This is a genomic window from Paenibacillus maysiensis, from assembly GCF_000520815.1.
Taxonomy (GTDB): domain Bacteria; phylum Bacillota; class Bacilli; order Paenibacillales; family Paenibacillaceae; genus Paenibacillus; species Paenibacillus maysiensis.
On record NZ_ASRY01000318.1, the window covers coordinates 1 to 57,671 of the forward strand.

Genomic DNA, 57,671 nt, shown 5'->3' on the forward strand with positions numbered 1-57,671 from the left:
GATACCTCTAAATTTCCTATTGTAAAAATCAGTATGTTATTTGACATAATTAGTGGCTTATGCAACTGTTTACACCTATCCTGTTATTTAAAATCAGGCCATAAATCCACGTTTATTCATTATTTGAGTTTTTCCAACAAGACCGTCGAAGTCTCACTTTTTCAAAATAATTGAACTCATTGATTTGACAAGCATAGCATGGAAAAACACGTTTACTTCTCTCCCTTCACGAGGAACATGCAGTCACTAACTTTATAATGCTTTACAGACCGAGATCCCCTTTAAGTTATCCAAATATAGGGCTACCAACATGACGACTGTAAGTGAAATTATGACTCTGACTCTAATCTGACTATATATTGGTGATACTAATCGCCTGAACGACTTCAGGAACAGAAAACAATCGTCATTTGGCTTCGTGATGACGCTCTACTCCGCCTCCAAAACCGGATTCATCTATTAGATCCGAGATATCACTTATCGGTTGATGACACCTCAGTGTCGTTCCAAGTAAGAGCATCAGTCAATAATGTTTTGAGATATCTTTAAGGTAAAGGAATTAGAGTGATTACCATTTAATAGCTGATTCAGATCTTATCCAATGTAATTCTTATTTCATTAATTAGGTTACGTATTATTTCTCCTGTATCCAGATTTCCAAACACTTGTTAGCATGTCGCTTGCCCGTTACAGCTTCTGCACATACCCTCTCCTGATTAATATCCGCTGAACCATTAGCCTGAATTCACCGTGTTGCTGGTGTTTGTGCATCCATCCTTTTAATTGATGTCGACCTGTAAATCGATGAACTCTATCTTAATTTTAACCGTATACTCATTAAATTTTGCTGGAATAAGAAATGTGGAGAGACGGACTGTCAAAGTTTCAATTTTCTCTGTGATCCTCTCATCTCTTTTTGCTTTTATAATATCAATACCATTATCTTCCCTTCATAACCTGCAAGTGTAAATATCTTTTGATATAACAAATATCTCAGACAGAGTCTGTCCCTTCTACATTTCCCAACACCCATTACAATCTGATCTTTCTACTCTCACTCAATAATCTTTCAACTCTGTTAGATTTCAGAAAGATTGTAGAAAGAAAGAGGTATTATAATAAAATTTGTGTTGTAAGCAATTATGATGCAGATATTTTTATTGGGAGGAAAGCAAAAAATGAAGATATTAGAAACCAAAGGACTAAGAAAAACTTACGGTATAGGAGATACTGAGGTTCATGCGTTGGATGGAGTCAACATGGAGGTAGGCGCTGGGGAATTTGTGGCTATCGTTGGTACATCCGGCAGCGGGAAGTCCACCCTTCTGCATATGCTTGGTGGGCTGGATCGGCCTACAAGTGGGAACGTCACCGTTGACGGCAAGGATATCTATTCTCTGAAAAATGAAGAATTGACCATTTTTCGCCGAAGAAAGATTGGCTTCGTGTTTCAAAATTATAATCTAGTTCCAGTCTTAAATGTCTACGAAAATATCGTGCTCCCCATTGAACTGGATGGGAAACAACCGGACAAAGCCTATCTGACCCAAATTACGAATACGCTGGGGCTTGAGAACAAATTATACAATCTACCGGGTAATCTTTCGGGAGGGCAGCAGCAGCGGGTAGCCATTGCGAGAGCACTGGCGACGAAACCAGCCATTATTTTGGCCGACGAGCCTACTGGCAACCTGGACAGTAAAACTAGTCTGGATGTCATAGGGTTGATCAAGGTATCCAGCCAACAGTTCGCCCAAACGATGGTGATGATTACTCATAATGAAGAAATCGCGCAGATGGCAGACCGCATCATCCGCATTGAGGACGGTAAAATAGTAGGTGGTGCGACCCGATGATCAAAGTAAAAAACAGTAAGGCGGTTCGTAATTTATCAGATAAAAGTTTTAAAGCGAATAAAGTCCGCAATATTATTGCGATTATCGCTATTTCCTTAACCACTTTGTTATTTACATCTCTATTTACTATGGGGCTTGGCGCGATGGAAAGCCTCCAGCAGGCAACGATGCGACAGGCCGGTGGGGGAGGGCAGGGTTATCTCAAATATATCAACGATGAGGAATTTAATCACGTCAAAGACCACCCTCTTATTAAAGAGATAGCATATAACCGCGTGTTAAGTGAAAAGGTGACAAACGAGCAATTTTTAAAGCGTCGTGCGGAGTTCTGGTATCATGACGATGTAGGGCTAAAACTAGGATTGATTGAGCTAGAAAAAGGCCACAAACCAGTGGCGGAAAATGAGGTTATCGCGGACTCTAAGACCCTACAGTTACTGGGTACTCCCCTGAAAGAGGGCGCCCCATTGTCCTTGAAGCTTGAGGTTCACGGCAAAACGGTGCAGCGTGAATTTATCCTTGCCGGCTGGTGGAAGAGTGACCCCGCCGCCGTGTCAGACAGAGGTCAAATTTATGCTTCTAAAGCTTATGTAGATGCACATGCCGAAGAATTACGCTACACATATAAGCAGGATCATGATATGACCGGAGCCATCAATGCAGTTATCATGTTCGATAACAGCTCGAACATGCGGGAAAATCTTAATAAAGTGATTACAGAAAGCGGTTATTCCCTGGACAAAAATGCACCGAACTATATTAACAGTAATGTTAACTGGGCGTATCTTTCCAACAATTTTAGTTCGAACCCTGAAGCCGTCTTTTCCCTAGCAACTGGTCTGTTACTGATTATGCTTACTGGCTACTTGATCATCTATAATATTTTCCAAATCTCGGTGATGCGTGATATTCGTTTCTACGGTCTTTTAAAAACCATCGGCACAACCAGCAGGCAAATCAGCAGAATCATCCGCAGACAGGCATTATTTCTTTCCTTGATCGGAGTTCCCGTCGGCTTGCTCGCAGGTTTTTGGGTCGGCAAATCGCTTATCCCTCTGCTGCTTATGAACACTTCTATGCACGCAAATCCTGAGATAACCATATCCCCCAGCCCATGGATTTTTATCGGTTCCGCTCTGTTTGCAGTCATAACAGTTATGATCAGTGCATATAAGCCTAGCAGAATTGCGGCAACTGTGTCTCCGATTGAGGCAGTAAGATACGTAGACGGGGCTACCAAAAAGGGTAAGAAAAAACTAAAAAAATCAACTAACGCTGCTAAGATTACCCTGATGGCTCGAGTCAACTTAGGGCGCAATAAGAAGCGGACTATTTTGGTGCTGCTTAGCCTTTCTCTAGGTCTAGTGCTACTGAATACTACTTTTACATTATCCCAAAGTCTGGATATGAATAAGTATGTGTCTAAAAGCCATGACACTGACTTTCTGATTGCACATGCTGATTATTTTCAAGAACATTTCAAAGGCCCTGACAATGCAACGACAGAAAGCTATATTCAGGCCGTCCAGACACAACCCGGTTTTGAAGAAGGTGGACGTTTGTACAGTGGCAGCAATCTATTCGCTATCGAGCATAAAGAGAACAAAGAGGGGAAGGGGGAAATCGTCACTCCTGACGCTCGCGGCAACTTATCTGCAATAATGTATGGGCTTGAAGATCTCCCCCTTCACCGACTAAAATTAATTGATGGTGAACTTGATTATGGCAAGCTAGCTTCGGGAAAGTACATTCTGGAAGGGGTCTGGTTAGACGATTACGAAAATCCTGAAATGAAACGATCCGTATACAAAGTAGGTGAAAAGGTTACTCTTCATAACTATATAGACACAGCAAATGCCCAAGAGTATACTAGCCATGAATTCACAGTGCTTGGTCATGTTGGTATAAAATCATCCAATTCTGGTGTAGCCGTTGCTAGTTATACTGACTTCTATCTCCCGGCGGATATCTACAAAACGCTTGTGAAGAAGCCTGTGGTGATGAGTTATGCCTTCAATGTATCCGACAGTAAAGAAAAAACGATGGAGAGCTTTATAAAGAATTATACCGAAGCAAAGGAGCCAGTGATGGACTATCGATCCAAATCCACTGTAATTGCCGAGCTTTCAGGTATGCAAAAAACAATTCTGATGATCGGCGGTACGCTCAGTATTATTATTGGTGTAATTGGCATTCTTAATTTTGCAAACGCGCTTCTAACTAGCATTCTGACCCGCCGTCAAGAATTTGCTATACTTCAAAGTATCGGCATGACCAACAAACAATTAAAAACAATGCTTATTTATGAGGGGATTTACTATGTGCTCGGCACCAGCATATGCTCCATCTTATTAGGAAGCCTATTTTCCGTCTTGATTGCGAGACCCTTGAGTACCCAAATATGGTTTATGAGTTATAGATTTATTATCTGGCCGCTGATCCTCGTGCTGCCTGTTCTGCTCGCTCTTGGAATATGCCTTCCTCTCGCTATTTATTCTCTCAGCGACAGGAAAACTATCGTAGAACGACTGCGAACAGCAGAATAAATACCTCCTAGTCAAGAAAAGAAATGACCTAGCAAAAACTTCTGGCTAGGTCATTTCTTAGTTACTCACCTCTATAGTTTGTACTCGTTCCCTAACCTCCCTGAAATTAATTATAATAATGAGAAAACAGAGAAAATGCATACGTACCACCTTCAATTTGAACTCTGGTGTGTATATTCTAAACTTCTGTCCTTTGATGGCCATGACAAATCCCCTCTAGAAAATAGTGCCAGATCATATCATACATGTGCTCTTTTAACACTCTCTATCCAAAGGGGATAATATCACCGTCCCCATCTGAGGATGGACTACTTTTTTCGATTCACAGATTCCTTTTTTCCAAGGTCAGAACCCATACTGCGGCTAAAAACCAAGGTTTTGCAGGACTCTTCTTAGGGGATTACATTTTTTTTAAGTCAAATATAGTGATTCTAGAGCCCAAATACGATTATGAAGCTACGAATAAATAGCATAATAAATCAGTGGGTAGAAAGAAGAAGCTTGAAGTTTTTTAATATATATTCATACTCCTTCACTATTGAATAGTGTATCCTTTGAGTTGCACAAAATACGGGTGATGATTCATAATAATTTCCAGTTTGGATTTTATTAATAATTTTACACATTTTGCCGCGACAATTATTATACATAGCACACTTTGTACAAGCTCCTTGGTCTTTTTGATTGATTACGTCTAAATTAGATAAACGCTGTTCAATTATATCGGAAAACACGTCCCCCATGGAAAATTCCTCTCGTCCTACTGCAAAAATACAAGGATAGATATTCCCTGCACTGGAGATGTGAAAACTGGTATGACATCCATCACACGTACCTCTTGGCCGAAAATATGCGTTTTTGAAATTATATAAAAAATACTGTGCTTTGGTGATATCCTTATTCACCATATATGAAAATATTTCGTTAAGATTCTTTTGATAAACTTTCATAAGTTCTTTATTCCAATTCGGATCACTTTCATCTAGTGCAAAGCTGACAATCGGATACCCTTTTTCAAAAAGAAAAATATAATTATCAGTAAAATATGAAACATTATTAGGTGTAACGGTCATTCTTACTCGGAAAAAATGTGATTGATGATTAATGTAATCAAGGGTTTCAATCACTCGATTGAAACTTCCTTTTCCATTTCTGTATACTCTATTGATATCGTTACTTTCCTGCTTCCCATCCAAACTAACTGTTAATTGGATATTTTCAGAAACATAATCAAGCATTTCTTGGTTATAAATGGTTCCATTTGTCGTCATTGTAAAAGAAATATCGCCATGAATTTTTCGCTTTAACTCTTCTACTAGATAACGAATGATCGGATAATTAAGTAATGGTTCCCCCCCATGTAATGCTATGCCTATTTTATCTTTATGATCCAAAGGATTCGCAGCAAGCTTTTTTTTCGTAAAATCAATAGCCTTTGTAGCCGTTTCCCTACTCATCGTTTTTGGGGCTTTACTAACATAACAATATTTACATTTCAAGTTACAATCTTCAGTTACCCAATATGTGAAGTTCATGGCATTACTCTCCTTAAATAAAGATTTAGCTATTCCAAACTAGTTCTTGAAGTTGTTTCTTTTGTTTTTGACAAATGGTATCGAACAACTCTTGGTTTTGATGCAAATAGTAGATGTTGCTAATGCAGTGATGACAAAATAAATTAACGTTGCAGTTCTTACAGGGTTCAAATTCCCATGGTCTCACACATCCGATTTTATTGTGATCTGCTTTTTGATTGCCTTTAGCCATTAATTCAATTAAATTATCATCAAATACATTTCCTAAAACAAAATCATCAGAATCCATCAACCCTCCACAAGGATAAATGTTCCCATTTCCTCCAATAAATAATTCCCTTTTTCCTGGTGAACAAAGTCGACAGGTAACATCTTGAGAGGTCAGATCATCTACAAATGGCTTTTCGGGAAAAATCTCTTCACTATTCTCTCCTGCTCTTCCAGCGGATGTTAAGATTCTTACAATAGGTTTAACACCTAATTTTTCACACAAATCAAGGAATTTATCTTCACCTCCATCAAAAGTATATTTTGTAATAACCATTGATAATGCGATTTTTTTTAGCCCTTTACTTTGCATTAGTTTTATACTTTTTATAACTCTACTAAAAACACCTTTGCCTCTAATTTGATCGCAAGTTTCTTCATCATAACCGTCCAGACTAAGGGAAACATTATCTACATACCTAATCAATTGTTCCACATTTTTTGGGGTTATAAAAAGGCCATTGGTAGAGAGCAAAATGGCTCCGTTGAATGTTTGTTTTATGTACGCCAAAAGCTCCATGATATCTAATCGCATCATAGGCTCTCCACCCGTAACATTGATGGATTGGGGTTTAAGTACGACGATCTGATCAATGATTTCTTTCACTTTTTCAGTTGTTAGTGCATCGGTAAAATGAGCATCCGCTGAAGCGCTGCAATGTTTACAGTGTAAATTACATCTATTTGTTAATCCTAGATAAACAACATCTAAGACCTCCTCATGAATATTTGTTAATTGTTCTTCGGTTAGAATACATTTGATATTTACTAATTCATAAAAGAGACTTGTTAAATTATGAATAACCTCAGCATGTCGGGAAATTTTGGTAGGATTTAATAATGATTCAATTTCCCCTTTATTAACCATGTCCTTCAGCACAAGATAATAAGATTTAGAGGTTTTCAAAAAAAACCCCGATTTTGTATTCGCGATAATGACTTGATGATTATGAAACAGTTCACGTGAGTAAGGATTTAAAACATATACCATGAGTTATTCTCCTCTCATACATCCCAATTCATTTTCCATTCTATTAAATAGATCATGAATTGTTCTGATATTTACTGTTATGTCATAATCTAATGTTTTGATGCCATAAATTGATAATAATTAGAGTTAAATAACAATGGATTTTTTAGAGTATCTGAGGGGTAATAGATAGTTACGCTAAATCCGTAAAAAACGTATACATAGATGTATTTCACGACATTAAAGAGGTCATTTATACCATAAATATAATTATTAGATATTCAATAGTAGAATGAGAAGTAGCTTCTTTTATATATTTGTATCAGAAGGGCGGAATGAAAATTTATGCTTCAAAAATATAATTGGATTTTTAAAGGAGTCCATAAATTCCATTTTTTTATTGTACTAATTTTGGTTTTTCAAGCTTTAGATACAATACTTAGCATGATAATTCCCCAATACATAAGTAAAATTGTTGACTCTGGGTTAATATCCAAAGATCTCTCCTTAATTGTGAAGTTTATAGGAATAGCAACAGGCTTATTTATTCTATCTCACCTAAGCAGTTTACTTTGTGAATTCATTTTTGCCGAATTAGGCAAAAGAATCTCTTACGCTATGAAAAAAAAGTTGTTAGAAAAGTTTTTTGTTTTGCCAGGTGAGACCATTACTTCAAACAACGATAAGCTATTTTCCCTGTTTATTAACGACATCGGAATCATCGAAAGATTAGTATCCCACGGTATCCCTATGCTAATATCAAACTTACTTTTTCTAATTGTTATTTGTATTGTATTGCTTTTTTTCAACTACAAATTATTTACACTTGTATTTTTAATCATGCTTTTAACAATGATTAGTCAAATATTCTTTAATAAAAGAATTACTCAAAAGACAAAAGCAGTCATGAATGCTTATGATGACTCTATTTCTTATATTAGGCATACGCTTGGAACACTTCTGTATTCTATTGGAATGGATATAAAAGACTATATTTTGGGAAAGTACATGCCTTTAGAGGAAAAGTCACTTGAAGCTTATAGACAGAGAAGCAATACAATTATCGTAGCTTCCACTGTCCCTTCTGTCATTACCTCTATTGGAAGTGTATTGCTTTTGGGGATGGGTACAATTTTAGTAATGAAATGCCAAACAAGTATGGGAGTACTGACGGTATTTGTTTATTATTCAAATCAGATCATAAGTCCTATCAAAAGTGTTACAAACTATGTGGCCGCTTGGAAGCAGGCAAAAGTATCAATCGAAAGAATTGAGTCGATTATAAGAGCTGAAGAGGTGAAATAAAATGGACATAGAATTTAAAAATGTAAGTTATAGCTATAATGATTTAGAAAATGTCCTATCCAATGTCTCGTTCTCTGTTCATGGAAATCATATTTTTCGCCTTTCAGGACGCAACGGAGCAGGAAAAAGCACACTATTAAAATTACTCACCAAGATTAATTGTAATTATACAGGTGAAATCTTAGTGAACGAAAAGGAAATGAGAGAATGGAAACGTAAAGATATTATCAGCAATATAGGGATTTGCTTCCAGGAACCCGTCATGTATGTAGATACGATCTTTAACAATATAACTTTGGGGCAACCGGGTATCCCTATGGAGCAACTGAATTCATATATTGAATTATTGGATACCAAGAAATTTATCGAAGAAAGTAAAAAAGATCAAATAATCGGTAAAAACTTTTCTTTATCAGGAGGGCAGCAGCAATTAATTTCGATACTGCGGAATATCTATACTAATAAAGAAGTATTAATTTTTGATGAACCCACTTCAAATTTAGATGGTGTTGTAAAAAAGAACTTTATTGATCTATTAGATGATCTAAAGTACAACCATACCATCATATTAATTACACATGATAGTGAACTAGGGAGTAAATATGAACAAATATTGTTGTAATGCAGGAGCAGGACGTAGATGCATAAGCGTCTACGTCCTTTCACGAATTCGGTTCCTATTCTAAGTCCCATAAAATAATATTAACGCAAAACTGGTCTTCCACGGTCCTTATATCCAGGATTCCTGAGTTTTCTTTTACAATCTGCTTGACACTTTTCAATCCATAACCGTGATTTTTTCTATTCTTTTTATTACTTATAAAATTACTATTTCCAAACAGCGGATTAAACGTATTGGAAATCTCTATATAAAGCTGCTTTTCATGATATTTTATTTTTATATCCATTGTTTTCTTACCTTCAGTTACCTTGTCACAGCCCTCTATTGCATTATCCAGCAAATTACCAAATACAACGGCTATAATATTATTATTTAGAGAAAATTTTTTTGGAAGAAAACTATCAATGCTCACTGTAATGTTTTTCTCAGTGGCCAAATTTATTTTCTCGGTGAGTACGTAATTAAGCACATTGTTGGGTGTGTATTTCTGAGTTTCAGTACATTTAATATCTGAGAGAATTCCTTCTATAAACCCCTCTGCTGCCTCTACGTTATTTTCTTTCAGCAATCCTTTTAAGGTCAACAATTCATTTCTCATATCATGCCTGATTCTCCGAATTTCTTTTTGCGATTTTTCCAGATTATCATAATGAATATTTTCTGCTTTAAGATTGAAATTTAATAATTCCTGCTCTATCATTTCGCCGTACATTCGGCTTAATTGTTCATAAATAATTAACATGATGATATTGATTGATAAAACACCAATCATAGAAATTACACTTAACCACTCATTTGGGTTCTTGCCTGATCTTAAAATCAAATCAAAATGACTGCACAACAAGCAAAGAGTTATGATAGGAACTGCAAACAAACACATGTATAAATAATGCGGAGTAGTTTCTCTTTGATAAACATCTATTTTAAAAAGTAAAGGGACCCATAAAAAAAAGAAAAATTTACTGATTTCTGAGAGGAGATCACCCGTTTCGTAATAATAAGATACATTATCTGATGTAAGGAGTACATTTGGAAAACAAACATTCATGATGGCGCAACATACTCCTTCAGATAAGATTGCTATTGCAATTACAACTGTACCCCAACACAGTTTTGTTGTTATATGATTTTTTGGGTAAAAACAAAGTACAGTGAACACTGGAACAACATTTAACATAACATTAAATGTTGTTTCCAAAAAGTACATACCGACTACTGTTAGACCTATTAATGCAATCGTAAACAGCAAGATTTTCTCCGTCGAAAGTCCCTTTCTAGTAAATAAAACTTTATTCAGAAATCTACTTATAATGAAAATATCAAAAGAATTTAGTATAAAATCAAACATGGCTCTTTCCAATTAGAATCTCTTCCTCATATAATTCATCATTTTTTGTTTAAAATCTTTTTTATACTTTCTACTGATCGGTAGTTCCAAATAAGTGTCCTGAATTTCGCCATTTACGATCCGTTTCATCATAATATTTTCGCATTTTATTCCCACAACGTATTTCAGGTTAATGATATACGAAGCATGAATCTGAGTGAAAGCCATCGGATCAAGTTGAGCAAGTATTTGTGAAGTTGTCTGATTACACTTATATTCTTTTGTCTCTGTATAAATATGAGCAGCCCTTCCACTTTTCTCAAAGTACATAATTTCATCTTCGTTTACAATGAGCTTATTTCGTTCATAACTAAACTCAAAATAACTATGTGAACTATGCAAATAGTGATCAGCTCTTTGAAGAACCTCAAAAAGGGTTTCTTTATTCACAGGTTTCAGTATGTAATCAAAGGTTTGTACTTTAAATACATCTGGCATGTATTCGTCATAATTGGTTACAAAGATAATTACAGCTTTATTGTCAAACTCTCTTACTTTTTTGGCTAAACTAATGCCATCCATATCCGCCATTTCAATATCAAGCAGATAAATATTGTATTCCGTTTTATTCTTAGCTACATATTGCAGCAACTTTTGCCCACTTCCAAAAGTGTCTACTTCTACTTTAGTAAAGGGATATTCTAACGTAAACCTCTCCACCCGAGCCAGTTCTACATTTGTATCATCACACAGAGCAATGTTTAACATCCGATCACATCCCTACATACATTAATTATTCTTAATTGTAAAGTATCGTGTATAAGTTAACTTATGAACTTCACTTCAATGAATTAATTCTCAGTTGCAAGGAACAATATGATTTCCGGTCATGCCCAGCACAATTCCAATTCCCTCTTTGCTGGGTTTATTATGTAGTTTCAAAGTTAACCTTATATATTATAGAACGCTTATAATTACATAAATAGTATAGCATTTAAAGTTTTCTATAATCAATACTTTTTTTCTAAATAAATACATTTTTATATTTTTATTTAAATACTAAAAATATAGATTTCAAATAGCTTAATTTGATTAAATACCTAGCTTCTCCAAGTACTTCAACAATGCAGCAAGAGAACATACATTTAATATATGTATATTGTGATAATCGTTTAAGGTATGATTCAACTCTCTTTCTAAGCTACTCCAAAAATAATCAAAATTATTAAAGGTTATTCCCGTTAATCTAGAAATAAAAGGGCCTTTGTTTAAAGAATAGATGTCAATTTCATGATTAGTGGTTTCATAAATCGCTTTTTCTATAAACCTGCCAAATTTCTTTACTAAGTTACTATCAATGTCAGCACCAAGGATCGCTTTAAATTCAGGTACTTTCACCTTATATTCCAAAGCACTGCGTTCAAGAATATCATTAACCTCTGAAAACGTGGTATCTTTATTATAAATGGCAGAACTCGCTACCTCAGAAGAGAGCAGTTGCATACTTCTCCCCACACAAAGAGCATTCGCTTTAGAGGTACCTTTAAAAAAGGTAAACCGTTCGGCAAGTGTATAGACAAAAATTGGAGCCTCATCAAATACGGCTTGGATCTCTTTATTTTTTGAAAACAAAAATGACTCAATTGAACAAAACATTTGTCCATTTACACCAATGACGGTTGGCAGACTAGCCGGATAGCTACTCTGACTACCATTTTTTACAGATACAAAAATGAGTTTATTTTGATCCACTAATTGGTGTGTAATTTCACTAAGTTGCTGATGATATCCTTCTGAAGTAACCGAAATGCTTATGCATATATATTTAACATTCAGATTAAGGCATTTCTTCAATGCCATCTGCAAGAGTCTAGTACTCGTTTTCCCTTCTTCATTTGCTATTTTTATGATGTAAAATTGAGCCTCATTAAAAACTTGCATAATCGCATCTGCCACAGAAGTTCCATGCCCATGGTCATCCTGAAAATCATTATCCTCGATAATTTCGTTTCCTGAAATTTGAAATCTCACTCCATCTATAACATGTTTACTTAAACTACGATTCGTCATGTCCATTCCAGTATCAATTATGACTACTTGTTTGTTGTTAAACATAGTCTTCACCTATCCTATCAAATTTGTAGAATGCTATATATAAATTAGCACTTTAGTTTGATATAGAATGTGTAAGTGATAAAACAACCAATTTCATGCTATAAAAAGCAAATTTTCGATAAAAATATATTAAAAATTCAATATTCACCATTTATAATTACGAGTTACTAGAGTATTCAATAAGTCGCAAAATGACACAAAATACGCTGATTATTACAGTAATATCTCTATATAGATCAACTGTAGTAACCTTATTCATAGATTAACTACAGCCTAAGAATACAGACTATCTGGAAGCAATTAATCTCAATAGTCTAGTTAAACTCCGTAAAAATATTTTAAGAAGGTGATAATCAAAATAATATTATATGTCCGGAAAATTATTAATCACGCAAAAAAATTAATTTGGAGGTTCCTTATGATAAAAAACCGAAAATTTCTACCGTTCAAAATAGCTTTTATATTTTGTATGTGTTTGACAAGCTTTTTCATTGCTAATGATACTAACTATGCTGCAGAACATAAGAATTTTACGACTATAGAACAAAATAAAAATATTCCGACTGTTGAAGAATACGAGAATGATGTAAAAGATTTACCTAGACTCAATGCGAATGAAACCATGAACAAATTCAACTCGGGAGAAGGTTTTTACTTTTATATTGGTAGACCTAGCTGCTCCGATTGTCGTGAATTCTCTCCCATTTTAAAAGAATTTTCTGTCCGTATATCACAACCCATCTATTATTACAATCTGGATGGTGGGGACTGGAAACCAGTCATTCGGCAATTTCTTAGAGATCACATCAATTTACAAGCTACTCCAACATTAGCATATATTAAAGATGGAAAAGTCGTTGCCCAACAAGTTGATACTGGACCAAATGCGGATGAATTGCTAACTATTTTTGCCGATTGTCCTCAGTAACCTTTCGCATTCCAAAAATAATCGATCCAATCATTGAAACTTTGACTCGCAAGATGGGATTCTTTGAAAAAAGAGTCCTTCTTGCGAGTCTTCTATACTTTATATTTTAATCACAGTTCCCACTCTTCCCGTAAAAGCCCCATTCGGATCGAATCATAATACTCTCCATTATAATATCTGCACTTGCGAAGCCTGGCTTCGAGGGTCATGCCCAGCTTCTCCCCCACCTTCATCATCCGACGGTTTCCTGACCAGGTTGTAAAGCCTACTCTTACCAAGGGTAATGTATGAAACAAATGCGTAATCCACAGCCGCAAGGCTCTGGTACCAAACCCACCGCTCCAATACTGCGCATCAAAAATACCAATTCCCATTTCAAGCCATTGGGAAGGCTTATGCTCCCAATAGTAGCTAACCGATCCAATGATCTTACCCTCCACTTCAATGAGCCAAAAGTCATCTTGTTCGACTCGGTTTTCCTTATCTTTTAAATAATCATCAAAAGAAAGTGTCTTATGTTCATAATAAGGCGCATCCCATTGCTTCCATTCCGGTGCTTCTTCTTTATAGGTTAACGTCCAAAGAGCCTGTAAGTCTTCTTCTGTAACGGGCCTAATGGTTAAATCCTTATCCGTATACAACGAACACACTCCTTTTAAATAAATTCCCAATCTGCTTTTAAGTATTTATTTTACATGATTATGCATCATTTTGTATTTCTTTTCCCCTACAGTTTTTGAAGCCAGATACGTAATTTGAGTTGACAATCCCTCCAAAATCATATATCTTAATATCAAGACAATAAATATTAAGCAACGTTTACTACTGTTCATTTCGCTTTTACATGCTAATCATATAAAACCAAGGAGGACAATGACATGAAACTGTTAGGCTTGCATCACGTTTCGGCGATTACGGCGGCGGCGGCTAAGAATGTTGATTTTTATACTCAGGTAATGGGTCTTCGACTCATTAAGAAAACGGTGAATCAGGATGATGTGAGCGTTTATCACCTCTTTTATGGAGATGAGCGCGGAACGGCTGGTACCGAAGTCACTTTCTTTGAAATCCCACATGCGGGGCAAACTCGTACGGGGAATAACAGCATTTCGGCGCTCTCTCTGCGGGTACCGAATGACAAGGCACTGGATTACTGGAAAAACCGTTTCGAGCAATTGGATGTAAAGCATGGTGAAATTACGGATCAAGCGGGACGTTTGGCGCTTTCGTTTGAGGATTTTGAGGGACAGCGCTTCTTCCTGGTTTCGGATGAGCATGACAACGGAGTGCGGGGCGGTACGCCTTGGGAGAAAAGTCCTGTCCCTGCTGAATACGGCATCGTCGGACTTGGCCCGGTTCATCTGACCATTCCAAAAGCGGAGAACACGATCCTCATTCTGGAACAGGTGATGGGCTTCCGCAAAAAGGGCTCCTATCCTTCCCCCGTTGCTGGACAACCGGATGTGGTCATCTATGAAACGGGTGAAGGCGGTACAGGAACTGAAGTTCATCTGGAAGAACGTAACGATCTTCCACAAGAGCGACCAGGACGCGGCAGTGTGCATCATGTAGCCTTTCGTGTTGCGACAGAGGAAGAGCTTAGACAGTGGGTGGAACGCATTAACCAACTGCAAATTTCCAGCTCAGGGTTCGTGGATCGCTTTTACTTCCGTTCATTGTATTTCCGCGAGCCGAACGGCATTTTGTTTGAATTGGCGACCGACGGACCCGGCTTTGATACGGATGAAGAACTGGAGTTTCTGGGTGAATCGCTGGCGTTACCGCCATTTTTGGAATCGCGCCGAGCCTCCATTGAAGCCAACCTCAAACCGCTGAACACCAAGATTTAATAGAGTTATATTAACTCCAAAATCACACAAAGCCGGGACTTCTACATCATGTAGAGGGTCCCGGCTTTTTTCATGCAACAGCTCTGTTTCCAACCAAAAGGACAGCTCATCTGCAAGCCTTTTGGCCTTTTAGGTAAGCGAAATGCCCTTTTTGGTTAAGCTTACAGCTTTTTATCATCCACACTGTTCAGCCAAGCTGCGATTTCTCCGATCACAGAAGCGATACATCCATCCTGAAACGGTGAGATCAGACCAGCCAGCTCCACCAATCCGGTAAAAGAACGACTTCCCCCGGCACGGCACAGCTTCAAGTAATCTTCCCACGCAGCTGTCCGGTCGATGCTCATACGTTTCCAAAATTGGAATGCGCACAATTGCGCAAGTGTGTAGTCGATATAGTAGAACGGGGATTGGAAAATATGTCCCTGCTTATGCCAGAACGCGCCCTGCTCCAGATACTCGTTGCCTGCATAGTCCAAATGCGGTTTATACTTGCGTTCAATGGAGCGCCATGCGCTTTTACGTTCGGCTGGCGTCCAGTCTGGATGTTCATATACGGCATGCTGAAATTCATCCACAGCTACGCCGTAAGGGACAAACAACAACGATGAGGACAAATGTTCAAAGTGATATTTGTCCGTATCTTCCTCGAAGAACAGCTTCATCCAAGGCCATGCGAAAAACTCCATGCTCATAGAGTGGATCTCAGCCGCCTCCATGGTTGGCCAATGGTACTCAGGAATTTCAAAATTTCGGCTTTCATAGACCTGGAAGGCATGACCTGCTTCATGCGTCAATACATCGATATCACCGGATGTACCATTGAAATTGGAGAAAATAAACGGCATGCCATACTCGCTCAAAAATGTGCAATAGCCTCCGCTTTGCTTGCCCTTTTTGCTAGTCAGGTCCATCAGCCCACGTTCGATCATAAAGCTGAAAAATTCATGTGTTTCCGGTGAAAGCTCCTCATACATACGCGCTCCATTATGAATGATCCACTCCGGGTCGCCTTTGGGTGTAGGATTACCTGACAAAAAGTTAAAGCCCTCGTCATAATAGCGAAGCTGATCTACTCCGATCCGTTCGCGCTGACGCTCCTTCAGCTTAGTTGCCAGCGGAACGATATGTTTCAGCACCTGCTCGCGGAAATTAGCTACCATCTCCGCATTGTAATCGGTACGACCCAAACGGGCATAGCCCAGCTCTACAAAGTTATCGTAGCCCAGCTTGTGCGCCATGCGCGTGCGTACCTTAACCAGTTCATCGTAAATTCGATCCAGCTCGTCCTCATGCTCGCTCATAAATTGATACTTGGCCTCGGAGGCCTGTTTGCGTGTCTCCCGGTTGGTAGCCATTTCAAAAGGCAGAAGCTGCGACAATGTGCGTTCTTCTCCCTCGAACGGGATCTTCGCTGAAGCAATAAGCTGAGCATATTCGGAGGTCAGCTTATTTTCCTGCTGCAAATCCTCAATAATATCCGGGTGGAACGACTTGAGCGATACCTCGGCAATACTGAAAAGCTGGCTGCCCCACTGGCTCTCTAGCTCGGCTCTGAACGGCGAGTCTACCAATGCACGATAGTAATCGGTTACATACTCCTGAATGACTGGCATGAAATCATCAGCGTACTCTTGCTCTGCTTTGTAAAATATGTCCTCCGTATCAATGGAGTGCCGAACCTCTACTAATTGCAATTGCGTTTCCACGTTACTGCGCAGCTTATTAATGGCATGAATAACTTCATTTTGACGCTCTACGCTGTCCGCTTCACGAAACTGCTGCAAAAGCGTTTTAAACCGCTGTTCAATTTCAGCTTGCTCTGGTCGGGTATAAGCCATTTGGCTGAATAATGTCATTGCTTCGAGTCCTCCCTAAATTTAATAAACCTGATGCCTATTATACAGTACGACTAGAGTAAACTGGAAGATATAATTCCAAAAAAATACAACATCAAAAACCGCAATACCATGTATTGCGGCTTTTGGAGCCAAGCTGGCTCTCATCTACAGATATCTTTGCCTCAAGCAATTATTATATATATGCAGCCTATTGGAGATTTATAAGACCTCTTTGTACACACTATCAATGCTTATTTATAGATTTTGCAAGCTTATTGATTTTGCAAACGATGTGCTGCATGCAGAGTCGGGCCGACGAATTCGTTCAGCTTGAAGCTGCCTTCAATCGCCTGTGTAATGAATTTTTTGGCCTGATCCACCGCTTCACGTACAGTCAGCCCTTGGGCCAAGCCAGCCGTTACCGCTGCCGAAGTTGTACAGCCTGCACCATGGGTGAAGCTTGTTTTCACAACATCCGTCTCGAACCAGTCGAAGGTAATTCCGTCATAAAGCAGATCCATCGCTTTACCTGCACGGATTTTGCCACGGTCCTTAATCAGCACGTGCTTCGCCCCGCGCTCATGGATAATCGCCGCTGCCTCCTGCATCTGTTCCAGCGTCGTAATGGGTCCGTTCTTCGCCAGTTGCGAAGCCTCGAATAAATTCGGCGTGACCAGATCAGCGCCCGGAATCAAAAATTCCAGCATTGCTTCTGTATTTTCCGGCTGAAGCACTTCATCCGTACCTTTGCAGACCATAACCGGATCAATAACGACCCGTTTAAGATCATGCTTGCGCAGATGGCTGGCAACCAGTTCAATAATATCAACGGAACCGAGCATACCCGTTTTCATCGCATCAAAGCCAATACCTTCCAATACCGTACGTAGTTGTGCTTCTACCACATCCAACGCAACAGGATATACAAGATGGTCCCACGTTTTGGGTTCCATCGCAACTACAGTTGTCAATACAGTCATTCCATATACGCCAAGCTCCTGAAAGGTTTTCAGGTCTGCCTGAATACCCGCTCCGCCGCTGGTGTCGGAGCCGGCTATCGTTAATGTTTTGGGAATCGTCATTTTCACATGCTCTCCTTCACTTACTGTGCTGCATTTATCCTAATCCCGCATGGGAAACTTGTCAACGCGCAATGCGTTCTACCTATGCTAAAGGTCACAGAAAAGATTAGAATTAAAAAACGAGAACGTTCCCTTTTGACCAGGAGCATCCTCGCAAGAATAGAATATATAAAGTTTGAATTCCAAAGATTACAAGTACCCGCCGATGCTGTGATCATAGGCATGATTCTTTTCATTTTCACGCACGCCCAGGCAAAACTTCTGATACAAATGCTGCTGTTCAGGGGTAGAAAAGTTCCGATGCTGCTCAAACAAAGCCATGCAACCGATAATATGCTCAGTATAGCTGTTGTCTACAGACAACTGTAAGCAATGCAGTGTTTGCCCCAGTCCCTCTGCATAAGCGCCCTTCCGAAAATGATATTCGGCATACACCTTGCAAAAGGAGGCTAAGCGGAATGCATTAAAATGCTTGCGGTAGTGAGTGTCCCATTGATCTGGTGCAAGCTCCCAGAAGCTCTTGAGTTGCTCGCTGAATAGTCCCAGCTCGGCATCCACAAAGTAACCGAACCTGTTCGCTGATTCAAGCAGCGTATTCAAGCCTTCCAGCGTCTCGTCCGGATGCTCGCGCAAATACGTAATATATTTATAAATTGCAGAGGTATTGCCCATTTTAATTTCGATACAAAGCCGATTGCCTTGAGCGTACACACGATGCATGTCCACTACTTTCTGACCTTCCTCATCCAATCCTTCAAACCAGCTCAAATCTGCATACCCATCAATCCATTTCTTGGATTCCTCATACCTGCCCTGAAACTCATAGCAGCTGGCCTTGAGCAGATGCCCCTGTGCATAATAGTAGACAAGCGGTTTGAGCAACTCCAGATGCTCATCTCCAAAGCGGTTCCTATTGCGGTATAGCGCATGAGCCAATTCTCGCAGCTCGTCCGCATACATTTCCATCTCGGACCATTGCATTTTTAACGCAAACACTTGAGATAGCATATGTAAGCCTTCCAATGCATAATTTTCCGGCAACCGACTACGGTACAAGTGGAATTGCACAGCAGCCTTCAAGCTCCGCTTGTTATCCTTGATCTGAATCTGGAATATACGGAAATAGCTGATCGCTAACCGCTCGGAGTGGGTATACTTCTCACTCTCGATAACACAATTGTACAGAAGCATGGCCGCTTCATATCTCTCGTCCTCAAACATCGCTTCTGCGGTATCAAAAATAGCCGGAATGTTCGATAAATCATCCATCAGATAGTCAAGTACACTACAAATACATTCCAGCTTGTTCAGCTCCGAGCAACGGAGCAGAAACGGACGCAACCTTCTCCAGTGTGGTAAGGAATGAATAAAACATTCATCCACATACATCTCGAACAAAGATCCTTCTTCCAAACCCATCGCCCCGGTAATCAGATCAAGCTGATTGACTGAGATAGGCCGTGGTGGATTCCGGTTAAGTATACCGCTAAGTGTACCCGGATTTACCTTGGAGGCATCTGCGAAACATTGCATCGAAATGCCTTCATTTTGAATATACTTTTCTATTTCTGCGCGGATCGTGGTGTTTTTTTCCAAAGGGACACCCCCTCCATCAAATGATGGCGACTTTTTCATTACCTTTTAAACCAAAATTTGTTTAATCAAAGTATATGTCTAATTATAACGGAGGTCAATAACTTAAACGCGACTCAGGACATATAAAATTACGAACTTCGTACGATTTCAAATGATCCGTGTGCAAAAAGACCGCCCCGGAGGACAGTCTTTGCTCAACATTTGATGCCATGGCTGGAGTCGCAACGGCTGGCTTGCTGATGTTGACTGTAGTCGGTGCGGCGGCAGCGGCAGCAGCACCTGCTACTCCCGGAATCACCAGAGACAAGCTGAAGACCGGAGCGATCCATTTTTTCATTTTTTTTCAATTTCATATTGTATTCACTCCCTCGTTGGATATGTTGTCACGTGTTGCTTACATACCGTATAACGGGGGAGCTTTCCGTTTGGATCACTTTAAATTTAAATTTTTTTCAAAAAAATTCAGGAGCGTCCGAAATCCAGGGCGAATTTGGCGTATCCCTCTGCGGTTAATCCTTCATAAAGCAACTCTGAATGAGCTTTGGCGGCATCCGTTGCTTGCGGAGAGGTCAGAAACGTCACATGCGGGCGGCTCGGCCATGGCGCGAGGGACCAGTGACCGTCTGCTTGGGGCGTCAACGTCTTCATATGCCGTACATATTCGGTTAGCACATGCCGATTCTCATCCGGTGAAGCGAGTACGATGCGTTCCCCGCCCGGATTGACCAATGTAGAGGAAAACGCGCGATAGCTGTTCGTGACAACCAAATAGCTTCGCTGCATATCTAATGGTTCTCCATCCAAGGTCATATGCAGGATTCTATGCGCATTCGCCTCCTTCAATATTCCGGCAGCATCATATCTGGCAGGCTGCGTCACATCAATCTGGTACCTGATCCCGTCGATAATATCAAAGTTAAAGCTCGGAAAATCCGAATCAATCAGCTCCTGCTCTTGTTCTGCATACGGATCAATTTGTTGGAATTGTCCAGCAGACCATTCGAGCCATTCCCGAATTTCTGCCCCGGTCAGCTGAACGACATGCAGTGTGTTTGGAAAATTGTACAGATCGGCGATATGCTTGATTGCCAAAGCCCCCGCCGGAATATCGGTATAATACGAGGGGCCGTATCTGCCGCCTGTTTTAAAGGGAGCCGCTGCCGACAAAACGGGCAGACCTTCGTACTCACTCCCCTGCATCTGCTGCTTCACATACCACATTTGCGCATCATTCACGAGTTGAACAGAAGCGTCGTCCATCACCTGGGCAAAATAGCTGTTTACTGCCACCGTTGTGCCACCAACAGGAGCGCGAATATAATCCAGCGTCCCGGCATGCTCTTCCGCAACCGCCTGCTGAATGGCAGCATCCGGCTGCACCAGCGCTTGCTTGCGTACCGAATCATACACCGGACGTACCTCCGCAGAAGAGGCCGCCACTTGCCACGTTCCATCCATAAGAGTCAGGTCCAGATCAATGATGCCCAGATGATCTCCCCAAAAGCCCGGCTCCACCGCCGGAATATCATGGATGGTGCCTCGCTCCGCGTCCACACCCGTTTTACCAACGAACGAAGGGCCGGGGAATACTTTATGCGCATGACCAAACAGAATCGCGTCAATTCCTTCCACCCTGCTCAGATGCAGCACCGCATTTTCCATATACAGCGTTTCAGGAATATCTTCAAAACCCGCGTGAGGCATGGCAATGATCAGGTCGGCTCCCTCGGACTTCATTTGTGGAATAAACCGTCTTGCGGTCTCCAGCATATCCTTGACGATGATTTTCCCTTCCAGCCAAGCCTTGTCCCATTGCATAATTTGCGGAGGCACAAAGCCGATAATCCCCACCTTCAACAGATGCTTGAAGCCTCCTTCATCCTCCACCGTCTTGTCCAGTATCAGATAAGGTGTAAAGTAATTTCGTTCTTTTTCCACGACTGTATGGCTATCTGTAAAAATATCTTTCTCCGTATCTATATCTGTATCCGCCTGAATATAGATGTTGGCATTGATATAAGGAAACTTGGCTCCTTGAAGGCAAGTCTGCAAATATTCCAATCCATAGTTAAATTCGTGATTCCCGATATTGCCCGCTTCGTACCCAAGCAGATTCATCGCTTTGTAGGCAGGATGCACGGCGTCGGGGTCCTGTTGGAGACGCTGCACAGCATAATCCCCCATCGGATTGCCTTGAATAACATCCCCGTTATCCAGCAGCAGGTGGTTAGGTACCTCGGACCGAGCCACCTGGATTAGACTGGCTGTTTGCGCAAGACCGTACTGCAACGTTTCCCGATCCGTATAATAATCGTAATTCCACAAGCTGACATGCAGATCGGTCGTAACCATAATACGGAATTTCACCCTCACAGGACATAGCGTCTGCTGCTGTTGTACCTCTTTATTGATATCTGAAATATCCAATCCTGTTCTCTCCCTCAGCTTCGGTCATAGAGCTTGAACAAGTCTAACAGGATACTGTTAAGAGAATGTTAAATGAATAGAAATGAGAGAGTATAAGATATATTTTACATACTTTTTACCAAAGTCAGGAATGGTTTTTACCCTAGTGACCGGACTAGCTGTTAAGATTTGGTTTGTCACAGAATTTACAGACTTTTTTCAATTTTTCGTTATTACTATTTTTAGGGGGAAATTATTTTGTTTAAAAAAGCACTGACCTTGTGCATGACTTTCACACTGGCTGCGGGTCTCGCAGCATGCGGCTCCAATACGAGCAATAACAACAACGCGTCCACTCCAGGCACAGATGGCACGAAAAGCGAAAGCACAGCCTATGTTCCTACAGAGTTAAAAGTACAGTTCGTTCCTTCCCAAAATGCAGATACGCTCGAAGCCAAAGCCAAGCCGCTTGAAAAGCTGCTGGGCGACAAGCTCGGAATTCCAGTGAAAGTAACCGTTTCTCCTGACTACAACACGATTGTGGAAGCCATGTCTTCCAAACAGGTAGATGTAGGTTTCCTTCCACCGAATGCCTATGTTCTGGCACACGATAACCGTAAAGCAGCCGATTTGCTGCTGCAAGCCCAACGCTACGGCATTGATGATGCCACAGGCAAGGACACAACTGAAAAAGTAAACTTTTATAAATCGATGATCGTGGTGAAAAAGGATTCTCCGATTCAAAGCCTGGCTGACCTGAAAGGCAAAAAAGTCGGCTGGCAAAATGTAACCTCCTCCGCAGGCTATGTGTATCCCGCAGCAGAGCTGAAGAAAGCTGGCGTGGACCCGGACACGGATGTGCAGGGCGTAACGATCAAAGGCCATGATGCCGCTATCCTGGCGCTGCTGAACGGTCAGGTTGATGCTGTAGCTGTTTTCCAGGACGCCCGCAACACGGTGAAGAAAGAAATTCCGGATGTATTCGAAAAAACACGCGTCATTCATTACACCGCTAAAATTCCGAATGACACGGTCAGCGTTCGTTCCGATATGGATCAGGCGTGGAGAGACAAAATCAGCCAAGCCTTTATAGATATCGCCAAAGACCCGGAGGGCGGTCAAATCATTAAAGAAATTTATACGCATGTAGGCTATGAAAAGGGCGACGATAAAAACTTCGATTCTGTTCGTGAATATGCCAAAGCCGTCGGCCAGGCGGTTAAGTAATTGGATTAAACGAAGCTGTAGCCTACGAAACAGGCTTTAAGAATGACAGGGCAGCACCGTCCATGTATTCATGACGGTGTTGTTTTCATTCCACCCCATCGGGGGAGAAAGTTGGGAGCATATGATCGAATTCCGCAATGTATCGAAAACATACCCGAACGGCACCAAAGGGTTGAACAATATTAACCTGACGATTAAAGAGGGCGAAATGGTCGTCATTGTCGGCTTGTCCGGTGCGGGCAAGTCCACTCTGCTACGTTCCATTAATCGACTGCATGATATTACCTCCGGCGACATTGTTGTAGGCGGCAGGTCTGTCACATCTGCCGGAAGCAGCGAGCTGCGCCGCATTCGCCGTGATATCGGCATGATTTTTCAGAGCTTCAATCTGGTCAAGCGTTCCACCGTACTCCGCAACGTGCTTTCCGGCCGGGTCGGCTATCATTCGACGCTTCGGACCATTCTGGGCCTTTTTCCGAAGGAGGATATCGAGCTGGCACTAACCGCGCTGGAACGCGTGAACATTCGTGAAAAAGCCTATAGCCGGGCCGATGAGCTGTCCGGCGGGCAGCAGCAGCGCGTATCCATTGCCCGCGCTCTGGCGCAGGAGGCCAAGATCATTCTCGCGGACGAGCCTGTCGCATCGCTTGATCCGCTGACCACCCGCCAGGTCATGGACGACCTCCAGCGGATCAACCGTGAAATGAAGATTACAACCATCGTTAATCTGCATTTCATTGATCTGGCGCGCGAATATGCGACGCGGATCATTGGATTGCGTGCCGGAGAGGTCGTCTTTGACGGCACGCCGGAGGAAGCTACGGATGACGCCTTCGCGGAAATCTACGGCCGGGCCATCAAGCATGATGAGCTGCTGGGAGTCGGATCATGAAGCCTGACTCCATCGTCCAGCCGCTCTCTTCGACGCCGCCGTCACCGCAAGCCGGACCGTCACAGCCATCCAAGCCGCCCGCTGGGCCACCCCTGCCGGGGCGTTACAAGCGTTACGCCACCTGGATGATCTTTATCGTGGTGCTGGTGGTCTGCTCCATTCATACGGATGCTACGCCTTACCAGTTGATCGTCGGCTTGCCGGAGATGGGCAAATTACTCGGCGAAATGTTCCCGCCCGACTGGAGCTACCTGCCCACCATCTGGAAGCCGATGCTGGAAACCATCCAGATTGCCATTGTGGGCACGACACTGGGGGCACTGCTGGCTATTCCTGTCGCCCTGCTCTGCGCCTACAATGTCATGCCGCGCAAGCTGATCTCGCTGCCGATGCGCACGATCCTGAACCTCGTGCGGACCGTTCCCGATCTGCTGTTTGCCTCCATCTTTGTGGCGGTGTTCGGCATCGGACCGTTCGCAGGGATGCTCGCCCTGCTCTTTTTCTCCTTCGGCATCATAGCGAAGCTGACGTTCGAGGCCATTGAAGCCATTGATCCCGGCCCGCTGGAAGCCATGACCGCCGTTGGCGCAAGCCGCATTCAGGTGATTGCCTTCGGTGTCGTACCGCAGGCATTGCCCTATTTTGTGTCCTACTTGCTGTACACCTTTGAGGTCAATGTACGCGCAGCTTCTGTTCTGGGGCTGGTCGGCGCGGGCGGTATCGGCCTGCTGCTTGACCGTTCGCTTGGCCTGTTCCGGTATGACCGGGCAAGCATCATCATTCTACTGACCCTCGTCATCGTTCTGGCGATTGATTACGGCAGTAACATGCTACGGAGGAAACTATTATGAATGATTCCACACTTCGCAGACCTCTTCGCTCCAGACTGCGTTTATGGGCGATAGCCATTCTGCTGATCATCATTTATATTTGGGCTTTCCGTGGGATGCAGTTCGAAGGATTGCAGGGAACCGCCAAAAACGTCTCTCTCGCTATACTGGACGGCTTTCTTCATCCTGACTGGTCATTTGTGTACATTCCTGAAGGAGAGGACTTGCTGCGCGGGCTGCTGGATACGCTGGTTATCTCCGTTCTCGGAACCTTCGTATCCGCATTCATCTGTCTTCCGTTTGCCTTCTGGGCATCCAGCAATATGACCCGTTTGCGCCCCTTGTCAGGCAGCGGTAAATTTGTACTCAGCGTCATTCGGGTATTTCCTGAAATGATCGTCGCGATCCTGTTCATCAAGGCCGTTGGACCCGGCTCGTTTGCGGGTGTGCTTGCCCTCGGTATTCACTCGATTGGCATGCTGGCGAAGCTATTTTCGGAAACGATCGAAAGCGTCGATCACGGACCGCAGGAAGCCTTGATTGCCTGTGGTGCCAACCGTTTGCAGGTGATTTTCTTCGCCGTGCTGCCGCAGGTGATTCCACAGTTTCTTTCGTATTCGCTCTACCGTTTTGAAATTAACATCCGTTCCGCTACCACGCTCGGTCTGGTCGGTGCAGGCGGTATCGGTACTCCGCTGCTGTTTGCGCTCCAAATGCGCAACTGGAACCGTGTAGGTGTCATTTTGCTGGGCATTGTGGTCCTGATCATTTTAACGGATCTAATCTCCGGCTGGCTGCGCAAGCGGATTGTATAATCAATAGGCATTAAAAATGCCAAAAAAGCCTCTCCTGTGTAAAAGGGACAACGTTACATTCCCATTACTCAGAAGAGGCTTTTCATATTCAAAAAATGCGGAGCCACGCGGATCACATCCTTCCGTGCCGAAACGATGATATTTTGACTTCTCAAGCGGCTTTCAACCGTCGATACATCGGCTACCTCAACAGCGATGAGGCCAGGTAAGGCTCCTTCCCCGGAAGGCAAACGTATGCTTAACCCTTTGCGGCGGCCATACTCCATAGAAAATTCCAGCAATTCGCTCACGGAAATATAGCTGACGGTAGGACTGAATCCATATAAGTCATCTTAGAACAAGGGTCTCCCTTCCCATCTTATCGCCAAGCATCGACGATAGACGCGAAGAGAGACCCTGTGGAATCAAGCACGTTCCTGCGTTTCATTAATGAACCCGTTTGCGCCCAAACCAGCTTTTAAGCACCAAGGTGGCGAGAGCCAACAACAACAGCAGCGAAGCCACCGCAAAGGATGCCGAGAACTGATATTCGTTATACAAAATTTCCACATGGAGCGGCAATGTGTTCGTCTCTCCACGGATATGTCCCGAAACGACCGACACCGCCCCAAATTCACCCATGGCTCTCGCATTACACAAAATAATGCCATACAGCAGGCCCCATTTGATGTTCGGCAGCGTCACCTTCCAGAAAATACGCCAGCCGCGTGCGCCCAAGGTGACTGCCGCTTCTTCCTCCTGGTGTCCCTGATCCTCCATTAGCGGAATCAGCTCCCGCGCTACAAAAGGAAACGTGATAAACAGCGTAGCCAATATAATCCCCGGTAAGGCAAAAATAATTTTGATATCATGCTCATCCAGCCACGATCCAAGCCAGCCTTGTGCGCCGAATACCAGCACATACATCAATCCGCCGACAACAGGAGAGATGGCAAAGGGCAAATCAATCAGGGTGACCAGCAAGCCCTTGCCGCGAAATTGAAACTTTGTAATCAGCCAGGCGGCGGCTACGCCAAATACCGTGTTCAACGGTACTGTTATCGCCGCCACCAGCAGCGTCAGCCGCAGCGCCGACATGGCGTCGGGGTCGCGTAACGCTTCAACGTATACGCTCCAGCCCTGCTTGAGCGCTTCGGTAAGTACGACGATCAACGGTAGTACCAGCACCCACAGCAAAGCCAGAAAAGCGGCACCGATCAGCGACCACTTCACCCAAGGGGCTTCGGTTGTGACCCTGTTGGGCGGTGCAGTTGAAGGCACAGGTGCATGGGGAAGCTCCTGTCCGGTTATCGCTTGTGACATGATGTTTCTTCCTCCTTAAAACAGCGGATGTACCGCTATCGTGTGAACCAAACGCATACTGTCCTGCGTAATTACGTTAGACGGTACGCCGCCGCGACCAGCGCTGAATGCTGTTAATCACGAGCAGCAGCAGGAATGAGATCACCAACAGCATTAACGCTACCGCCGTAGCTCCTGCATAGTCATTTTGCTCCAGCTTGGACATAATGAGCAGCGGAGCGATCTCGGTCTTCATCGGCATATTGCCGGAAATGAAGACGACTGAGCCATACTCCCCGATGCCACGGGCAAAGGCGAGCGCAAAGCCCGTCAGCAGCGGCGGTATCAGCTCGGGCACAATAACGCTGCGGAAGGTGCGCCATCTGCCCGCTCCCAGCGTAGCAGCGACCTCCTCCTCGTCCTTGTCCAGCTCCTCGAGCACCGGTTGGACCGTCCGCACGACGAACGGGATGCCGATAAACATCAGCGCGAGCGTAATGCCCGTCTGTGAATATGCCATCTTCCAGCCAAGCGGTTCGAACAACGAGCCTATCCAGCCATTTTGCGCATATAGAGCCGTCAAAGCAACACCCGCAACCGCCGTGGGCAAAGCAAAGGGCAGATCAATCACCGCGTCAAAAATCCGTTTTCCCGGAAACTCATAACGCACCAGCACCCAAGCGATCAGCAGGCCGAGGAACAGATCAATCAGCGCCGCAGCGGCAGCGCACAAAAAACTTACCTTGTAAGAAGCCAGTACCCTGACGTCAGTCGCCACATCCCAAAACTTCTCCCACGTCAATCCGGTTGAATTCAGGAGCAGCGCCGATAAAGGCACCAGCACTACCAGACTGAGGTACAGCACACTATATCCCATCGTTAACCCGAACCCGGGAAGTACGCGTTTGCGGGTGACCTGCACTTGACTCATGTTCTGTCCATCCCTCTCTTCATTCCATTAACTTCCAGGTACATAAATTTGATCAAAGATGCCCTTGTCGCTAAAATGCTTTTGCTGCGTCTCCTTCCACGTTCCGAATACATCCTTCAAGGTCACCCGCTCCAGCTCGGGAAATTGATCCTTGAACTTCGCCTTTACGCTATCCAGCGTTGGACGGTAATAGTTCTCGGCAGCAATGGTCTGCCCCTCTTCGCTGTACAAATATTTCAGGTATGCATCCGCTACCTCGCGTGTACCTTTTTTATCTACGACCTTATCGACCACCGCTACCGGAGGCTCGGCCAAAATGCTGATCGACGGGTATACGATATCGAATTTATCCGTACCCAACTCCTTCACGGAAAGCAGTGCTTCATTTTCCCAAGCGATCAGCACGTCACCAATCCCGCGCTCCACAAAGGTCGTTGTCGCTCCACGCGCACCGCTGTCCAGTACCGGCACATGTTTGTACAGCTCCTGTACAAAATGCTGGGCTTTAGCTTCATCGTTATTATTTTTCTTGAGCGCATAGGCCCATGCCGCAAGGTAGTTCCAGCGGGCTCCACCTGATGTCTTGGGATTCGGCGTAATAACCTGCACATCGCCGCGGATCAGATCATCCCAGTCCTTAATCCCTTTCGGATTACCTTTACGCACCAGCAGCACAATGGTTGAAGTGTATGGAGAGCTGTTATGCTCATATTTATTTTGCCATCCCTCTTTAATCAGCCCTTTTTCCTGTAGCGCATCAATATCGTAGCCCAGAGCCAAGGTAACTACGTCCGCATCCAGCCCATCCTGAACAGAACGGCTTTGTTTGCCAGATCCTCCATGAGATTGCTTAATCGTGACCTTCTGTCCTTTCTCCTTCTCCCAGTGGGCGGCAAACGCCTTGTTATACGCCTCATACAGCTCACGGGTCGGATCATAAGAAACATTGAGCAGTTCCACATCCTTGGAGCCAGCAGCAGAGCTGCCATTCGCCTGTGTTGCTCCCTTGCTTGCTCCGCAAGCACTTAACGTCAATGTCAAAACCAAAGATAGTCCGAGAATAAGTCCACTTTTCAATTTCTCTTTCATCAAGATCCCCCTAATTCTATGTAATTTAAAGAAACAAATTCATTTGCGCCTGTTATTGACAGGCATATTCAAAAAAAAGAGCGGAGAATTCCCTGATGCAGCCCTGATAGGTCAAACCTGTCGCGTGGACAGTGTCTGCCTGCTGTTCCTAGAGGTTCTCCGCCATAATGGCGAGATTATACTTTAATTCTTTAATTCCTACCTGTTTAATGAGTTATGTAGATATAATACGAGAGTTTACGAGCGTTGTCAAACCTTTTTTTGGGATGGATGATCTGTGCTTCGCTAGCTTGAGGGGATAAGAGGGGATAAAAGTCAGGAACAATAGGATGTTCCCGACTGCTTACAAGCTATTTTCATACACGAGGAACTGCTTAATTGGCGACCGTTTCGAGATTGACCGAAAAAACTCCAAAAAGCTTCGGATTATTTGTAGCTCTTCTCAACCACAGCTCGCCCGAGCCAACCATGACTCCCTGATAATTCACAAACAAGTCATCGGTCTTTTGATTCACCAAAGCCTCACGAATTGCGTCCGTAAAAATCTGATCGTATTGGGCAATGAACTCTTTCTTGTTCGGAATCGTTAGCGCCTTTTCGCTGTCATTGACAAGCAAAGGGTAGAAAATGTAATTAGCCACCTTCTCCTTGTCATTGTCGGCAACAGCCTTCTGCAACGCTTTGAACGTGTTCAGAAACGCTTTAGGGTCCTGAATACCGGCTACCTCAAAAGGATTGTGGGATGGATTGACAGGTTTTGGGGAAGAAGAAGCATCCGATGAAGTGGTCGGGGCCGATGGACTTGACTTTTTCATATCAGTTCCGTTGTTTTCCGCACTCTGACTCTCTTTCGCTGCTTTTTCATTTTCGGCTGAACCGCTACGATTCGTATCAGCTCCATTTTCAATCGCACTTGTACTGCTTCCGGTCTCGACAGTTTCAGCATTCTTATCCTGGCCGCAGCCAGCGAGAGCTACGAATGTAAGCGTAAGTAAAATGGCTGTGAAGGACAGCCTCCGTGACATTTTCTGATTACCGTATTCTTGGGTTTTGGGCACAACGGGTCATCCTTTCTGCTTCTGCTTTCTGCTCTGACCTATTCTGTTCATTAAGTCTTCAACCGTTCTATTGTAACATAAGTAGACTAATGACCGCATATCGTGCCCATATGGAAGGGGCTTACAGCGTAATATACGCGAAGGTTTTGACTGTTCCTGTGGAGCCATCGTCAGTCACTACATGTAAAAACAGCTCGTTGGAAGATTGGCTTCCAGCCTCATTCTGCTCCTCCGGCTTCACAAACAACAGATCATGCCGTTCTCCCGGCTGCAATCTTTGGCTGGAAAGTCCCTCCGTTTGACCTTGCAAGCCAGAGGTAGCCGAGGATGTAATCTTGTACTGTATAGGCTGCTTCCCCATATTTTTGATACTCACGTACAACTTTCGTCCCTCTTCAAACCTAAAAGGCATTCCTCCCTCTCCCCCAAATTGCGTGGTCTGATCATGTACAATGCGCTTCGTTACGCCCCCTTGCTCATTCTGCACACTTAACGGAGCAGCCGGGTGCGTCACACTCGCCGTGGATGTAGTATGTGTAGTCGTCGATAAGTTGGCAAAAGCGGCATATCCCACAATTGCCCCTGCAACCCCCATCCAAACCCACTTATCTACCATTTCATTTCCTCCTTCATATTTTCATACCATTCAGTCGTCACCATGATTACACAAATGGAATGGCTTATCCTCCACAAGAAAACGATCCAGCCAGGTCATTTTGAATATAAAATCGGGTGCAGATTCAATCAATCCGTTCACAACATCTAAGGAGCGAAGATTTTTCAGGTTTTGTATTTCAGGGGGTAGTGTACGAATTCCGCTATATTGAATATTCAGATACTCCAACTGCTGTAGCTCTCCAATCTCAGGTGGCAAATGCCGGAATGTCAATTTCTCCTTGGGAATCACCCTATAATCCGGCGCTGGACGGTCATAGCTTCCACAACCGATACTCAAGCCTTTGAGTCGGGTTAGCTTGGCAATGTCGGGTGGTAGCTCGTCGAGATCCGCTACTCGTATCGTCAATGACTCCAACGAATCTAACTCAAATAAAGCGGGCGAAAGTGTCCGTATGTCCTGCTCGAAAATAGTGAGATGCTTCAATAAACGTAATTCCCTGATCCGTTCGGGTATCTCCGTCAAATCAAAACCCATCAACTCCAACCGATCTGGCTGATGGCGAATGGCATCGTTCAGAAAAGCATCTATATCCCGATGCTCAGGCTTGTGAATGAACACACCGGGGATAAGCTCCTCCAATGCAGAAGCCTCTTCTCTACCCATGTTCAGTCCGCCTATTCGCTCGTGAGCAACGTTGATGATCCAATCCTCTCCTTCGGCATTCTGGAAACACAAATCCTCAGGTACTTTCGGATGCATCCAGGAAAACAAGCTGGACGCGGCTCGCTTTAACAGCTCCCCCGCCGCCGGCGTACATTGGTATCGATAGAACGTTCCTTGTGTGTAGGCTATAGCATGTTTTCCTCTCATTTCCTCATAGGAATGCGTCGATAGCAAAAATGGATTCAATTGCTGTAACAGTTCCTTGAACATGAAATTCGTGTCAAAATCAATGTCCATGTCTTCTGTCACCCCTTCATGTACGCCCAGCATAAATGTGGCCGCCCGTTTCATAGCATAATCAATCAGCCGTTCATAGGCTGTTCCCCGGACATCGCAGTATAATTTGATCATGTCTCTCCCCCTATGTGATGCCCTCCGGCCTTACCATACAAAAAAAGCCGAGCTCATATCTATTATGAGTCCAGCTGTCATATTTTTCAAACTTGATCAAAGCCATCCATGCCGTAGCGCTCTATCATTCCTTCCGTAATAGTAGCTTAGACGTTCATTCAGCACATTACCCTCACTGGATATTGACAGCAACATCTTTTCAATTCTTGTTCGAGAACGAGTACAACAAAAAAGCCGGAAGCCCCTAAACTGAGGGCCTCCGGCTCGATAAACATGCTATCTATTACAGCTTTATGAATAGGGCTTACCGCTTACTCTGTCACCGTTCCGTAGATTAGCACAGGTGCTTGGGCGTGATCCGCAATACGGATATTGGCGTAGATTTTCTCCAGCACTTGGGCTACATCTTCACGGTTGGCATGAATGGTAACCAGCGAATCGCCCACTTTTACAGCATCGCCGACCTTTTTGTTCAGCATCAGGCCGACAGCCAGATCAATCTCGGATTCTTTGGTTGCGCGTCCTGCTCCAAGCAGCATCGCAGCCGTACCGATTTCGTCAGCCACGATTTCAGCGACCACACCATCCTGCTTCGCAGGCACTTCGATGAGATACTGCGCTTGTGGCAAGCGTTCTGGATGATCGACAACCGAAGCGTCGCCGCCCTGATTGGCAATAAACTCTTTGAATTTCTCCAGCGCTTTTCCGTTGCGAATGACTTCTTTGAGCTTCTCTTCGGCGTCTTCGAGGGAATTTGCTTTACCAGCCAAAAATACCATCTGACTGCCCAAGGTCATACACAGCTCTTCCAGATCCTTTGGCCCTTCACCGCGCAATGTATCAATCGCTTCTTTGACTTCCAGCGAGTTACCGATGGCCAGACCCAGTGGCTGGCTCATATCGGAAATCACCGCCATCGTTTTGCGACCCACGTTGTTACCGATGCTTACCATCGCATGTGCCAGTTCTTTGGCATCATCTACGGTTTTCATGAACGCACCTGCACCTGTCTTCACATCAAGTACGATGGCATCGGAACCGGCAGCGATTTTTTTACTCATAATCGAGCTGGCAATCAGCGGAATCGAGTTTACTGTGGCGGTAACATCACGCAGCGCATACAGCTTTTTGTCCGCAGGCGTCAGGTTGCCGCTTTGTCCGATGACCGCAATTTTGCTGCGATTCACCAGATCCACGAATTCGTCCTTGCTGATTTCGACGTGGAAGCCTGCAATAGCTTCCAGCTTATCAATGGTTCCTCCGGTATGTCCGAGGCCGCGACCTGACATTTTCGCTACCGGAATATCCAAAGCCGCTACGAGCGGAGCCAACACCAGCGTTGTCGTATCACCCACACCGCCAGTAGAATGCTTATCGACCTTCACGCCTTCAATCGCGGACAGATCAATTGTGTCACCTGAATGAACCATTGCCATCGTCAGATCCGCGCGTTCGCGCTCGGTCATATCTTTGAAGAAAATGGACATCGCCAACGCACTTACCTGATAGTCAGGAATTTCCCCTTGCGTGTAGCCTTGGATAATAAAATTAATTTCCTCGGTGGTCAGTTCTTTACCATCACGCTTTTTCTCGATCAAGTCTACCATTCTCATATGTCATTTCTCCTCTCTGTACGTATGATCGTTTACAGGGATATTGCTGTATCCAGTGCAACTTCCATCATTTCTTTAAAGGTCGTTTGCCGTTCTTCCGCTGTCGTTTCCTCACCTGTCAGCAAATGATCGCTTACCGTCAGAATCGTCAACGCATTTACGCCAAATTTGGCCGCCAGCGTGTACAATGCCGAAGTCTCCATCTCGACACCCAGTACGCCGTATTCCATCAGCTTTTGTGTAATTGATTTGTCATCACGATAAAAGCTGTCCGAGCTGAACACGTTGCCGACATGCATCTTCAAGCCCTTGGCAACACCGCGATCATAAGCGCCCTTCAACAAAGGGAAGCTGGCAATCGGCGAATAATCATAGCCGCCAAAGATATGGCGGTTCATGCCGGAATCCGTACAGGATGCCTGTGCCAAAATAACGTCACGTACATGCACATGCTCCTTCATCCCGCCGCACGTACCTACACGGAACAAGTTTTTCACACCGTACTCGCTAATCAGCTCATTGACATAAATACTGATGGACGGCAGTCCCATTCCAGTCCCCTGTACAGACAGGCGTTTGCCCTGATACGTTCCCGTAAATCCGAGCATTCCGCGCACCTCGTTGTAGCAGGTCACGTCTTCCAGATAGGTTTCAGCAATAAATTTCGCCCGCAGCGGGTCTCCTGGCAGCAGAATCGTTTCTGCAATCTCTCCAGGCTTGGCTCCAATGTGTACACTCATGTTTTTATTCCTCCGTCCCATTTGTCCGTGCTTATATCGTTACTTATGATTCTTCATTGTATTCTTGCTTGCGTCCTGATTATTGAAGCTCTGCCAAAAAGCTTGTTCCGTGTTCAGGCAGCTTCACACCAAAGTTATCCGCTACCGTAGCTCCGATATCCGCAAACGTTTTACGTACCGCAAGCTCCTTGCCTCCAGCTGCAAAACGTGGGGAATACGCCAACAGAGGCACATATTCACGTGTATGATCCGTTCCCCGATACGTCGGGTCATTCCCATGGTCTGCAGTGATAATCAGCAGATCGTCATCGGTCATTTTAGCGAATACCTCCGGCAGTCGGGCATCATAATCGTCCAAAGCCTGACCATATCCCTGCGGATTACGACGGTGACCGTATACAGCGTCAAAATCGACCAGATTCAAGAAGCTTAATCCGGTAAAATCTTCATCCAGCGTAGCCACCAGCTTATCCATACCGTCCATATTGGACACGGTGCGCACAGCTTTCGTCACACCCTCGCCGTCATAAATGTCGGAGATTTTACCCAATGCGATCACATCCAGACCTGCATCCTTCAGCTCGTTCATCGTAGTACGACCAAACGGCTTGAGCGCATAATCATGGCGATTGGAGGTGCGAGAGAAGTTCCCCGCCTCACCTACAAACGGACGCGCAATAATCCGGCCCAGCATGTACGGGTCTTCCAGCGTGATTTTACGGCAGAACTCGCAAATCTCATAAAGCTCCTTCAAAGGCACAACTTCCTCATGCGCCGCAATTTGCAGCACTGAATCCGCCGATGTATAGATAATGAGCGCTCCTGTTTTCACATGTTCCTCGCCCAGCTCGTCAATGATTTCCGTTCCGCTGGCAGGCTTGTTGCCAATGACTTTGCGGCCCGTATGCTCCTCAATGCGCTGAATCAGCTCATCCGGAAAACCATCAGGGAATACGCGGAAAGGAACCGCAATATTTAGGCCCATGATTTCCCAGTGTCCGGTCATTGTATCCTTACCGTTGGACGCTTCCTGCATTTTGGTGTAATACGCCAAAGGTTTCTCAGCGGCTTGCACCCCTTCAATAGAACGAATATTGGACAGACCGAGCTTACCCATATTCGGCATGTTCAGACCGCCGCGTTCGCGGGCAATATGACCAAGTGTATCTACATCGTAATCATCAAACTGGGCAGCATCCGGCGCTTCGCCGATCCCCACAGAGTCCATAACAACCAAGTGAATCCGTTTGAATTTAGACATGATGAAATTCCTTTCCTAACTTGCTGTTTTTTTTTACAAAAACAACCCTGCAATCGTTGCCGACAGCACGCTAACCAGCGTCGCCCCGTACAACAGCTTCAGACCAAAGCGGGCCACTACATTTCCCTGTTTTTCATGCAGACCCTTCACAGCACCGGAAATGATACCGATGGACGAGAAGTTTGCAAAGGATACGAGGAACACCGATACGATCCCGACCGTGCGCTCAGACAAGCCTGTTTGCTTGGTCAGATCCAGCATGGCCACAAATTCATTGGATACGAGCTTGGTAGCCATAATGCTACCCGCCTGAACTGCTTCGTTCCACGGAATACCCATGACAAAAGCGAATGGCGCAAACACATATCCAAGCAACGCCTGAAAGCTGATTCCAAACAACCAGGAGAAAATCCCGTTAACCATGGCAATCAGCGCCACAAAACCGATCAGCATCGCAGCTACCGTAATAGCAACCTTGAAACCGTCCATAATATACTCCCCGAGCATTTCGAAGAAGGACTGCTTCTCTTCCTCCTGAACCTCCAGTAAATCATCTTCTTTTTCAATCTTGTACGGATTAATAATCGAAGAGATAATGAAGCCGCCGAACAGGTTCAATACCAGTGCGGTAACCACATATGTGGGGTTCAACATTTGCATGTAGGCTCCCACAATCGACATGGACACCGTAGACATCGCAGACGCACATAGCGTATACAGTCGATGCTTTGGCAGAAGACCAATTTGCTTTTTAACGGAAATAAACACCTCGGATTGACCCAAAATAGCCGAAGCTACAGCGTTGTAGGATTCCAGTTTACCCATTCCGTTTACTTTGCTCAAGACAAGCCCTATATATTTAATAATAAAAGGTAACACTTTTACATATTGCAAAATACCAATCAGCGCGGATATGAACACGATTGGCAGCAGTACACCGATAAAGAACGGTGCTGCTCCTTCATTCGCAATTCCGCCAAAAACAAAGTTAATCCCTTCAGTTGCATATGCCAAAAGACTATTAAAACCTTTTGCAAAGCCCTTGACCAGAATTTCACCAATCTCAGTATTCAGCAATACAAAAGCCAGCGCCGCCTGCAATACAACCATAACCACTAGCGGGCGATACCTGATTTTACGTTTGTCACTGCTGGCAACGTAAGTAAGTGCAAATACAACGAGCAGTCCCACCAGAGCGATTACATATTTCATTTTAATTTCCCCCTTATTACATTAAGCGCTTACATTACCCATAAAAAGAATGCGCTCCGAAAGAGGCATTCTTTTTTTTATTTCCCCAGATCCGCAGGTCGAAAGGCACCCGGCAGTAGTTGATCCACCGTCCACTCTTCCGTGTTGCCATGAAGGTTGGTCAGATAGACTTTGGTATCTGGTTGAGCAAATTCGGAAATCACCTGACGACAGGCTCCGCATGGAGACACAGGCCCTTCCGTATCTGCTACAACCGCAATGGCATCAATTTTACGGCAGCCTTCGGATACCATTTTAAAAATCGCTGTCCGTTCCGCACAATTGCATAAGCCGTAGGAGGCATTTTCCACATTACATCCGTGATAAATCGTGCCATCGCTTCCGAGAACCGCAGCACCCACTTGAAAATTCGAGTACGGAACATATGCCTGTTTACGCGCCTCAAGCGCTTTCTGAATCAATTGATCCTTCATCGCGAATCCCTCCATGGCTTTAAAATGAACTTAGTAGGAAGATGTAGACTGCTGGCCCTCGATGATTGCCACACCGGAACTTGCACCGATACGGCTTGCGCCCGCTTCTACTAATTTCTGTACGTCTTCCAGACTGCGTACGCCGCCGGAAGCCTTAACACCAATCTCAGGTCCTACGGTTTTGCGCATCAAAGCCACGTCTTCCACAGTAGCTCCGCCTGTAGAGAAGCCTGTCGAGGTTTTCACGTAATTAGCTCCTGCTTTGACGGACAGCTCGCAAGCCAGCACCTTTTCTTCATCTGTCAGCAAGCATGCTTCAATAATTACTTTTACCAGTGTACCCGCGGCTGCTTCCACGACTGCACGGATATCCTGCTCGACGAGCTGTAAATCACGCGCCTTCAAAGCGCCTATATTAATAACCATATCCACTTCAGTCGCACCGTTAGCAATAGCATCCTTCGTTTCGAACGCTTTCGTTGCCGACGTATTGGCTCCCAGCGGGAAACCGATAACGGTGCAAATGTTCACGCCTGTACCTGCCAGTTGCTCAGCCGAATAAGCTACCCATGCCGGGTTCACACATACGGAAGCAAACTGATATTTCTTCGCCTCAGCGGTCAACTTCGTAATTTCATCCTTCGTCGCGTCTGCGCGCAACAATGTATGATCGATCAATCCTGCAATGTTCATTCTTTAAACGCTCCTTCATTGAAAAGATAGTATGAGGACTGATGTCCTTTACTTCTCTGTGATAAGACCATCATAGCACGGCATTGAACATATGTAAAACACATTTTGAAATTATGTTCAAGCCTCCACATAAGACGTTTACCTACAGTTCAAATTACCCATAGGCGCACACCAAAACTGTATGTTTAGTCTGATTAATGCAAAATGCTCTACTGTAAAAGTGCCTGTGCCGTAAACTGGTCTGTCACCAAAATATTCGCATACTTACCACGGAGCGATGCCCGGATTGCCTCCACTTTGCGCTGTCCTCCAGCTACAAGAATGGACTTCTCCTTCTTACGCAAATCAGGCAGATCAATACCAACGGTACGACTGTTAATTTCCTGACTGCATATATTGCCCTCATCATCAAAAAAGCGTGAGCAAATATCGCCCTTCCCAATTTTTCGCAACAGCTTCTGCTCCTCATGGTTAAAATAGCCCAATCTGAATAGCAGCGCATCCTCCTTGACCGTCCCCACCGTAAACACGGCAATATTCGCCTGCTTGCCAAGCTCAATGATACGCTGAATGTGCCGATCCTCCTCGACCATTTTCTTGACAGCGTAACTATCAAAAATCACAGGTAGCGGCAAGTACCGTGCAATCGTGTGAAAGGCTTCCGCGAACAAATTCACCGTCTCCACGGCATACGTGTTGACATGCGAATGGCTTACGCCTCCTTTGAGCTGAACGACCTCGACGCCCTTCACCTGCTTTTGCTGGAGATGGAGCGCCACCGCATGCATCGTCGTTCCCCACGTCACTCCAATAATATCCGCATCTTGTACCGTTTCATGCAAATAATCGGCAGCTTTTTTGCTAATATGCTTCTTGATCTCCTGATATTCATTTAACGGCGAATAGCAGACCAGAACGGTATCCAGCCCGTATTTCTTCTTGACCTGCTCTCCAAGCTCATCCATATCCTCCATCGGATCAACAATACTGATTCTCACATATCCCTGTTCCTTGGCAGCTTGAAGCAACCGCGATACCGTGGGACGCGATACCCCGAGTCTGACTGCAATTTCTTGCTGGCTATAGTCGTTCAGATAGTATAATCTGGCTGCCTCGATACTTAGACGCTGCTTTTCATGATCCATTCTACCTCAACCCGCTTATCTTAAAATGTAGTGCCACCAGACGCCTTGCCTTGGCCATTTGGAAGATTTAACTGCTATTTTGTGATATTCTGTGAATAGAACCTGACTACATTGCACCTTCAACTTTATCTTTCCATTTGTTAAAACGCAATAGTTAACCCATTTTAACGTCACTTCACAACCTGTGGTAGTCTTATCTGAAATGTAAGGAGAATTGGCCTATGTCCGAATTTATTGTGTGCAGACTGGCGAGCAAAACGTTCGCTTTAAACTTTGTAGAAGTGGAAGAAGTCATGAATGCCAGGAAAGGAACACCGCTTCCTTTTTCCGAATCATGGCATGAAGGAATGGTCACTATTCGAGGTGACGTATTTACGATCCTGAATTTGCGCAAAAAACTGCTGCTCCCTGCTTCAAGCGAGTCCTCCGAGGACAAAATGATTTTGCTCAGCCGGGCAAAAATTGCTCTGCTCGTCGATCAGGTGGAGGATACAGCTTCCGCCCTGGACAGCCAGTTGAAAAGCAACGAGGAAGAGTGGCAGCGCGAGCTGTTTCCTACCGTACTGGAGCATCAGGGCGCCCTCGTTCCGGTGATCGATATGGACGCTTTTCTCGCTTCGACCAAGACGAATTAAGCGTATTGATGTAAAATACCACCCAAAGCTTGAGCCGTCTCGCGCTCATCTTTTGGGTGGTATTTTGCGTTAAGGGGCGTGAAACCTACGCCATCCCTCTATACGGTCCCCTGTCCGTCCTTCATGTGAACCAGCGTGTTCAACTGTTCCAGCAGCGTATTCCCGCCAGTCAGTGAAATCGTACCAATCTTCTCGCAGATTTTTTCCAGAAACTCCAGCTCTTTGAGACGGTAGAGGGTGGCATTTTCGTCCATCAGCTTGGCGGTATTTAGCAAACTGCGAGTAGATGCTGTCTCTTCGCGCCGTGTGATGAGATTGGCTTGCGCTTTTTTCTCTGCCAGCAGCACCGTGTTCAAAATATCCTTGATATCCCCCGGCAAAATGATATCCTTCAACCCTGCCGACGTAAAAGTGACCCCATATTCGCCGCTCCGCTCGTTCAGTCGGGTCAAGACATATTCCGCAATTTCCTGCTTCATTTTCAGCAAATCATCCAGCTTCATCGTTCCGACATACTCACGCAGCACCAGTTGGAGCATAATGTACATTTGTTCCTCGAATGCCCGGAATTCCAGCGCCCGCAGTGGGTCAACAATGCGGTACTGACAGACGAAGTTCAGGCGCAATGTGATTTTATCCTCAGTCATGATTTCCTGTCCCATCAGGTCCATCTGCTGCTGTCGCAAATCTATCGTTCTGATCTCCGTGTTCACCGTCGACATCCAGAAATAATATTTACCCGGCTTCAGCTCGCCTTGCAGCACGTTATCATAATACAGGAAGCCCAACTCATAGCTTGACACCTGAAGCGCCTTCCAGAAGCCCTGTGTCTTGGCCAAAAAGGCTTGCCCCAGCGCCTTGTCAATCGCAGGCTGCCGGGTATCCGCATGAACAAAACGATGCTTCTTGAGCACGTTCCAGAAAGCATATTTACCAGCAGGCAGCAGCTCCACGAACCGATTATCCTCATAATGGAGCACATATTCATAATCCTCTACATCCACAACATTTAGTTGCTCCAGCAGAACGGAATCCGTCAAAAATAAACGAATATCGTGATCTGGTACAAAAAATGGTTCAGCAACATTCAAAATCTCAACCGTTTCCTGCTGAAATGTCTTCAATACGTAAGTCCCCGGCAGCAGCAGCTTGTGATAGCTTCCCTTTTTAAACAGCAGCCCGCGCTCATCCGATTTAATCGTTATTTTCTTAAACATCATATCACTCCTAATCGTTAAAATCCTCAGCTTAAAAGTGTGCTTCTTTCTATGTGTGGCGGCTCCGCGATCCATTTGATCTTCCGATCGCTGTTGCAGTGGAATTCCTAGGATTGTATAGAACATTCAAAGGTAGGAATTCCACTGCAAAGGCGAACGCTTCGCTTCTTCAGATTCAAATGGACCGCTCCGCTGTTCGCACAATATAGTCAAAACACATTTTTAAAATGAGGATTCTTCATTTTTATTCGTTGTAGTAGGGTAGTGACCCTTGCAGAGCATCCCTCGGGGTGGCGGGCGGGGCCAAGCTTAAGGAGAAAAGAAGTCACCGTAGGTTTCCGTGTCCCAAAGATCGAGTCCATCCGTCCAACTTCGACTGTGAACTCGCATCTCCCGAAGCTTCGGAGCCTGTCGGCGCTTGCTCTCCCCGGTATCCGTTGGCCGCATAGCCACCTCCCCGTCTCTGTCATGTGGACCAGACATGGGATACTCTTAGGGTCTTTGTAATGGTTTTTTGGATTTTTTGAATACTCTACCATGAGTCGCGTGGAGGCGATTGGGATTCGAACCCTAATTTGGTGGATACATCAGATTTACAGGATACCTCACCCGATCAGGCAGGCACTGCGGGACCATTCGAAATCCTCACCTCGGTAATATCTTTCTGTATCAGCCTTTATCATTATCACGCACACCCGCACTCACGAACATGGCGAAAGTATTACGACCCCTAAATAAAACAAAAAAGACACCTGAGAAGCACGTTCGCTTCCCTCGTGTCTTTTGTCATATTGCAATGTATGTAAACTTCCTCATTCCCTAAACCATTCATACCATTAGATGTTCACCCTATGAGTTATTCATCCCATTAACCATTCACCCTAATAAACGTTAAGTATACAAAAAGAAATCTTCCAGGCTTTTTAGCCCTTCAGATCCTCAATCTTTAAGTCTCTAAGTCCTTTTGCCCTTCCCCCATTGCTCCACACCATTTCGGAAAAATGAGTTACTTTGTGGCGGGTAGTAGCGGAGCGGAGGGGTTGAATCTGGAGAAGCGTGAGCGTTCGCCTTTGCAGTGGGATTCTTACCTCTACATGTCTTACACAATCCGAAGAATCCCACTGCAACAGCGATCGGAAGATCAACCCCTTCGCGGAGCGCCTTCTCCCACCCACAACCTCAATCATTTTTCCCGCCCAAAATACCCTTCTATTTTCCAATCCACGCCAACCTGCGTCACGCTCAAATCCTGCAACGCCACCGCATCGCTCATAGCGGACACGCCTTCTCCCCCGAGAAAGCCCGGTGCTCCACGCCCTCCAACCAGCTTCGGCGCAATATACAGCACGAGCTTGTCAGCCAGTCCTTGCTGCACGAACGAAGCGTTCACCTCGGCTCCGCCCTCCACGAACACCGAAGACACCTCCGCTGCGCCCAAAATATCCAGCATTTGCGGCAGGTTGACCCGATCACTGTTTTCATCCTGTGTCGGATATACCTTTACACCCAACTGTTCCAGTTGATCCCGCTTGCCTTCATCATAAGCACGTCCTGTAAATATCCAGGTAGGCGCCTCGCCATCTGTAATGACACGGGCATCCAAAGGAATACGTAGCGTGCTGTCCAGAATAATGCGAATCGGATTCCGGCCTTCCGGCAGACGAGTCGTAAGCTGCGGATTATCGTGAATGACTGTCTGTACACCGACCAGTATCCCTACATGCTCGTTACGAAGGCGATGCACATCCTCCCGTGCCACCTCGGACGTAATCCATTTGCTTTCCGAGGTCCGGGTGGCGATTTTACCATCCAGCGTCACCGCTGATTTGATCGTGATAAAAGGACGCTTGCTCGCGATATATTTGTTAAACACTTCATTCATGCGGACAGATTCCTGCTCACATACCCCAACGATGACCTCAATACCCGCATCCTTCAGGATTTGTACCCCTCTGCCCGAAACCAGCGGGTTCGGGTCCAGCGCCGCAATAACGACCCGACGAATGCCAGCCTTCACAATCGCTTCCGCGCACGGGCCTGTCCGTCCATGGTGGGAACACGGCTCCAGCGTCACATAAATGGTCGCTCCCTGGGCATGTTCACCCGCCATACGCAAAGCATGAATCTCCGCATGTGGCTCACCGGGCTTCAGATGAGCGCCAATCCCGACAATGCGGCCGTTGTTCACAATGACCGAACCGACGAGCGGATTCGGTTCTGTTTGTCCCTTGGCACTTTTGGCATTTTCCAGCGCCAGGCGCATATATTTCTCGTGAGTGGTCATAGAACCTCCCTGAAATCGAAATCCCGCAAATGGCCGGACCGTTCCACCTTCGTATTCAAATACCGTTCATTATATTGCGACACATCGCCCCACAGCGGCATACGTCCTGCGACATTCATACCGGATTGCTTCAAGGCTTCCAGCTTTTTAGGGTTATTTGTAATTAAGGTTACCGGTTTTTGTCTCAGATGACGGAGCACACTAATCGCATCTGCATAATTGCGGGTATCATCTTCAAAGCCCAATTGGTGGTTAGCTTCGACGGTATCCATGCCTTCCTCCTGCAAAATGTAAGCCATCGCTTTGCTAAACAAGCCGATCCCACGGCCCTCATGGTTTGCCAGATAGAACAACGCACCCGTTTCGTGCTCCACAATCATTTTCATGGACTGGTGGAGCTGAAATCCGCAATCACAACGCTTGCTACCAAAAATATCCCCAGTATGGCAAATACTATGCATACGAACAAGTGCATTTTCCGACTGCTGAAGATCACCGTACACCAATACGCTCGATTGTTGTCCTTCTGCCAAATCCAGCGTGGACAAACGCTTCACAATCGTGTCAGTGGTAGCATTCAGCAGATCCTGACGATCTTCCTCATCCCGTACAGGCAACCAGCAGTACCATTGGAAAACAACTGTTTCCCCTTCCAAATTAACCGGCAGCTTGATTGGTCCTACCAAAATTGTCGAAGATTGCTCCCCGCGAATCGTTTGGATTTTATCGTTAAGTAGCGTAGCTACGTCTTTTTGGTTCATCTCTCTACACCATCCTTTATATAAGCTTACTTCTATATGGCTTGATTTTCTGCTTGTAAAAAATGTCTATGAAACGTGGATTCCATCGTAAGCTGTCGTTCCTGAAGCTCGGTGACAGCCTGCCGCCGCGCGTCTTCGAACGCCTTTAGGCCCGCTGCGGTATATCCACCCTCCTGACGCAAACGAAGAAGCTCACTCGCCAGTACATCGGCATCCTTCAATGCTGCATTCAAGCCAAAAGCTCCGGTAGGTGTCATGGTATGCGCCGCATCTCCAATAAGGACCAGTCCGTTCTGCGACCACGTATCACTGCGGCTACTGAAAATATCCAACGGCACGAAGTCCCTCCACGAACGAATGTGATCATGCACGTTATGCTCCAGATCGGGAAATGCCTCCACTAACAACTGTATGAACGGTTCAAACGACTGCTTAAACAAGGTAGGAAAGCTGCCTTCCTCTACATTCCAGCCAATCTGAATATAGCCCTCAGCCTGCGAAAATAAAGACAACTGCCGTCCATTAACTAATGCCAGACGTGTGACAGGCTCCCATCCGGCAGGTGCCGTAATTTTGGCCCACAGCAGATCATAGCCGTGTCTGATAATCGTCACTGGCAACTGCGCCAGCTTGCGCACGGTCGAATAGCGACCATCTGCCCCGACAATCACAGAGCTGCGAATCGTAACCTCATCGCCGTTCTTATCGCGGGCGGTCAAGCCTGTGTAGCCTTGCTTGCTGTCGCCTTCCAGCGCAGTCACCGTCGTGCCCGCCAAACAACGGAAGGACGCATACGTTGACGCCTGCTTCAGCAGAGCCTCTAAAAAACGGGGCTGTGGAATGTGAACACCCACATTACCGTCCGCTGGCTCAATCGTCTTCACCTGCTGCTGATGCTCCCAATATTCGATTCTCGTCGAAGTGAGGACGTAGTCCTCATGAATTTGTTCGAGCAGCTTATGCTTTTGGAGCACTTGCAGACCCTCATCATTTAAAATTTCGCCGCGAAAAGCCTTTCCCGCCACGCTCTGCCGCTCAACCAATATCGTCGAAACACCTTGCTCCGCCAACAAACAGGATAACAAGGTCCCGACTGGTCCCCCTCCAACTACGCACACTTCACATTCCAGCTTCATCTGACTTCCTCCTGCATACCAAAGCACTGGCCTCAACTGTTAGCCCATACCCAACCCACTTTAACTTTTTCATATCCTCTATTTATATAAATCTTCTTTATCATGTTTATATGAATCTTCGTGTCCAATCCATTAAGTTACTTTATGTAACAGAGTATATTTATATCATTCAATTTCGTCAAGTAATAAATTTATGTAAAGTAAAATCATTTACTTTTTACAGTGAATCGTTAATAATAGGAGCATGAGGTGATCACATGAACATTCCGCAAATGTGCCCACGGTTTGAAAAAGCTATGGAGTTACTGAGCAAGCGTTGGACGGTGTTAATCGTATTTCAGCTAACTAACGGTCCACAACGTTTCGTCGCTATTGAGAATTCAATCCCCAATTTAAGCGGGAAGGTCCTTTCCGATCGCTTGAAGGAGCTTGAGGAAGAAGGGATTGTACTACGTATGGTCTATCCCGAAAAGCCGGTTCGGATCGAATACTCCCTTACGGATAAGGGACGCGATTTAGCTCCATTGTTTGATCATATCGGTACTTGGGCTACCCGCTGGGTTGAAGTTTTGCCAGCACTTGAGCAACAATAGCCTGCGTTAAACCAACACGGACACAGACTGCTAACATGCCAAAGAACGCCTTTGCCCCGAGCACAATTTGTACTCATCACGCAAGGCGTTCTATTTTTCATATGACGGATTGCCCTATGAGCTACAATAGGTAAAATCGTCATCCCCACCGACATTATAGGTAATACGATCAAGCATTTTCAGGCCCTTTTTTTATTGGACTCGGAGATGCTTTCTTTCTAATACTATAACGTCTCATGGTTCCTGGAACGCCTTTGATTTCCAGCATTCCCTCATAAATCAGGGCTCGAAGCCGATATTCGAAAAATTCATCTCCCATCTGCTGATCCAGGTGCCCCATAGCTTCTCCGATCACTCTTGCTGATTTGATAAAATCAGGCTGGGCTTGCCGCTTGTGCAACTCATTCACCTTACTCAAAATATAGGCATCATAATAGTTTTCTTCTACATTAACGATGCTCCCATCCTTCCATATATGTAGCACCTCAGGCTTCATCGCCAGCTCACACCATTCTTCCGCCATTCGTTCTCTTTCTTCTGGTGTTAAAGAAATACCCTTGTCCTCTCGACTTAGAATAGCTTGTAGTTTGTCGGCAGATATCTCGCCTGATCGTAAGCCTGTAGCATCTGTACGTTTAAATACACGGCTGTAAGCATCTGCCGCATTTTTAATCCGAATATCGTTAGACATATTCCTCAGCAGGTACATGCTCAAACGAAGCCCCACCTGCTCAGGGGCATTGCTCCCCGTCCAGATCGTAATATCCGCCTGCGCTGGAATAGCAGTAAACTGCTCCAGCAACAGAAAATCATCCCTTTCAGCATCCTCATCATGCTCATCAGAAATATGATCTCTGAACCATTCCCGCCGTTGCCTGCGCCCCATTTCCTGCTGAAGCTGCCACAATGGGCCGATGGCATAGTTATCCCGAAAAGAAATAACCCGATGTGTATCTTCCCATCCCAGTTGTTTGAGTGCTACTTTCATACTCCCTGCAAAAGAATCGCCAATCACGATATGCACCTGCGTGCCACCCTCGTCAGGCTCCCACCATGAGCGTTTGTTTTGAGTCACAAGCAAGTAATCATATAACTCTGACACTTGCTTATACAAATCATCTTTAGAAGCTTCGTTCCGTTTCACAGCTTCTGTCACTTGTATGATGTCTATCAGCCATAATCTTTGTTCGCCCGCAGTCATACTGCGAATTGCCTCCACAAATCCTTTATTCTCCATGGCTTTTTCTCCTTTTGCACCTATTTTTCGTGCCGTAGTGTCCAATGGAATTGTCGAATCGGAATAGTCGTGCTATGTTAGGGGAATCGACGTTGTAGCATAGGAGGCTTCTGCCGTGAATATGAAAGGCAAAATCCATTTACATCAAGTAACGTCTGAATCGTTACGACTGGGCGCTTTACTTTCATTAGTAGGGGGTTTTCTGGACACATATACGTTTGTCGGAAGAGATGGCGTGTTCGCCAATGCTCAGACAGGCAATATCGTATTACTGGCTGTCAAAGCCATTCAGGGAAACTGGGGTCAGGCGTTAGCCCATATCCCGCCCCTGATCGCCTTTTCGCTGGGTGTTTTTATAGCCGAAGGGATTAAGAGAAAATCCACCCACCGCCTGACACCGGACTGGGCCCGTGCCATTCTACTGCTGGAAATTTTCATTTTTTTCATCGTGGGTCTGATTCCACAAGGGGTTCCCAATACCGTGGTGACGGTGATCGTCTCGTTCGTTGCTTCCGTTCAGATGACTTCCTTTCGCAAGCTCATTGATGCGCCGTACACCTCCACCGTCAGCACCGGGAACCTCAGATCTGCCACAGAGGCGGTATATATCGCCATTACGACCAAGGACACGAATGCTGCCATTCGCGCCATGCGTTACGGTGTCATCCTGATCACCTTTCTGGTCGGGGCTTTTCTGGGAGGGTTTTTGACGTTGGCTATTGGGGATCAAGCCATCTGGGGCGCTGTTGTGGCACTCATTTTTTCTTTTATTTTATTTACGGAAAAAGAACATAAGTGGAAAATGCCCCTTCGTCACTAATCCTGCATTAGCCCTGAATAAACTGCCGCTGGGCGGTTTCAAAAAAGTTCAAAAGATCTTCACGGGACGAGAACGCTGCCTGAGCCGATTGGTTGCTGCCGCCACCCTTACCCTGAAACGCGCCCAGATGCTCTTTAAAATACGCCCCGCAGGCAACATCCTGTGTGCCGTTATGTGCCAGAATGATTTTGTTTTCTGCTGTTGTGGCTAATAATACAAGTAAATCATGTTCAGATGTCAGCTTGGCAGCCATTTGCTGTACTTCCTGAAAAGTTTTTTGTTCAAAAATATGAGCCAGAACTTGCCCCTGAACAGCAGAAAGCAGCTCTGCTGCCTGATACGAAGCATTTTCCTCTTGCAGGATGTCCACTTGCGCCTTGAGCTGCTTGTGCTCCTGCTCCCACTTTTCAAATCGGGTCAAAATATCCTTGCGCCCAGTATTAAATTTCGCAGACAGGACGTCCAAAATCCGAACACTTTCGTTAAAGTCCTGAAGCGCGCGAACGCCACATTTAAAATGGATTCTCGCCAGCCCCTTTTGCTTCTCCCATTTCAGACATTTGATCATTCCAATTTCCCCGGTTCGGCCGACATGTGTACCGCCGCAAGCATTGTATTCAATGCCTTCGATCTCAACAATGCGAATATTTTCCGTCACTTTGGGCGTTTTCACAAGCGGGATATCCTTCAATTGTTCATTGGTTACAAAATAGCTTTTTATGCTGCGATTACTGTAGATTTGCCGATTTACTTCCTGCTCGATTGCCGATAGCTGCGCAGGTGTTACATCCGAACAGTTTACATCAATCGTGGCTTGCTCTTGTCCCAGATGAAAGCTTTCTGTACGCGCACCCAACAACTCCAAACAAACCGCTGACAGCAAATGCTGTCCGCTATGCTGCTGCATATGATCAAATCTGCGCTCCCAGTCCAATTGGCAGACCACCTTCACATCCTCCGGCAAACGTTCTACCTGATGCCAAATGTCCTCATCTTCCAGAACAACATCTAATACACGGATGCCCTGAATCGTTCCCGTATCACATGGCTGACCCCCTCCATGTGGATAAAAAGCCGTTTCCTCCAGCATAACAAAATATCCGCCGTCTCTTTCCATGCTGCGTGTAATATGAGTCTCCCACTCCGTAAGGGTCGGAGAAGAGTAATATAGTTTTGTCGTCATTCAAGGTTCCTCACTTTGGATTTCAATTTTTAAAGAACGTCTCCATTTTTTGAATGAAGGCCTTTGCGGCTGGACTTACATATTTATCTACGATGATCCGAATGAATTCCCAAGCCTACTCCAATATCCACTTTATTATCAAGCACTTCATTGTAAATATCAATCGAGGGAATGACCTGAACCTTCGTATGAGGAAACTCCTTGTGGAAGCTAATCAATATGGAGGTTAGCGGCGGGTTATCTATGCAAGAGGCACCGTCAGTACCTATGCATGAGCCTATAAAAGGATAGAGTCTCGTCTGTAAAATAAAAAAGGGTTAAGTGCCGTCTAACGAGCCTTAACCCTTTTTTCAATAATATGAAATTCTCATTGTTATCAGAATAAAATTTACTTATATGCCAGACCTAATTGATAAGCGTGCTCCAGCAGACCTTCAATGTATTCTTTCGATTCGGACAAAGTATCATAGAAGAACTCAACCTTGGACTCTCTTACTCTTGCGTAACCACCAATGGCTTTATTCAAATAATTAGTTACCATATCGTGGTATTCATACTTGATCAGATGTTCTTTCGTCCCTCCCGCCAAGCACATCCACAAAACCTGCTTTGTCGTAAACTCCTGAAGTAAACCTATGTTCCACACTTTATCCAGGTATCCCTTTAGCATGGACGGGACACTGTACCACCATAGTGGAAACACAAAGACCAGAGCATCCGCGGCCACAATTCTATCCATTTCTTTCCGTGTTTCAGGGGCATATTGTTTATGAGGCGTATTCCAATCCAGCTCATCTGCTGCGCTGTACACCGGATTATACCCGTCCCGATCCAAGTCCAGAATATCTACCTCGTGCTTATTCTCCTTCAATCCCTCTACAAAACGATTCATGACCGCAAGGGTAAGTGAATCTTCTCTAGGATGCGTAACGACCAATAGAACTTTCATGTTATCCGTAACCTTCTTTCTCCTCGTGATTGGTGAACCCTGTCTACAGATGCTATTATGGATGATATACAACAAGGTGTGAAGTACGCACCTCAAGGTACTGTAGGTACTTTAAGGTTCCTTAGTGCTTTTCATGTACTACAGATCCGAGGGGAGAAAAACAAATGAAGGATAACGCCAAAACATATATGCTCGGGATTGAAGCAACCTTTGAGGTCATCGGCGGGAAATGGAAAGCCATCATCCTGCATCATCTAACCAGCGGCAGAAAACGTACATACGAACTTCGTCAGCTCATTCCAAAAATCACCCAAAAAGTACTTACCCAGCAGCTTAGAGAACTGGAAAAGGACGAAATCATCCACCGAATTATCTATAATCAGGTTCCACCCAAAGTAGAGTATGAGCTTAGTGAATACGGATGGGATTTTAAAGATCTGCTTGATCGTTTTTGCTTATGGGGGGAAGAACACTTAGACAGGGTTTATGGTGATAAAACAACGGTGCTGGAGGAATATTCTGTGGAAGAGCCTTGTGTAGAAAAAAAGTAAAGCACACTGAACAGCCTTTTCGCCATCGCTTCATCTGCTGTCCGCAAAAATACACAACAGTCCTAATGAAGATTTTCTTCAATGGGACTGTTTGTGTTACTTGCATGGAGTCAAATATCTACAAGAATCGAAACTGCACTATACACTAATAACAAAGCCATTATTATATTAAACTGACTTCTATATTTTGATAAGAACTTTTGAAAAACGGAGCCAAACACACTCCAACAGAATGTACTCATAAAACCAACAAAAGCTAGAAATAACGAATACAATATCAAGCTGAAATTTGAATGGTGATATGGAAGAATGAAGGTTGATATAGCAGTGATACCATATAAAATTCCTTTCGGATTGATAAATTGCAAAAGCATACCTGTTAGAAAACTGTTATTCTTGCCCCCATCATTATCTTTACCATTATCTTTACTCATAATTATTTTTATAGCCAGATATAACATATAGGCTGCACCCAGGATGGTCATCACAAATTGAATTTTGGGAATGAAATTTTCAAGCAACAAATTAAAATAACTACTCAATAACATGATTACAAAGAAACCTGCACCTACTCCTAAACAAAATCGAATTGTCTTTTTAAGCCCGAATTTATTAGCAAAGAGCATAGCCATAATGTTATTGGGGCCTGGAGTAAAGCTGGTAACAAACACATATAACAGAAACGATAATAAAGGCATATTGGAACCCCCTCTTCTGTGTATGCTATAATGTCCAAAAAGAACAATATAACGTTTTACGTTTTATTGTACAACACAGACGTTATATTGTACACAGGTATAGGAGGTATTTATGGAGACCATCAATCTGATCATTGCCAAAAACTTAAAAGCCTTTAGAGAAAATAAGAAATTAAGTCTGGAAAGGGTTGCAGAACTAACGGGAGTAAGTAAAACGATGATAGGTCAAATTGAAAGAGGCGAATCCAGCCCTACGATTACAACGATTTGGAAAATAGCCAATGGATTAAAGATTTCTTTTACTTCACTCATAAATAATCCGCAGCCAGATACAAAAGTGGTTTTAGGAAGTGAAATTCAAATATTAACGGAAGACAACGGAAAATATCGAGTTTATCCCCACTTCCCCTTCGAAGATGATAGACGGTTTGAAGTTTATTCAATCGAGATAGAACAAAACGGCTTCCTAAGTGCTGATTCGCATGGAGAGGGAACGAAGGAGTTCTTAACTGTTTTTGATGGAGAATTAACTGTCCGTGTAAATGACATCGAATATACAGTAAGAAATGGGGATTCCATCCAATTCAAAGCTGACAGACCCCATACCTATCATAATTCAGGGAAAACATTAACTCGATTAAGTATGGTCATATACTATCCAATTTAAAACTATCCGTTCACCAATTGCATAATCCAGTCTTTTATATCAACGATTCGCAGTGTTCTGGGCCGTGTATTCGTTCCGGAAATAATTAATGGGACAAGGGAATCTTTTTCATGCAGCGAACCATGAGCTCCCCCTCCGATGTGGGTAGGAGAACTTTCACCAACGAGTTCATATCCGGGTTGGACCGTGACGACAACGTATTTTCCTTCATGAGAATACATGGCCCCGTATAACCTCGCCAAAACGTCAGGATATTTTCCGTACTTGATTCGATTGTTATTTATCGTAATATCCACAAGGTCCTTTTCGCCCGATAATGTCCACGATTGTCCATATTCATCGGTGAATTTTCCACCGGGACGATAAGAAAACATGGAACTATTTTTCCCTCCTGTAACACGAATATTATTTTTATCGTCTTTCATTGCGATGATATCGAGCTTTTCCTCTTTTTGTAAATGCTTCACTACATCGGATAACTCGACGTTATCATTAATCGCATAAATATAAGCCATTCGTTCATTCGTGGAAATGACAATTTGATCTTCTTTTTTTACTGATTGATTTAACTGTGCTATGCGGTAATGGTTCAACAGCGGCTCTATCTCAACAGTTGCTGCCTGTCGATCATCATAAACCGCACTTTGCCCACTGTCCCCCATGACAACCCATATAGCATTTTTTACAGCCTGTTCCCACGAACCGTATGCGTTAAGAACGCCTTGCAGCGCTTGATCCGCTTTTTCAATTCCCTCCAGCTGAGTCGGGCCTTTTTTATGCACCGAACTATCATTCTCTGGAAAGTATGCGATGGTTACGCTTGGAAGTTTTTTTTGATTGATTAAAAAAGCGGTATCTTTTGCGGAAAACTCGTCGTTCATCCCGAATTTTTTCCACGGAGGAGTATTCCAGCTATTCTTTGGGTCCAGTTGTGCAAAAGTTGCATAGGAAAACCATTTAGGTCCTGTTATTCTAAATTGTTCTGGAACACGGTTGCTGTTCGCTATGAAGCGAGGCACTTTTAAGACATGTTCCGTTCTTCCTCTATAAACTATAGCGTTGATTGATGCCGATTCTTTTCCTTTGTCGGCCAGCTCTTCGTGAATTGTTTTCGTTTTTTTGTTCAAATGAACTTGATTTAACTGGTAAATAGCATCCATAAATACTTGCATTTGATCTATCTTGAAGGCTTCTTTGACACCATTTCCATAGAAAATCATGCGTTTCCTTGGGTCGCTGTACCACACAAGTCCGGGCACATGATGTCGGTCTGCATACGTCCCCGTTAAAAAAGTACTGTCGATCGTCACGGACATCGTGGGAAATGAACTCACCACCTGCGGGAAGTATTGCCCTTTTTTAATAAGATGCTGCATTGCGGGTGCATGGCCTTGTTGAATCGCATCTTGCAATGGCTTATTCATTAAAGAATCAATCATGATGAATATGACAGGTTTGGCCTTATTAATCACTGGGTTATGGGACTTGATGCTTTGTTGATTTAGCTGTTGACTAGAGTCCGCCCTGCAACCGACGATTATTAAACTTAAACTTAGCACGAGTACAATCGTGATTTTATACTTTATCCCCATTTGTGTATCCCCTTCTTTGAAAAACACAATTCCCTTGATTCTTTTTATTTTTGCTTACAATAAAAAAAATTATTCCGAAATGAATTTTTTTGATTTAATAGGCCAAATTATCTCTAGTGACTCGAATAATTAGAAAGATGGTGAATTCCCATTAACATTCCGTTCTCACCTAGACTTTATCATTGGTTTGTCCGTCCGAAATGGTTTACTAAAAAATATATCCATGATCATGTACATTCCCATTTTTCTTTTGATGGCCAAACTGTACTGGATTTTGGCTGCGGTACTGGGGCAAATTGCTCCATGTTTCACCCGTTGTATTATGTTGGGATTGATCCTGATGCCCAACGAATTGATTATGCAAAGCGCTTATATAGCCACCATGCATTTCAAGTATTAAATAGTAAGAAGTTCTCATTTGATAATGAGTCGTTCGACTACATACTTATTATCGCTGTATTACACCACATTTCTTCGGATGAAATATCAAGTTACATGAAGGAGTTTCAAAGAATTCTAAAGCCTAACGGAACCATTGTCGTTATGGAGCCCTGTTTAAGCAAGAAAAAACCGCTATGTAACTTGTTTATGAAATGGTACGACAACGGGGAGTATATTCGTAATGAAAAAGAATATATTCGATTGTTTAGAGATCAGAATTATGATTGTAGGGTCATAAAACGATTCCGAAAATGTTTTTTATATCACGAGTTATTTTTTTCAGTAAAACCAAAATCATCAATAGAAGGGGAATTAAACGATGACTACTACAAGCATAAACGGATACTCGATGCACTATATTGATTCCGGAAAAGGAATCGCCATCCTCTTCATTCATCCTCCGGTACTCACAAGCTTAGATTTCATATACCAAATCCAAGGGCTATCGCCTCATTTTCGAACGATTGCTTTTGACATCAGAGGACACGGTAAGAGTCAGCCTTCCGAACAAACGGTTACTTACCCTCTAATCGCCAAGGATATTAAACAATTGATGGACCGGATGAGCATTGATAAAGTTTTTGTGTGTGGATATTCTACCGGAGGCTCGATAGTGCTTGAATTTCTCTTGACCTATCCGGAACGAGCATGGGGAGGCATCGTGATCAGTGGAATGTCGGAAGTAAACGAATGGCGACTAAGAAACAAAATTTCTGTGGGCATTGCTCTCTCCAAAATCGGAGCAGTCGGCACGATTGCGATTTCTAATGCTTGGTCGCAAACGAAACAATTTTCTTTATTCCGTGAGCTATTCAACGATGCGAAACAGGGAAATCCCAGAAATGTCGAACAATATTACCGGTATAGCTTGAAGTACAACTGCACTTCGCGGCTCGGGGAAATCCATCTTCCTGTCCTGCTTGTTTATGGGGAAGATGATAAGCTCTTTCATCCTTATGCCAAATTGTTACATCAACAATTGCCGAAGAGTGAACTTGTTTTCATAAAAAAAGTCGATCACCGCCTTCCTACGAAGGCCGCCGAACCTTTGAACGAACTGATCAAGCAGTTCGTAGAACGCTTCAAATGACATTTTATACAATGTAAATATACATATTATACTAAAATCATATATAGTTTAGATAGGATGGATATGTTTCTGCTTCTAAATCTGAAGGGGTGTAAAATGAAATGCTAAAGCGTATTCAAAATCTTTTCGTTATCCCTAACTACCCGTTATTCATGATCTGTATGTTATTGCAAGGTATGGCCATATCGATCAGCGCACCTTTTTTGGCTGTATATTTCACAACTACACTGGGCGTATCTGTCGGAACCTTTGGTGTTTTTACAGCTGTGACTTTGATTTGTGGTATATGGATAAGCTCTCTTATTGCCAAACGTTCTGATACTGGATTAGACCGTAAACAAATTTTAGTGATTTGTACGTTATTTAATGCGATAGCATTTGCAGGATATCTTGTCATTCAAAATTTTTATGTACTTTTTGTGTATATGACTGTCTTCACAGCAATGGGAGCACCTGGAATGCCGCAGTTATTTGCCAGTGCACGTGAAGCGGTTGATCGCAGTGAAGCAGCAGATCATACCTTTGCTAATTCAACACTTCGTTCTATGTTTTCCCTTGGCTTTATCACGGGGCCGCTCTTGGGGTCTTTCCTGATTGCACATACCGGTTTTAAAGGTATCTTTATAGGGACGACTTCTATTTTTATACTTATAGCTATTCTTCTATTCTGTTTTATTAAGCAATCCCCATCTCAGCTCAAAAGTAAGAATCAACTTTTACTTCATCACATAACATTGCATAAAAACATTGAAATTCTGATACCATTCTCAGTTCTCACTCTGCTCTATGTGTCTCACTGGATGAATAATTTGAATATATCCTTGTTCATCATTCACAATTTAAAAGGGGACACGAGTGACGTTGCTCTAGTATCCAGCATTTGCGCGGTTTTAGAAATACCTTTGATGATCATGTTGGGCGTACTTGCTGCTAAATACTCCAACCGGCTGCTTGTATTTTGGGGAGCTTTAACAGGGGTTGTCTATTATCTCCTCGTCCTTATGTCTACGGAGATGTGGCAGTTATTAGTGGGGCAGCTTCTTCTAGCCTTCTTTGTTGCAGTGATTTCGGCCATTGGCATCAGCTACATGCAGGATTTGTTGCCCTCTCTTCCTGGATACGCATCGACGCTGTATTCCAATGCGACAACCATCGGAAGACTGGTGGGGAGCTTGATGGGCGGATTAACCGCTCAATGGATGGGTTACCGAAACACCTATTGGGTATGTTTGGCCCTGATCCTCTGCTCCCTTGGTCTTCTGGCGATTTCAAAGAAATTAGAGTTTGAAAAATCGGCTGCTCTACAAGAAAGGAATCACAGTCTATAGTCTGGCACCTTATTTTTCTATTGTGGAGAAATGACTCATAATGGTATCTGCCGCATGTCTGTACCCGCCAGCCTGACGTAATGATTCGCCAATCACATGGGCCTGCTGTTTATAGGTTGAATGATTTAAAACCTCTAATAAGGCAGCTTTCAAAGTAGCGGGTGTAAGCTCATTTTTATCTACAGCAATACCCGCTCCCAGCTCTTGCACCCGATTAGCCACGATAGGCTGGTCCGATGTCATGGGAACCATAACCAGAGGCACATTGTAATACAAGGCTTCACTTGTACTGTTCATCCCCGCATGTGTAATAAAAGCGTCTACATGCTGCAGCATTTCCAGTTGCGGAATATAGGGCTTGACAATAAAATTGTCAGGGACACAATCGTTCAATAGCTTCATATCTGTATATTTGCCTGATGAGAGTACAAACTGTACAGGTAAATCGTGGAACGCTTCAAAGCAAAGCTTGTAAAAATCCAAGTCTCTATTAATAATAGTTCCCAATGAGATATAAACAGCCTGCGGATGCAGAGCATGAAGTTGTTCGAACGGGAAAGAGGGCGCGTCTTTACGTGGTACAATAGAAGGGCCTGTAAAAATATAACTGTTATCCAGCTTTTCAGCTTGCGGTTGAAAATAACGGCTTGTGTAAACGATCACTGAATTACGAACAACATACAAGATGTAAGTTTTGTTTTCTAGTAAAATAAAACAACACCTGCTATGTGCATAGAAAGATAAAAATACATCTCATACTTAATATATAAAATATTTTCCATAAAAACAAGTATTTTAAATATCAAGAAAGATACAGCGATCAACCAACGTATAAACGCCATTTGTAGTAGCGACATCCCCACGACTATATATTTCCCGAATATATAATTGCAAAATACACAAATAAGCGAGGTAATCGCTTGAAGCGCATACCCCGCTTATCTATTCAACTACGGATTCCAAGGATCTGTCCCGCCCGGCTTGATATGGTCATCCATATAGGATTTTAGAAAAGCAACATGAGCGTAAGGGCGCCATGGCCGTCCAAGATCAACCTTGCCTGTCAAGCCATCTTCGGCTGTCAGACGACATTGAATAAATACCTTATCGCAATGCTTTAATATCCTGAATCAGCATTTCAATATTTTCTTTCTTCGTAGCCCAACTGGTACAGAATCGAACAACACTATGTGTATCATCAACCTTTTCCCAAAAGGAGTAAGTATATTTTTCGCTCAATGCCTTTAATATACGATCTGGTAAAATCGGAAACTGCTGATTGCTTGTAGA

54 protein-coding genes and 2 pseudogenes (1 of these 56 running past the window's edge) are annotated in these 57,671 nt (G+C 44.1%); 18 read left to right on the forward strand and 38 right to left on the reverse strand.

Annotation, left to right across the window (positions count from 1 at the left end):
• The first annotated feature begins 1,178 nt into the window (after positions 1-1,178).
• Together L696_RS0125325 and L696_RS0125330 are read left to right on the forward strand one after the other, a co-directional pair.
• The gene (locus tag L696_RS0125325) at positions 1,179-1,856 is read left to right on the forward strand and encodes an ABC transporter ATP-binding protein (RefSeq protein WP_025686114.1); all 678 of its coding nucleotides are present in this window, start codon (positions 1,179-1,181) and stop codon (positions 1,854-1,856) included.
• The gene (locus L696_RS0125330; protein ID WP_025686115.1) at positions 1,853-4,402 is read left to right on the forward strand and encodes an ABC transporter permease; all 2,550 of its coding nucleotides are present in this window, start codon (positions 1,853-1,855) and stop codon (positions 4,400-4,402) included. The genes L696_RS0125325 and L696_RS0125330 overlap by 4 nt, the downstream gene beginning before the upstream one ends.
• 479 nt (positions 4,403-4,881) lie before the next feature.
• Here the strand turns inward: L696_RS0125330 and L696_RS0125340 are convergent, their stop codons facing one another.
• Together L696_RS0125340 and L696_RS0125345 are read right to left on the reverse strand one after the other, a co-directional pair.
• Positions 4,882-5,937, reverse strand: a complete 1,056-nt coding sequence (locus L696_RS0125340) for a radical SAM/SPASM domain-containing protein (RefSeq protein WP_025686116.1) — start codon at positions 5,935-5,937, stop codon at positions 4,882-4,884.
• Positions 5,938-5,962: 25 nt separating this feature from the next.
• Positions 5,963-7,195: a radical SAM/SPASM domain-containing protein gene (locus tag L696_RS0125345; RefSeq protein WP_025686117.1), complete on the reverse strand. Its 1,233-nt coding sequence runs from the start codon at positions 7,193-7,195 to the stop codon at positions 5,963-5,965.
• A gap of 324 nt (positions 7,196-7,519) precedes the next feature.
• On the opposite strand from L696_RS0125345, the gene L696_RS0125350 reads away from it, so the two are divergent.
• Together L696_RS0125350 and L696_RS0125355 are read left to right on the forward strand one after the other, a co-directional pair.
• Positions 7,520-8,479, forward strand: coding sequence for an ABC transporter transmembrane domain-containing protein (locus L696_RS0125350; protein ID WP_025686118.1), 960 nt, complete (start codon positions 7,520-7,522; stop codon positions 8,477-8,479).
• A gap of 1 nt (position 8,480) precedes the next feature.
• Positions 8,481-9,101, forward strand: coding sequence for an ATP-binding cassette domain-containing protein (locus tag L696_RS0125355; protein WP_025686119.1), 621 nt, complete (start codon positions 8,481-8,483; stop codon positions 9,099-9,101).
• 55 nt (positions 9,102-9,156) lie between these two features.
• Here the strand turns inward: L696_RS0125355 and L696_RS0125360 are convergent, their stop codons facing one another.
• The 3 genes from L696_RS0125360 to L696_RS0125370 all read right to left on the reverse strand — a co-directional run bounded on the left by L696_RS0125360 (position 9,157) and on the right by L696_RS0125370 (position 12,543).
• Positions 9,157-10,461, reverse strand: coding sequence for a sensor histidine kinase (locus L696_RS0125360; RefSeq protein ID WP_025686120.1), 1,305 nt, complete (start codon positions 10,459-10,461; stop codon positions 9,157-9,159).
• Positions 10,462-11,196: a LytR/AlgR family response regulator transcription factor gene (locus L696_RS0125365; RefSeq protein WP_025686121.1), complete on the reverse strand. Its 735-nt coding sequence runs from the start codon at positions 11,194-11,196 to the stop codon at positions 10,462-10,464.
• A gap of 324 nt (positions 11,197-11,520) precedes the next feature.
• Positions 11,521-12,543: a S8 family serine peptidase gene (locus L696_RS0125370; protein WP_025686122.1), complete on the reverse strand. Its 1,023-nt coding sequence runs from the start codon at positions 12,541-12,543 to the stop codon at positions 11,521-11,523.
• A 418-nt stretch (positions 12,544-12,961) separates the two neighbouring features.
• Between L696_RS0125370 and L696_RS0125375 the strand changes: the two genes are divergently transcribed.
• Complete coding sequence (locus L696_RS0125375) at positions 12,962-13,471, forward strand: DUF6568 family protein (protein WP_025686123.1); 510 nt, start codon at positions 12,962-12,964, stop codon at positions 13,469-13,471.
• A 110-nt stretch (positions 13,472-13,581) separates the two neighbouring features.
• On the opposite strand, the gene L696_RS0125380 is transcribed toward L696_RS0125375, so the two are convergent.
• On the reverse strand, positions 13,582-14,112 hold the full coding sequence (locus tag L696_RS0125380) for a GNAT family N-acetyltransferase (protein ID WP_025686124.1): 531 nt from the start codon (positions 14,110-14,112) through the stop codon (positions 13,582-13,584).
• A 237-nt stretch (positions 14,113-14,349) separates the two neighbouring features.
• On the opposite strand from L696_RS0125380, the gene L696_RS0125385 reads away from it, so the two are divergent.
• A complete protein-coding gene (locus L696_RS0125385; protein ID WP_025686125.1) occupies positions 14,350-15,321 on the forward strand; it encodes a ring-cleaving dioxygenase in 972 nt (323 codons plus the stop codon).
• 161 nt (positions 15,322-15,482) lie between these two features.
• On the opposite strand, the gene L696_RS0125390 is transcribed toward L696_RS0125385, so the two are convergent.
• The 5 genes from L696_RS0125390 to L696_RS0125410 form a co-directional block, all read right to left on the reverse strand.
• A complete protein-coding gene (locus L696_RS0125390; RefSeq protein ID WP_025686126.1) occupies positions 15,483-17,180 on the reverse strand; it encodes a M3 family oligoendopeptidase in 1,698 nt (565 codons plus the stop codon).
• A 254-nt stretch (positions 17,181-17,434) separates the two neighbouring features.
• Positions 17,435-18,244, reverse strand: a complete 810-nt coding sequence (gene pdxK, locus L696_RS0125395; protein ID WP_025686127.1) for a pyridoxine/pyridoxal/pyridoxamine kinase — start codon at positions 18,242-18,244, stop codon at positions 17,435-17,437.
• 189 nt (positions 18,245-18,433) lie between these two features.
• Complete coding sequence (locus L696_RS0125400; protein WP_025686128.1) at positions 18,434-19,840, reverse strand: hypothetical protein; 1,407 nt, start codon at positions 19,838-19,840, stop codon at positions 18,434-18,436.
• A 94-nt stretch (positions 19,841-19,934) separates the two neighbouring features.
• The gene (locus L696_RS0125405; RefSeq protein WP_025686129.1) at positions 19,935-20,177 is read right to left on the reverse strand and encodes a hypothetical protein; all 243 of its coding nucleotides are present in this window, start codon (positions 20,175-20,177) and stop codon (positions 19,935-19,937) included.
• A gap of 125 nt (positions 20,178-20,302) precedes the next feature.
• On the reverse strand, positions 20,303-22,267 hold the full coding sequence (locus tag L696_RS0125410; RefSeq protein ID WP_025686130.1) for a bifunctional 2',3'-cyclic-nucleotide 2'-phosphodiesterase/3'-nucleotidase: 1,965 nt from the start codon (positions 22,265-22,267) through the stop codon (positions 20,303-20,305).
• Positions 22,268-22,504: 237 nt separating this feature from the next.
• Between L696_RS0125410 and L696_RS0125415 the strand changes: the two genes are divergently transcribed.
• The 4 genes from L696_RS0125415 (at position 22,505) to phnE (L696_RS0125430) (ending at position 26,010) form a co-directional block, all read left to right on the forward strand.
• Entirely contained in the window at positions 22,505-23,473 is a 969-nt protein-coding gene (locus L696_RS0125415; protein ID WP_025686131.1) for a phosphate/phosphite/phosphonate ABC transporter substrate-binding protein, read from the forward strand.
• A 121-nt stretch (positions 23,474-23,594) separates the two neighbouring features.
• Positions 23,595-24,365, forward strand: a complete 771-nt coding sequence (gene phnC / locus L696_RS0125420) for a phosphonate ABC transporter ATP-binding protein (protein ID WP_025686132.1) — start codon at positions 23,595-23,597, stop codon at positions 24,363-24,365.
• Positions 24,362-25,216: a phosphonate ABC transporter, permease protein PhnE gene (gene phnE / locus L696_RS0125425; RefSeq protein WP_025686133.1), complete on the forward strand. Its 855-nt coding sequence runs from the start codon at positions 24,362-24,364 to the stop codon at positions 25,214-25,216. The genes phnC and phnE (L696_RS0125425) overlap by 4 nt, the downstream gene beginning before the upstream one ends.
• Positions 25,213-26,010, forward strand: a complete 798-nt coding sequence (phnE, locus tag L696_RS0125430; protein ID WP_025686134.1) for a phosphonate ABC transporter, permease protein PhnE — start codon at positions 25,213-25,215, stop codon at positions 26,008-26,010. The genes phnE (L696_RS0125425) and phnE (L696_RS0125430) overlap by 4 nt, the downstream gene beginning before the upstream one ends.
• A 68-nt stretch (positions 26,011-26,078) precedes the next feature.
• Here phnE (L696_RS0125430) and L696_RS0125435 read toward each other — a convergent pair whose 3' ends face one another.
• The 14 genes from L696_RS0125435 to L696_RS0125500 form a co-directional block, all read right to left on the reverse strand.
• Positions 26,079-26,300, reverse strand: a complete 222-nt coding sequence (locus L696_RS0125435) for a hypothetical protein (protein WP_245233439.1) — start codon at positions 26,298-26,300, stop codon at positions 26,079-26,081.
• Between the two features lie 136 nt (positions 26,301-26,436).
• The gene (gene cysW / locus L696_RS0125440) at positions 26,437-27,312 is read right to left on the reverse strand and encodes a sulfate ABC transporter permease subunit CysW (RefSeq protein WP_025686136.1); all 876 of its coding nucleotides are present in this window, start codon (positions 27,310-27,312) and stop codon (positions 26,437-26,439) included.
• 76 nt (positions 27,313-27,388) lie between these two features.
• A complete protein-coding gene (cysT, locus tag L696_RS0125445; protein WP_025686137.1) occupies positions 27,389-28,222 on the reverse strand; it encodes a sulfate ABC transporter permease subunit CysT in 834 nt (277 codons plus the stop codon).
• A gap of 27 nt (positions 28,223-28,249) precedes the next feature.
• Positions 28,250-29,311 carry a sulfate ABC transporter substrate-binding protein gene (locus L696_RS0125450; protein WP_025686138.1) on the reverse strand — a complete coding sequence of 354 codons (1,062 nt, stop codon included), beginning with the start codon at positions 29,309-29,311 and terminating at the stop codon, positions 28,250-28,252.
• Positions 29,312-29,685: 374 nt separating this feature from the next.
• Positions 29,686-30,369: a hypothetical protein gene (locus tag L696_RS0125455; protein WP_025686139.1), complete on the reverse strand. Its 684-nt coding sequence runs from the start codon at positions 30,367-30,369 to the stop codon at positions 29,686-29,688.
• A gap of 121 nt (positions 30,370-30,490) precedes the next feature.
• Complete coding sequence (locus L696_RS0125460) at positions 30,491-30,985, reverse strand: hypothetical protein (RefSeq protein ID WP_025686140.1); 495 nt, start codon at positions 30,983-30,985, stop codon at positions 30,491-30,493.
• Positions 30,986-31,015: 30 nt separating this feature from the next.
• Positions 31,016-32,062 (reverse strand): leucine-rich repeat domain-containing protein, encoded by a 1,047-nt coding sequence (locus L696_RS0125465; protein WP_025686141.1) that lies wholly within the window; start codon positions 32,060-32,062, stop codon positions 31,016-31,018.
• Positions 32,063-32,373: 311 nt separating this feature from the next.
• Positions 32,374-33,675: a pyrimidine-nucleoside phosphorylase gene (locus L696_RS0125470; RefSeq protein ID WP_025686142.1), complete on the reverse strand. Its 1,302-nt coding sequence runs from the start codon at positions 33,673-33,675 to the stop codon at positions 32,374-32,376.
• A gap of 32 nt (positions 33,676-33,707) precedes the next feature.
• On the reverse strand, positions 33,708-34,415 hold the full coding sequence (gene deoD / locus L696_RS0125475; RefSeq protein ID WP_025686143.1) for a purine-nucleoside phosphorylase: 708 nt from the start codon (positions 34,413-34,415) through the stop codon (positions 33,708-33,710).
• A 79-nt stretch (positions 34,416-34,494) separates the two neighbouring features.
• Complete coding sequence (gene deoB / locus L696_RS0125480) at positions 34,495-35,676, reverse strand: phosphopentomutase (RefSeq protein WP_025686144.1); 1,182 nt, start codon at positions 35,674-35,676, stop codon at positions 34,495-34,497.
• A gap of 33 nt (positions 35,677-35,709) precedes the next feature.
• Positions 35,710-36,888 carry a NupC/NupG family nucleoside CNT transporter gene (locus tag L696_RS0125485; protein WP_025686145.1) on the reverse strand — a complete coding sequence of 393 codons (1,179 nt, stop codon included), beginning with the start codon at positions 36,886-36,888 and terminating at the stop codon, positions 35,710-35,712.
• Between the two features lie 77 nt (positions 36,889-36,965).
• Positions 36,966-37,361 carry a cytidine deaminase gene (locus L696_RS0125490; protein WP_025686146.1) on the reverse strand — a complete coding sequence of 132 codons (396 nt, stop codon included), beginning with the start codon at positions 37,359-37,361 and terminating at the stop codon, positions 36,966-36,968.
• Positions 37,362-37,391: 30 nt separating this feature from the next.
• Positions 37,392-38,054, reverse strand: a complete 663-nt coding sequence (gene deoC, locus L696_RS0125495; protein WP_025686147.1) for a deoxyribose-phosphate aldolase — start codon at positions 38,052-38,054, stop codon at positions 37,392-37,394.
• Between the two features lie 209 nt (positions 38,055-38,263).
• Positions 38,264-39,199 carry a DNA-binding transcriptional repressor DeoR gene (locus L696_RS0125500; protein WP_025686148.1) on the reverse strand — a complete coding sequence of 312 codons (936 nt, stop codon included), beginning with the start codon at positions 39,197-39,199 and terminating at the stop codon, positions 38,264-38,266.
• A 221-nt stretch (positions 39,200-39,420) separates the two neighbouring features.
• On the opposite strand from L696_RS0125500, the gene L696_RS0125505 reads away from it, so the two are divergent.
• Positions 39,421-39,834, forward strand: a complete 414-nt coding sequence (locus L696_RS0125505) for a chemotaxis protein CheW (protein ID WP_025686149.1) — start codon at positions 39,421-39,423, stop codon at positions 39,832-39,834.
• Between the two features lie 98 nt (positions 39,835-39,932).
• On the opposite strand, the gene L696_RS0125510 is transcribed toward L696_RS0125505, so the two are convergent.
• The 5 genes from L696_RS0125510 to L696_RS0125530 all read right to left on the reverse strand — a co-directional run bounded on the left by L696_RS0125510 (position 39,933) and on the right by L696_RS0125530 (position 45,232).
• Positions 39,933-41,051 carry a slipin family protein gene (locus L696_RS0125510; protein WP_025686150.1) on the reverse strand — a complete coding sequence of 373 codons (1,119 nt, stop codon included), beginning with the start codon at positions 41,049-41,051 and terminating at the stop codon, positions 39,933-39,935.
• A gap of 309 nt (positions 41,052-41,360) precedes the next feature.
• Positions 41,361-41,498: a hypothetical protein gene (locus tag L696_RS32220; RefSeq protein ID WP_245233440.1), complete on the reverse strand. Its 138-nt coding sequence runs from the start codon at positions 41,496-41,498 to the stop codon at positions 41,361-41,363.
• Between the two features lie 736 nt (positions 41,499-42,234).
• Positions 42,235-43,335: a bifunctional diaminohydroxyphosphoribosylaminopyrimidine deaminase/5-amino-6-(5-phosphoribosylamino)uracil reductase RibD gene (ribD, locus tag L696_RS0125520; RefSeq protein WP_025686152.1), complete on the reverse strand. Its 1,101-nt coding sequence runs from the start codon at positions 43,333-43,335 to the stop codon at positions 42,235-42,237.
• Positions 43,332-44,096 carry a GTP cyclohydrolase II gene (locus tag L696_RS0125525; protein ID WP_025686153.1) on the reverse strand — a complete coding sequence of 255 codons (765 nt, stop codon included), beginning with the start codon at positions 44,094-44,096 and terminating at the stop codon, positions 43,332-43,334. Before L696_RS0125525 ends, ribD begins: the two co-directional genes overlap by 4 nt.
• Before the next feature lie 32 nt (positions 44,097-44,128).
• Complete coding sequence (locus L696_RS0125530) at positions 44,129-45,232, reverse strand: FAD-dependent monooxygenase (protein WP_025686154.1); 1,104 nt, start codon at positions 45,230-45,232, stop codon at positions 44,129-44,131.
• 257 nt (positions 45,233-45,489) lie between these two features.
• Here L696_RS0125530 and L696_RS0125535 point away from each other — a divergent pair, with 257 nt between their 5' ends.
• The gene (locus L696_RS0125535) at positions 45,490-45,825 is read left to right on the forward strand and encodes a winged helix-turn-helix transcriptional regulator (RefSeq protein WP_025686155.1); all 336 of its coding nucleotides are present in this window, start codon (positions 45,490-45,492) and stop codon (positions 45,823-45,825) included.
• 169 nt (positions 45,826-45,994) lie between these two features.
• On the opposite strand, the gene L696_RS0125540 is transcribed toward L696_RS0125535, so the two are convergent.
• Entirely contained in the window at positions 45,995-47,062 is a 1,068-nt protein-coding gene (locus tag L696_RS0125540) for a DUF1835 domain-containing protein (protein ID WP_025686156.1), read from the reverse strand.
• A gap of 115 nt (positions 47,063-47,177) precedes the next feature.
• On the opposite strand from L696_RS0125540, the gene L696_RS0125545 reads away from it, so the two are divergent.
• Positions 47,178-47,882, forward strand: coding sequence for a DUF1275 family protein (locus L696_RS0125545; RefSeq protein ID WP_025686158.1), 705 nt, complete (start codon positions 47,178-47,180; stop codon positions 47,880-47,882).
• Between the two features lie 7 nt (positions 47,883-47,889).
• Here the strand turns inward: L696_RS0125545 and L696_RS0125550 are convergent, their stop codons facing one another.
• On the reverse strand, positions 47,890-49,065 hold the full coding sequence (locus L696_RS0125550) for an alanyl-tRNA editing protein (protein WP_025686159.1): 1,176 nt from the start codon (positions 49,063-49,065) through the stop codon (positions 47,890-47,892).
• Positions 49,066-49,453: 388 nt separating this feature from the next.
• Entirely contained in the window at positions 49,454-50,014 is a 561-nt protein-coding gene (locus L696_RS0125555) for an NAD(P)H oxidoreductase (RefSeq protein WP_025686160.1), read from the reverse strand.
• A gap of 164 nt (positions 50,015-50,178) precedes the next feature.
• Here L696_RS0125555 and L696_RS0125560 point away from each other — a divergent pair, with 164 nt between their 5' ends.
• Entirely contained in the window at positions 50,179-50,565 is a 387-nt protein-coding gene (locus tag L696_RS0125560) for a winged helix-turn-helix transcriptional regulator (RefSeq protein ID WP_025686161.1), read from the forward strand.
• Between the two features lie 110 nt (positions 50,566-50,675).
• Here the strand turns inward: L696_RS0125560 and L696_RS0125565 are convergent, their stop codons facing one another.
• Complete coding sequence (locus L696_RS0125565) at positions 50,676-51,263, reverse strand: LysE family transporter (RefSeq protein WP_025686162.1); 588 nt, start codon at positions 51,261-51,263, stop codon at positions 50,676-50,678.
• A gap of 112 nt (positions 51,264-51,375) precedes the next feature.
• On the opposite strand from L696_RS0125565, the gene L696_RS0125570 reads away from it, so the two are divergent.
• The gene (locus L696_RS0125570; protein WP_025686163.1) at positions 51,376-51,930 is read left to right on the forward strand and encodes a helix-turn-helix domain-containing protein; all 555 of its coding nucleotides are present in this window, start codon (positions 51,376-51,378) and stop codon (positions 51,928-51,930) included.
• A gap of 2 nt (positions 51,931-51,932) precedes the next feature.
• Here the strand turns inward: L696_RS0125570 and L696_RS0125575 are convergent, their stop codons facing one another.
• Positions 51,933-53,522 carry an alkaline phosphatase family protein gene (locus L696_RS0125575; RefSeq protein WP_025686164.1) on the reverse strand — a complete coding sequence of 530 codons (1,590 nt, stop codon included), beginning with the start codon at positions 53,520-53,522 and terminating at the stop codon, positions 51,933-51,935.
• Positions 53,523-53,678: 156 nt separating this feature from the next.
• On the opposite strand from L696_RS0125575, the gene L696_RS0125580 reads away from it, so the two are divergent.
• The 3 genes from L696_RS0125580 to L696_RS0125590 all read left to right on the forward strand — a co-directional run bounded on the left by L696_RS0125580 (position 53,679) and on the right by L696_RS0125590 (position 56,381).
• Entirely contained in the window at positions 53,679-54,326 is a 648-nt protein-coding gene (locus tag L696_RS0125580; RefSeq protein WP_081750795.1) for a class I SAM-dependent methyltransferase, read from the forward strand.
• Positions 54,283-55,053 (forward strand): alpha/beta fold hydrolase, encoded by a 771-nt coding sequence (locus L696_RS0125585; protein ID WP_025686166.1) that lies wholly within the window; start codon positions 54,283-54,285, stop codon positions 55,051-55,053. The genes L696_RS0125580 and L696_RS0125585 overlap by 44 nt, the downstream gene beginning before the upstream one ends.
• A gap of 101 nt (positions 55,054-55,154) precedes the next feature.
• Positions 55,155-56,381 carry a sugar efflux transporter gene (locus tag L696_RS0125590; RefSeq protein ID WP_025686167.1) on the forward strand — a complete coding sequence of 409 codons (1,227 nt, stop codon included), beginning with the start codon at positions 55,155-55,157 and terminating at the stop codon, positions 56,379-56,381.
• A gap of 9 nt (positions 56,382-56,390) precedes the next feature.
• Here L696_RS0125590 and L696_RS0125595 read toward each other — a convergent pair.
• From L696_RS0125595 to L696_RS0125600, 3 genes and pseudogenes are all read right to left on the reverse strand, one after another.
• A pseudogene (locus tag L696_RS0125595) lies at positions 56,391-57,041 on the reverse strand (nucleotide disphospho-sugar-binding domain-containing protein); the annotation flags it as partial.
• Positions 57,042-57,340: 299 nt separating this feature from the next.
• Positions 57,341-57,484: pseudogene (locus tag L696_RS32830) on the reverse strand (pectinesterase family protein); the annotation flags it as partial.
• Between the two features lies 1 nt (position 57,485).
• Positions 57,486-57,671: the final stretch of a threonine aldolase family protein gene (locus tag L696_RS0125600; RefSeq protein ID WP_025686169.1), read on the reverse strand. The gene runs 852 nt beyond the window's last position; only the last 186 of its 1,038 coding nucleotides appear in the window; its start codon lies beyond the right edge, outside the window; its stop codon occupies positions 57,486-57,488.

Excerpts from the sequence above, each read along its gene's own strand:
- L696_RS0125365 (WP_025686121.1), bottom strand. The coding sequence starts at position 11,196 with ATGTTAAACATTGCTCTGTGTGATGATACAAATGTAGAACTGGCTCGG.
- L696_RS0125590 (WP_025686167.1), top strand. The coding sequence starts at position 55,155 with ATGCTAAAGCGTATTCAAAATCTTTTCGTTATCCCTAACTACCCGTTA.
- L696_RS0125340 (WP_025686116.1), bottom strand. The coding sequence starts at position 5,937 with ATGAACTTCACATATTGGGTAACTGAAGATTGTAACTTGAAATGTAAA.
- ribD (WP_025686152.1), bottom strand. The coding sequence starts at position 43,335 with ATGACCACTCACGAGAAATATATGCGCCTGGCGCTGGAAAATGCCAAA.
- L696_RS0125355 (WP_025686119.1), top strand. The coding sequence starts at position 8,481 with ATGGACATAGAATTTAAAAATGTAAGTTATAGCTATAATGATTTAGAA.
- L696_RS0125405 (WP_025686129.1), bottom strand. The coding sequence starts at position 20,177 with ATGAAAAAATGGATCGCTCCGGTCTTCAGCTTGTCTCTGGTGATTCCG.
- L696_RS0125390 (WP_025686126.1), bottom strand. The coding sequence starts at position 17,180 with ATGACATTATTCAGCCAAATGGCTTATACCCGACCAGAGCAAGCTGAA.
- L696_RS0125370 (WP_025686122.1), bottom strand. The coding sequence starts at position 12,543 with ATGTTTAACAACAAACAAGTAGTCATAATTGATACTGGAATGGACATG.
- cysW (WP_025686136.1), bottom strand. The coding sequence starts at position 27,312 with ATGTCACAAGCGATAACCGGACAGGAGCTTCCCCATGCACCTGTGCCT.
- L696_RS0125490 (WP_025686146.1), bottom strand. The coding sequence starts at position 37,361 with ATGAAGGATCAATTGATTCAGAAAGCGCTTGAGGCGCGTAAACAGGCA.
- L696_RS0125460 (WP_025686140.1), bottom strand. The coding sequence starts at position 30,985 with ATGGTAGATAAGTGGGTTTGGATGGGGGTTGCAGGGGCAATTGTGGGA.
- cysT (WP_025686137.1), bottom strand. The coding sequence starts at position 28,222 with ATGAGTCAAGTGCAGGTCACCCGCAAACGCGTACTTCCCGGGTTCGGG.
- L696_RS0125375 (WP_025686123.1), top strand. The coding sequence starts at position 12,962 with ATGATAAAAAACCGAAAATTTCTACCGTTCAAAATAGCTTTTATATTT.
- L696_RS0125535 (WP_025686155.1), top strand. The coding sequence starts at position 45,490 with ATGAACATTCCGCAAATGTGCCCACGGTTTGAAAAAGCTATGGAGTTA.
- L696_RS0125500 (WP_025686148.1), bottom strand. The coding sequence starts at position 39,199 with ATGGATCATGAAAAGCAGCGTCTAAGTATCGAGGCAGCCAGATTATAC.
- L696_RS0125540 (WP_025686156.1), bottom strand. The coding sequence starts at position 47,062 with ATGGAGAATAAAGGATTTGTGGAGGCAATTCGCAGTATGACTGCGGGC.
- pdxK (WP_025686127.1), bottom strand. The coding sequence starts at position 18,244 with ATGACGATTCCCAAAACATTAACGATAGCCGGCTCCGACACCAGCGGC.
- L696_RS0125350 (WP_025686118.1), top strand. The coding sequence starts at position 7,520 with ATGCTTCAAAAATATAATTGGATTTTTAAAGGAGTCCATAAATTCCAT.
- deoB (WP_025686144.1), bottom strand. The coding sequence starts at position 35,676 with ATGTCTAAATTCAAACGGATTCACTTGGTTGTTATGGACTCTGTGGGG.
- L696_RS0125385 (WP_025686125.1), top strand. The coding sequence starts at position 14,350 with ATGAAACTGTTAGGCTTGCATCACGTTTCGGCGATTACGGCGGCGGCG.
- L696_RS0125485 (WP_025686145.1), bottom strand. The coding sequence starts at position 36,888 with ATGAAATATGTAATCGCTCTGGTGGGACTGCTCGTTGTATTTGCACTT.
- L696_RS0125465 (WP_025686141.1), bottom strand. The coding sequence starts at position 32,062 with ATGATCAAATTATACTGCGATGTCCGGGGAACAGCCTATGAACGGCTG.
- L696_RS0125550 (WP_025686159.1), bottom strand. The coding sequence starts at position 49,065 with ATGACGACAAAACTATATTACTCTTCTCCGACCCTTACGGAGTGGGAG.
- L696_RS0125585 (WP_025686166.1), top strand. The coding sequence starts at position 54,283 with ATGACTACTACAAGCATAAACGGATACTCGATGCACTATATTGATTCC.
- L696_RS0125555 (WP_025686160.1), bottom strand. The coding sequence starts at position 50,014 with ATGAAAGTTCTATTGGTCGTTACGCATCCTAGAGAAGATTCACTTACC.
- L696_RS0125565 (WP_025686162.1), bottom strand. The coding sequence starts at position 51,263 with ATGCCTTTATTATCGTTTCTGTTATATGTGTTTGTTACCAGCTTTACT.
- L696_RS0125470 (WP_025686142.1), bottom strand. The coding sequence starts at position 33,675 with ATGAGAATGGTAGACTTGATCGAGAAAAAGCGTGATGGTAAAGAACTG.
- L696_RS0125330 (WP_025686115.1), top strand. The coding sequence starts at position 1,853 with ATGATCAAAGTAAAAAACAGTAAGGCGGTTCGTAATTTATCAGATAAA.
- deoD (WP_025686143.1), bottom strand. The coding sequence starts at position 34,415 with ATGAGTGTACACATTGGAGCCAAGCCTGGAGAGATTGCAGAAACGATT.
- L696_RS0125510 (WP_025686150.1), bottom strand. The coding sequence starts at position 41,051 with ATGTTTAAGAAAATAACGATTAAATCGGATGAGCGCGGGCTGCTGTTT.
- L696_RS0125570 (WP_025686163.1), top strand. The coding sequence starts at position 51,376 with ATGGAGACCATCAATCTGATCATTGCCAAAAACTTAAAAGCCTTTAGA.
- phnE (WP_025686133.1), top strand. The coding sequence starts at position 24,362 with ATGAAGCCTGACTCCATCGTCCAGCCGCTCTCTTCGACGCCGCCGTCA.
- phnC (WP_025686132.1), top strand. The coding sequence starts at position 23,595 with ATGATCGAATTCCGCAATGTATCGAAAACATACCCGAACGGCACCAAA.
- L696_RS0125525 (WP_025686153.1), bottom strand. The coding sequence starts at position 44,096 with ATGAACCAAAAAGACGTAGCTACGCTACTTAACGATAAAATCCAAACG.
- L696_RS0125345 (WP_025686117.1), bottom strand. The coding sequence starts at position 7,195 with ATGGTATATGTTTTAAATCCTTACTCACGTGAACTGTTTCATAATCAT.
- L696_RS0125530 (WP_025686154.1), bottom strand. The coding sequence starts at position 45,232 with ATGAAGCTGGAATGTGAAGTGTGCGTAGTTGGAGGGGGACCAGTCGGG.
- phnE (WP_025686134.1), top strand. The coding sequence starts at position 25,213 with ATGAATGATTCCACACTTCGCAGACCTCTTCGCTCCAGACTGCGTTTA.
- L696_RS0125450 (WP_025686138.1), bottom strand. The coding sequence starts at position 29,311 with ATGAAAGAGAAATTGAAAAGTGGACTTATTCTCGGACTATCTTTGGTT.
- L696_RS0125560 (WP_025686161.1), top strand. The coding sequence starts at position 50,179 with ATGAAGGATAACGCCAAAACATATATGCTCGGGATTGAAGCAACCTTT.
- L696_RS0125575 (WP_025686164.1), bottom strand. The coding sequence starts at position 53,522 with ATGGGGATAAAGTATAAAATCACGATTGTACTCGTGCTAAGTTTAAGT.
- L696_RS0125325 (WP_025686114.1), top strand. The coding sequence starts at position 1,179 with ATGAAGATATTAGAAACCAAAGGACTAAGAAAAACTTACGGTATAGGA.
- L696_RS32220 (WP_245233440.1), bottom strand. The coding sequence starts at position 41,498 with ATGCGGCCAACGGATACCGGGGAGAGCAAGCGCCGACAGGCTCCGAAG.
- L696_RS0125505 (WP_025686149.1), top strand. The coding sequence starts at position 39,421 with ATGTCCGAATTTATTGTGTGCAGACTGGCGAGCAAAACGTTCGCTTTA.
- deoC (WP_025686147.1), bottom strand. The coding sequence starts at position 38,054 with ATGAACATTGCAGGATTGATCGATCATACATTGTTGCGCGCAGACGCG.